The 41,472-nt window shown below is 57.0% G+C and carries 37 protein-coding genes; 19 read left to right on the top strand and 18 right to left on the bottom strand.

Annotated features, from left to right (window positions below):
- The 5 genes from WD429_RS04820 to WD429_RS04800 form a co-directional block, all read left to right on the top strand.
- Positions 1–901 (top strand): restriction endonuclease subunit S (locus WD429_RS04820; protein WP_368421041.1); only part of this gene is annotated, 901 nt, incomplete at its 5' end.
- A gap of 170 nt (positions 902–1,071) precedes the next feature.
- Positions 1,072–1,437 carry a type I toxin-antitoxin system antitoxin YafN gene (gene yafN, locus WD429_RS04815; RefSeq protein WP_368421040.1) on the top strand — a complete coding sequence of 122 codons (366 nt, stop codon included), beginning with the start codon at positions 1,072–1,074 and terminating at the stop codon, positions 1,435–1,437.
- 311 nt (positions 1,438–1,748) lie between these two features.
- Positions 1,749–2,333 (top strand): hypothetical protein, encoded by a 585-nt coding sequence (locus WD429_RS04810; protein WP_368421039.1) that lies wholly within the window; start codon positions 1,749–1,751, stop codon positions 2,331–2,333.
- The gene (locus WD429_RS04805) at positions 2,326–3,243 is read left to right on the top strand and encodes a hypothetical protein (protein WP_368421038.1); all 918 of its coding nucleotides are present in this window, start codon (positions 2,326–2,328) and stop codon (positions 3,241–3,243) included. Before WD429_RS04810 ends, WD429_RS04805 begins: the two co-directional genes overlap by 8 nt.
- Positions 3,244–3,275: 32 nt before the next feature.
- Positions 3,276–3,833, top strand: coding sequence for a hypothetical protein (locus tag WD429_RS04800; protein WP_368421037.1), 558 nt, complete (start codon positions 3,276–3,278; stop codon positions 3,831–3,833).
- A gap of 80 nt (positions 3,834–3,913) precedes the next feature.
- Here WD429_RS04800 and WD429_RS04795 read toward each other — a convergent pair whose 3' ends face one another.
- The 4 genes from WD429_RS04795 to WD429_RS04780 all read right to left on the bottom strand — a co-directional run bounded on the left by WD429_RS04795 (position 3,914) and on the right by WD429_RS04780 (position 7,354).
- Positions 3,914–4,351: an ABZJ_00895 family protein gene (locus WD429_RS04795; RefSeq protein ID WP_368421036.1), complete on the bottom strand. Its 438-nt coding sequence runs from the start codon at positions 4,349–4,351 to the stop codon at positions 3,914–3,916.
- A 72-nt stretch (positions 4,352–4,423) separates the two neighbouring features.
- The gene (locus tag WD429_RS04790) at positions 4,424–5,017 is read right to left on the bottom strand and encodes a hypothetical protein (RefSeq protein WP_368421035.1); all 594 of its coding nucleotides are present in this window, start codon (positions 5,015–5,017) and stop codon (positions 4,424–4,426) included.
- A 7-nt stretch (positions 5,018–5,024) separates the two neighbouring features.
- Entirely contained in the window at positions 5,025–5,603 is a 579-nt protein-coding gene (locus WD429_RS04785; RefSeq protein WP_368421034.1) for a DUF2931 family protein, read from the bottom strand.
- Positions 5,600–7,354: a type VI secretion system PAAR protein gene (locus WD429_RS04780; RefSeq protein ID WP_368421033.1), complete on the bottom strand. Its 1,755-nt coding sequence runs from the start codon at positions 7,352–7,354 to the stop codon at positions 5,600–5,602. The genes WD429_RS04785 and WD429_RS04780 overlap by 4 nt, the downstream gene beginning before the upstream one ends.
- Positions 7,355–7,561: 207 nt before the next feature.
- Here WD429_RS04780 and WD429_RS04775 point away from each other — a divergent pair, with 207 nt between their 5' ends.
- Positions 7,562–10,801 carry a type I restriction endonuclease subunit R gene (locus tag WD429_RS04775; RefSeq protein WP_368421032.1) on the top strand — a complete coding sequence of 1,080 codons (3,240 nt, stop codon included), beginning with the start codon at positions 7,562–7,564 and terminating at the stop codon, positions 10,799–10,801.
- On the opposite strand, the gene WD429_RS04770 is transcribed toward WD429_RS04775, so the two are convergent.
- Positions 10,796–11,284 (bottom strand): DUF2505 domain-containing protein, encoded by a 489-nt coding sequence (locus tag WD429_RS04770; protein ID WP_368421031.1) that lies wholly within the window; start codon positions 11,282–11,284, stop codon positions 10,796–10,798. The two genes, WD429_RS04775 and WD429_RS04770, sit on opposite strands and share 6 nt — an antisense overlap.
- A gap of 192 nt (positions 11,285–11,476) precedes the next feature.
- Between WD429_RS04770 and WD429_RS04765 the strand changes: the two genes are divergently transcribed.
- From WD429_RS04765 to WD429_RS04750, 4 genes are all read left to right on the top strand, one after another.
- Positions 11,477–12,826 (top strand): adenosylmethionine--8-amino-7-oxononanoate transaminase, encoded by a 1,350-nt coding sequence (locus tag WD429_RS04765; protein WP_368421030.1) that lies wholly within the window; start codon positions 11,477–11,479, stop codon positions 12,824–12,826.
- Between the two features lie 2 nt (positions 12,827–12,828).
- A complete protein-coding gene (locus WD429_RS04760; protein ID WP_368421029.1) occupies positions 12,829–13,563 on the top strand; it encodes a 16S rRNA (uracil(1498)-N(3))-methyltransferase in 735 nt (244 codons plus the stop codon).
- Between the two features lie 268 nt (positions 13,564–13,831).
- On the top strand, positions 13,832–15,061 hold the full coding sequence (locus tag WD429_RS04755) for a DUF445 domain-containing protein (RefSeq protein WP_368421028.1): 1,230 nt from the start codon (positions 13,832–13,834) through the stop codon (positions 15,059–15,061).
- Between the two features lie 308 nt (positions 15,062–15,369).
- Positions 15,370–16,200: an HDOD domain-containing protein gene (locus WD429_RS04750; protein ID WP_368421027.1), complete on the top strand. Its 831-nt coding sequence runs from the start codon at positions 15,370–15,372 to the stop codon at positions 16,198–16,200.
- Between the two features lie 20 nt (positions 16,201–16,220).
- On the opposite strand, the gene WD429_RS04745 is transcribed toward WD429_RS04750, so the two are convergent.
- Both WD429_RS04745 and WD429_RS04740 read right to left on the bottom strand, forming a co-directional pair.
- Entirely contained in the window at positions 16,221–17,540 is a 1,320-nt protein-coding gene (locus WD429_RS04745) for a YihY/virulence factor BrkB family protein (RefSeq protein ID WP_368421026.1), read from the bottom strand.
- A 55-nt stretch (positions 17,541–17,595) separates the two neighbouring features.
- On the bottom strand, positions 17,596–18,528 hold the full coding sequence (locus WD429_RS04740; RefSeq protein ID WP_368421025.1) for a D-2-hydroxyacid dehydrogenase: 933 nt from the start codon (positions 18,526–18,528) through the stop codon (positions 17,596–17,598).
- Between the two features lie 76 nt (positions 18,529–18,604).
- On the opposite strand from WD429_RS04740, the gene tmpT reads away from it, so the two are divergent.
- From tmpT to WD429_RS04720, 4 genes are all read left to right on the top strand, one after another.
- Positions 18,605–19,258 (top strand): thiopurine S-methyltransferase, encoded by a 654-nt coding sequence (gene tmpT, locus WD429_RS04735; protein WP_368421024.1) that lies wholly within the window; start codon positions 18,605–18,607, stop codon positions 19,256–19,258.
- 319 nt (positions 19,259–19,577) lie between these two features.
- Entirely contained in the window at positions 19,578–21,500 is a 1,923-nt protein-coding gene (locus tag WD429_RS04730) for a PrkA family serine protein kinase (protein ID WP_368421023.1), read from the top strand.
- A 33-nt stretch (positions 21,501–21,533) separates the two neighbouring features.
- Positions 21,534–22,829: a YeaH/YhbH family protein gene (locus tag WD429_RS04725; protein ID WP_368421022.1), complete on the top strand. Its 1,296-nt coding sequence runs from the start codon at positions 21,534–21,536 to the stop codon at positions 22,827–22,829.
- Positions 22,826–24,385, top strand: coding sequence for a SpoVR family protein (locus tag WD429_RS04720; RefSeq protein WP_368421021.1), 1,560 nt, complete (start codon positions 22,826–22,828; stop codon positions 24,383–24,385). The genes WD429_RS04725 and WD429_RS04720 overlap by 4 nt, the downstream gene beginning before the upstream one ends.
- A gap of 54 nt (positions 24,386–24,439) precedes the next feature.
- Here WD429_RS04720 and WD429_RS04715 read toward each other — a convergent pair whose 3' ends face one another.
- Genes WD429_RS04715 through WD429_RS04700 form a run of 4 tightly spaced genes read right to left on the bottom strand, consistent with a single transcriptional unit; the run spans position 24,440 to position 28,592 of the window.
- Positions 24,440–26,503, bottom strand: a complete 2,064-nt coding sequence (locus WD429_RS04715; RefSeq protein WP_368421020.1) for a TonB-dependent receptor family protein — start codon at positions 26,501–26,503, stop codon at positions 24,440–24,442.
- A 34-nt stretch (positions 26,504–26,537) separates the two neighbouring features.
- The gene (locus WD429_RS04710) at positions 26,538–27,275 is read right to left on the bottom strand and encodes an LrgB family protein (protein ID WP_368421019.1); all 738 of its coding nucleotides are present in this window, start codon (positions 27,273–27,275) and stop codon (positions 26,538–26,540) included.
- On the bottom strand, positions 27,268–27,648 hold the full coding sequence (locus WD429_RS04705; RefSeq protein WP_368421018.1) for a CidA/LrgA family protein: 381 nt from the start codon (positions 27,646–27,648) through the stop codon (positions 27,268–27,270). The genes WD429_RS04710 and WD429_RS04705 overlap by 8 nt, the downstream gene beginning before the upstream one ends.
- Before the next feature lie 47 nt (positions 27,649–27,695).
- The gene (locus WD429_RS04700) at positions 27,696–28,592 is read right to left on the bottom strand and encodes a bile acid:sodium symporter family protein (RefSeq protein WP_368421017.1); all 897 of its coding nucleotides are present in this window, start codon (positions 28,590–28,592) and stop codon (positions 27,696–27,698) included.
- Between the two features lie 253 nt (positions 28,593–28,845).
- On the opposite strand from WD429_RS04700, the gene WD429_RS04695 reads away from it, so the two are divergent.
- A complete protein-coding gene (locus WD429_RS04695; RefSeq protein WP_368421016.1) occupies positions 28,846–30,303 on the top strand; it encodes a wax ester/triacylglycerol synthase family O-acyltransferase in 1,458 nt (485 codons plus the stop codon).
- Between the two features lie 30 nt (positions 30,304–30,333).
- Here WD429_RS04695 and WD429_RS04690 read toward each other — a convergent pair whose 3' ends face one another.
- Positions 30,334–30,963, bottom strand: coding sequence for a TetR family transcriptional regulator (locus WD429_RS04690; RefSeq protein WP_368421015.1), 630 nt, complete (start codon positions 30,961–30,963; stop codon positions 30,334–30,336).
- A gap of 187 nt (positions 30,964–31,150) precedes the next feature.
- On the opposite strand from WD429_RS04690, the gene WD429_RS04685 reads away from it, so the two are divergent.
- Both WD429_RS04685 and WD429_RS04680 read left to right on the top strand, forming a co-directional pair.
- The gene (locus WD429_RS04685; protein ID WP_368421014.1) at positions 31,151–32,254 is read left to right on the top strand and encodes a ferredoxin reductase; all 1,104 of its coding nucleotides are present in this window, start codon (positions 31,151–31,153) and stop codon (positions 32,252–32,254) included.
- 24 nt (positions 32,255–32,278) lie between these two features.
- Positions 32,279–33,358 carry a fatty acid desaturase gene (locus WD429_RS04680; RefSeq protein ID WP_368421013.1) on the top strand — a complete coding sequence of 360 codons (1,080 nt, stop codon included), beginning with the start codon at positions 32,279–32,281 and terminating at the stop codon, positions 33,356–33,358.
- A 60-nt stretch (positions 33,359–33,418) separates the two neighbouring features.
- On the opposite strand, the gene WD429_RS04675 is transcribed toward WD429_RS04680, so the two are convergent.
- Positions 33,419–33,856 carry an Rrf2 family transcriptional regulator gene (locus WD429_RS04675; RefSeq protein ID WP_368421012.1) on the bottom strand — a complete coding sequence of 146 codons (438 nt, stop codon included), beginning with the start codon at positions 33,854–33,856 and terminating at the stop codon, positions 33,419–33,421.
- 176 nt (positions 33,857–34,032) lie between these two features.
- Here WD429_RS04675 and moaA point away from each other — a divergent pair, with 176 nt between their 5' ends.
- Positions 34,033–35,025, top strand: a complete 993-nt coding sequence (moaA, locus tag WD429_RS04670) for a GTP 3',8-cyclase MoaA (RefSeq protein ID WP_368421011.1) — start codon at positions 34,033–34,035, stop codon at positions 35,023–35,025.
- Here moaA and WD429_RS04665 read toward each other — a convergent pair whose 3' ends face one another.
- The 3 genes from WD429_RS04665 to WD429_RS04655 all read right to left on the bottom strand — a co-directional run bounded on the left by WD429_RS04665 (position 35,026) and on the right by WD429_RS04655 (position 38,874).
- A complete protein-coding gene (locus WD429_RS04665) occupies positions 35,026–35,160 on the bottom strand; it encodes a putative transporter small subunit (RefSeq protein WP_368421010.1) in 135 nt (44 codons plus the stop codon). It lies immediately after the preceding gene.
- Positions 35,157–36,833, bottom strand: a complete 1,677-nt coding sequence (locus tag WD429_RS04660) for a sodium:solute symporter family protein (protein ID WP_368421009.1) — start codon at positions 36,831–36,833, stop codon at positions 35,157–35,159. Before WD429_RS04660 ends, WD429_RS04665 begins: the two co-directional genes overlap by 4 nt.
- A gap of 352 nt (positions 36,834–37,185) precedes the next feature.
- Positions 37,186–38,874, bottom strand: a complete 1,689-nt coding sequence (locus WD429_RS04655; RefSeq protein WP_368421008.1) for an HAD family hydrolase — start codon at positions 38,872–38,874, stop codon at positions 37,186–37,188.
- Between the two features lie 304 nt (positions 38,875–39,178).
- Here WD429_RS04655 and thpD point away from each other — a divergent pair, with 304 nt between their 5' ends.
- Positions 39,179–40,084 (top strand): ectoine hydroxylase, encoded by a 906-nt coding sequence (thpD, locus tag WD429_RS04650; RefSeq protein WP_368421007.1) that lies wholly within the window; start codon positions 39,179–39,181, stop codon positions 40,082–40,084.
- 10 nt (positions 40,085–40,094) lie between these two features.
- On the opposite strand, the gene WD429_RS04645 is transcribed toward thpD, so the two are convergent.
- Entirely contained in the window at positions 40,095–40,838 is a 744-nt protein-coding gene (locus tag WD429_RS04645; protein ID WP_368421006.1) for a copper resistance protein B, read from the bottom strand.
- Positions 40,835–41,472, bottom strand: a 638-nt coding sequence (locus tag WD429_RS04640) for a multicopper oxidase domain-containing protein (protein WP_368421005.1), incomplete at its 5' end; no start/stop codon positions are given. The genes WD429_RS04645 and WD429_RS04640, both read right to left, overlap by 4 nt.

Genomic DNA, 41,472 nt, shown 5'->3' with positions numbered 1-41,472 from the left:
GAGCCACATACGGGTCGGCGATTGCTCGAAATTTGAACTCAATCTCCCACCCCTTCTGATCCAGAAGCGTATAGAGAATATTCTCGGCACACTCGACCAAAAAATAGATTTGAACCACCAAATCAACACCACCCTCGAATCCATGGTCCAGGCCCTGTTCAAAAGCTGGTTCGTGGACTTCGACCCGGTGATCGACAACGCCCTGGCCGCTGGCAACCCCATCCCCGATGAACTGAAAGCCCGCGCCGAATCCAGAGCCGCCCTCGGCGACCAGCGCAAGCCCCTGCCTGACCACATCCGCCAGCAGTTTCCGGACCGGTTTGTGCTGACTGAGGGAATGGGGTGGGTCCCGGAGGGGTGGGAAGTTGGCTCACTCGGTTCGTTAATAGAACTCGCTTACGGGAAATCGCTGCCCGCAACCAAACGCATAGAAGGGAATGTGCCTGTTTATGGTTCTGGAGGATTATCGGGTTACCACAACACTCATCTTGTTCAGGGGCCGAGTGTTATTGTTGGGAGAAAAGGCACCGTCGGCTCCCTGTATTGGGTGGAAGAGGATTGCTTCCCTATTGATACAGTCTTCTTCGTTGTTAATAAGTCACATCTTCCGCTTCACTGGATCTATCAGGCTTTGCAGCTTGTAGACATTAAATCTATGGGCGCAGATTCTGCTGTTCCCGGAGTCAATCGGAATGTCGTTTACGCAAGGCGGTTAACGGTTCCACCGAAAGTATCCGTAGACCATTACGCTGCGCATATCGAGGGTATCTTCGCCCGGTGTAAATCATTGCGAGATGAAAGTCGTACGCTCATGGACTTGCGCGACACCCTCCTCCCCAAACTCCTCTCCGGCGAACTCCGGGTGCCGGAGGCGGAAAAGCAGGTTGCGGAAGCCCTCTAAAACAGAGTCCACCCAAGGCCAGGAAAACCGGGTCGAAAAATCCATCTCGACCCGGCACTCTCTATTTTGACAAAGCCAAAGAGTGACATTAAAATGATCATTAAATTGCACAATATTTTGTGCAGTTATTTGAGCACAAATTATCACGGTTATTATAGAGAGGGTTCGTCATGGAAACTCACGCCATTCTGGCGGAGAAATCCGTAAGCATCTCTGCGTTACGCAACAATCCTGCGCAGTACTTTGGCGATCAACCCATTGCCGTTCTGAGCCATAACAAGCCGGCGGGCTACATGATCGGTGCAGAACTCTTTGAAGAAATGATGAAACTGATCGGCGACAAGGAGGAAGCCCGGGTGTTTCGCGGCCGCTTTCGGCCAGCCGGGGCCGAGCTGGCCGAGTACTGCAAGCGCGGCGCTAAAGCCCTGGAAGAGGCCAAGCCTGAGGATCTGGTGGAAGACTTCAGGGAATGCAAGTCGACAGGACATTCCCCCGAAATTTTTGGAGGTGATGTACCGCATAGGCCAGGTGGCTGAAAGATTTCGGTCCGTTTATTAGCTCCGATCATAGCGCCCTCTAAGTGGCTGGCACGCCAACCTCCTCACCATCCAGCGCCGCAACTGTGTTCTGTTCGTGTACGACAGCACCCGCTTTCCCTTACTGGCAATCTGCCTGACCAAGACGGACTTTGCGGGGCTCGACGAAGGAGCAACGTGTAAGGATTACTTACAAGTTCCTCAAGAGCGCCACCGTCTCATTAGGGGCAATAACAACGAGGCGCTCTGCTTTCTATAGTCCCTTGCTTGCGCTACCCTGACGAAAAACATGGAAAGAAAAAGGGATTTATATGACGATACAGGGAGTTGTACCTGAATGGACGAGTTCAGGCGTAGTCCCACCCATTCGCCCGGATGTCGACGGTGCCAGCCCAGACCGCTCACCCTATCAAGTTGGACTCGGGCAATTTTGCGAGCAGTTTGGGACAACTCAGGAAAGGTGCCACATTCTTAACGGGTTTCTGGATTTTCGACGTGAACTGCACAATGCAGGGCTGGTTACCGGATTCCAGTGGCTCGACGGCAGTTTTCTTGAGCGGGTCGAACTGACACAAAAGCGCCCACCACGCGACGTTGACGTGGTCTCGTTTTTACAATTACCCGACGGCGAGACGCAAGCCACGCTGCTCAAACGGGCACCTGCACTGTTTGATCATCACCGAGTCAAAACAGACTATAATGTCGATGCTTACTTTTCGTTCTTGGGGCAACCTTCAACATCATTCATCGTCAGACAGATAGCCTATTGGTACAGCATGTGGTCGCATCGGCGAGATGGCCTCTGGAAAGGTTTTGTTCAGATTAGCCTCGCACCGGATGATGACGCTTTCGCCAGGCAGTTTATTGTTGATAAGGGAGGTGTAGATCATGGTTAATGCCTATATCTCTTTGAGCTCCGAAGCCCTGGAGTTGCAGTCTCTGCTTGCCGACATTCCTCAAGACCATGTCATTGAGCGCATGAGCCTGGAAGCCCGCCTCCGCTCCGTCGAAGCCAAGCTGGAGAAAGTGGAGAAGCCAGCTCAAGAGCAAAAGGCCAGACTGACGTTTCGAGGAAAGCCCGTTCTCGGTAGTCATGGCATCGCGGCAGACTTTGGCGCTAAAGCCGCCGGCGCATTTTCTGATGCTTTTGTCGCGGTTGCTGCGGGTCTTGCAGAGAACCTCAAACACATCGGCCCTCTCCCGAATAAAGAGAAACACCAGTTGCTGATAACCGGAACGGCTATCGGATCGTTTGGGTTCGAGTTCGAATTACCCTCTCAGGAGTCTGAGCTTTTTCCGGAACTGGCAGCGCCAACACGCACATTGGAAAAGATCGAATCGCTTTTCCGGCTAGCCGCAACCGGCAGCGACGACGACGTTGCAGAGCTTATCGACGAAATTCACCCGCGCTCAGTCAAAAAAGTGCATGATTTTCTTGATTTGCTGGTTCAGCAACACGCGTGGTGCGCCCTCGAGTTCGGCGAGAGGACTTTCAGCTACCAGAATTACGACCAAATCAAGGAATCAAGCTTGCGGCTGAAAGATGACAACATCCGTGAGACAACAGACCTTTTTCAAGGCGAGTTTCAAGGTGTGCTCCCGACAGGTAGATCGTTTGAATTCAAATGCTCACCTGACGAGACGTTGATCCGAGGCAAGATTGACCCGGCGGTTGAAGATCCGGATCTCATTAATCGCGAGTGGTTGCATAAGCCTGCATCGGTAAAACTAAAGATCATACAGGTTGGACGGGGGCAGCCGCGCTATACGCTCACTGCACTATCAGAGATTTCCCCCCGCTCGTGAGCAATGTCAGCAGATTCCAAATCCCGAAACCAATGATCCGCCTCCACTGCACCCAAAAGCTGCTGGCAAAACTGCCACTGGATGCGACCGGTCGGCTCAAGAGAAAAGCCTTGCACCCGCAAGCAGCCAACGATGAGGCCGAGAGCCCTCTGAGCAACTGGCACGCGAACCTGCTCACCATCCAGCGCCGGAACTGCGTGTTGTTCATTCATGACGCGACGCGTTTTCCGGTACTGGCAACCTGCCTCACAAAGCCGGACTTCGCGGAGCTGGATTGGTGGTTTCAGGATGCTGTGATGAACACCCTGCTGAAATCCGGTGCCAATGAAGCGCATATGGAGGCTGCCGCAAGCGCACTTTCCCAGCTGGTTTGCGACTCGCAATGCGACCGTTCGGTGCAGGCCACCATGAATCAGATGAAGCAGGATCTGGAGCATCAGATCTGGTATGACAATCTCTCGATTAGCGACCTGGCACCGCACAGCACCGGTGCCTGGTTAGCAGAGCGGCCCTGTACAGTGAAGGGCATGAAAGGCTGTGTCTGGCCCAAGCGGGCAATACGGGAATTGTTGGAAACAGTTAAAGGATAGATTGCTCTTTTGCCCGCTGCCGGGCTGCTCCTACACGGGCAACAGCGGTTTCGGCCTCTTATCGACTTGCCGATTTTGCCTCATTGTGGCGGGGTCACCCTCTCCAGATAGCGGCGCGCCACCTTGCCAAAGATCAGTAGGCACACGAGGGTCTGCAATAAAAATGCAAAAGCAAAACCGATCATCAATACGCCCATTGGAAGCTCTGAGGTAAATGTCATGAACTCATCAATCGGCGGGGCGCTGGCGGAGACAAACAGCATTGCTATTAGGGAAACTAACGAGACGATCAACGCACTTATGTTCACAGAGACGGACATTATCCAGTTCTCCCGAAAAGTCGGTGCCCGTCCAAACGCCATAACCGACACGGCCATCGCGCCATAGGCGGCACCGATCATCGCTCCGATCTGTACGCCGGAGTTCATCTCGATGTTGAATACCTCACCGATTGTAACAATGCAGAGCTGAAGAGCTGCATACAGGCCAGTAAAGTTGAGGATAGTTTTGGCAATCATGTTTAAGCTTCCTTGCTTCTTCAGTTGTTGAATTACGGAACTTTCTGTTTCGCGAGATTACTGCTGCAGGACCTATCTGGAGGGAGCCGGGATGACCCCTTTTTCGATATAATACTGCACCTGCGCGTTGTAGCCAGATGGATCACCCTCTGCAGTTTCAGCGGGAAATGCTTCTACTACCGGGACAGCAAAACCGGAATTCTCATCTCCCGTGCAATCTCTGCACGAAGCACGCCACCAGGCCAGTGCCTCTCCTTTACCAGAGAAGCCAACAATAAAGTAATGCCCGTAGCCTGGTGTCGGGTAATCTTCAAACCACTTGGCAACGGTCTCACTGAATTCTTCTGGCATAGGTAACGAGACCTCGTAAAATTTTTGCGTTCTGTGAGAGAACCAACGGGCTTCAACTAGATGCGGAACCGGTGCCGGGTCCATAACAACTCGGCCACCGGTCGGGGGCGTTTGCTCATAACCATAGCTGATGGCCCCACCCTGTATTCTACGGTCACCGTTCAGTGTTACTTCTTCGGCCCAGATCGGCCAACTGGAGGGTCCCCCTGAAACGATGACGGTGTACTCGTATGTTTGCGCCTCGGACGAAATGCTGACCATCGCGAAAAGCACCATCAAACATAGCTTTCGTTGCCTTGCTTTCATAAATCCCAACTGTTCGTCACCACGGAGAAGTGAAGGTGCCTTTATCGACAAACTGCTCCACTTGCGCCCGATATTCCTCGGCATCCCCCGCTACTTTGTCGGCTTGTCGATTCGATACGATCTGCTCCGTAAAATCATCTGCTGCTTCGTTGTCACACGACAAACACGTTGCCCGCCACCAGACCGTCACTTCTCCTTTACCAGAGAACCCAATAATGAAGTAATGACCAAACTCTGGGGGTGGATATCGCTGATACCACCCTTCTAGTTGCTCGTGAAACTCATCTGGCATTGAAATAGAGGCTTTATAAAAGTCGAGAGTTCGATGGGAAAACCAGCGAGCATCAATTCTGGCCGGCACAGGGCTGGTGCCCAAAATGACTCTGCTGCCATTTGGAGGCGCCTGGTCAAATCCATAGCCATTGATTCCACCCGGAATGTGTATGGCGTCATTCATCACAATTTCCTCTAACCAGATTGGCCACCCCGTTGGCCCCCCGGCCACGGCAATAGTGTAGGGGTAGCTGCCTTGATCGGAGGAGCAGGCACTGCTCAAAATGGTGAATGCCAGGATGACAATGAATTTCCGAATCACAACTCGACTCCAGTTGCAGCTGAAATAGCCTGGTGCGGCTTGTTAAGGAATCGCCTACGCACTCCTGATGACTCAGGCCCGTGAGCAATACTGCCCGCCCGATGAGAGGTGTGAATGTAGCCGGCCAGGTACTGTCTGGCCGCAGAGAGTTCCGCCCCATCAGCTTTCCAATCATTAATGGCTTGCTCCAGATGTTCGGGGAGGCCAAATTCTGGCTGCTCTTTTGTGATCTCTACCAAGGGGACCCCTGCATCGACCGCATATGTATACATTTTGTGAAGCGAGTAAATGGCCAGCTCTTTGCGAGTTGGTCTACGCTCCTCGGCAATCACATCCATCCCGACAACTCGTGCCTGTATATTCCTTGAATCCGACTCATTCATCGCGGCGATTTTTTCCTGGGCGATTCGGATGGTTCGTGTGTTACCACCATGGCCTGAGAAAACCCGAACGGGGAAAGTCTCGAAATTACGGATGTCTTTGTCCGGGTTCTCATAACCGCCCCCAACGTCAGAGTGAGCGCCTGGCAGAGACTGCTCCATGAAATTCGCAGGCAATCCAGACGCTCCTCGAATGCTGGACAGCGGAAAGTTCTTCCGGATTTCGTGATACGCGGTCAGATGCACGACATGATCGGCGCTTTCGGCACCGAGGTGAAGATTGAAGTCAAGGTTACGGTCATTACCTGGTAAGTAGAAACTACCCACGGTGTCGAAGAGGCCAACGAATCTGACGCGCGCTTTTACATCCGCGGGAAATGTCTTCACGTTGGACAATTTAATGGCCGGCGCAAAAAGATCCGGGCCGTTGATTTCTGGAAACATCAACGTCGCCGGCCATTCGTTAACAAGGTTCACAAAGTAGCGGGCGAGCGCAGCACCACGACTGAATCCGAAAACATCCAACTCTAACTCTGTGGGTTCCCTCACTTTGAGCAAATCACGTACTTGCTGTACAGCAGACAGTATCCTGCTGTGCCCGCCATGTTCTCCAATTCCTAGAGCCAGTCCCGCAAGGTCGCTGGGCGCATGGACCCCATCCTCAGTCACTTGTCCTTCAGTGGTTCCCGGGCCTGCAACGTAAATTCGGTCCAGACTTTCCGTGCGGTCGTAAAGGTCATGCAGTTTTGCAACATTGGTCACGTCACGATCGGTCAGGCGGCGGTCATTGTCTTTGTGGTTACCGGTGCCATCGAAAAAGACGCCTATTCGCAAACGTCTCCTGGCAACGCTTCGCCCTCCTGTCCCATTGCTCCCATCAGACCTATTGCCTTGGCCCCGCAATGATTCCCGTCCATTAAGGGCCTCCATGATCCCGCTGGTGCCGTTTCCTGAAGAGCCACTTTCGATGGTGACTCCGCCCGGTAGGCGAGCACCTTCAGAGTGCGTTCCGCCCCTGGTTTTCAATCCAGATGAATCCGAACTCATCTGCGGAATGCCCGAGAACGGTGCACGAGTGTAAGCATCACCAATAATCACCGACCCAGAACCTATAGTCACACCCCCACAAGAAATCGCACCGCCCGTCACCGCAGCCGGTTTGCCATTAATCATGACCGTGGAGGAGCCAGCAGCAATCGTTCGGGGATGCGGCGGGTGCTTGGGTTTGGAGTGAGGTGCCAGCGGGTCACCCACTCTCGCGGCAGGCTTGCCATCAATCAGCACATCGGGGGAACCGGCAATCACCGGTGTAGGCGGGAAACCTTCGTGCTCGGAGCCCAGGTCTCCGAGAAGTACAATCGCTTTACTCATATCGCGTCCTTTGCGTTTTCCGGAACCATCCTGGCCCCGATAGAAAGTGGCCGCATTTTATACCGAAGCGGGCCGCGGGCCAAATTACGTGATTTCACAATACGATAACGGCGAGCGGGCAAAAAATGGCTACAATCAGGTAACATGCTAATCAACCATACAGATAAGCCACCCACGGGACGCCAGATCGCGCAGTAAGGATAGGGAATGCCCAAGTTCACTGAGGACAAACTGGAACAGGCCATCATCGCCCTGCTGGGTGAACAGGGGTTTCCGTATACACCCGGCCCTTCTCTCTCCCGGGCCCCGGCGGATGTGCTGATCCGTGATGACTTGCGTTCTTTCCTCGCTTCCCGCTATGCCACCGACGGCATTACCAACAGTGAAATCAACGCCATTATCAACCGGCTGGACTCACTCTCTGCCGCAGACCTGTATGCCTCCAACAAAACCATACACAAGTGGGTGGCGGATGGCTTTCTGCTGAAGCGGGAAGACCCGGACCGGAAAGATCTGTATATCCAGCTTCTGGACTACGCCGGATTACCGGAGCAACGCGCTCCAAAGCCCGGAGAGGTCGATACGTTTATCGCGGATGATGGCGAGGGCTACCACTCGGGCGGCAACCTCTACCGGGTAGTCAATCAATTGGAGATCGAGGGGCTGGAAAAGCGCATCCCCGATGCCATTCTCTACATCAACGGCCTGCCCCTGGTGGTCTTCGAGTTCAAAAGCGCCATCCGCGAAAACGCCACCATCCACGATGCCTGGAAACAGCCCACCATCCGTTACGCCCGGGACATTCCTGAGCTGATGAAATACAACGCGCTGTGTGTGATCAGCGATGGCGTGAATTCCCAGCTCGGCTCGCTGTTTGCGCCTTACGAGTATTTTTACACCTGGCGAAAAGTGACCGGTGACGAAACCATTGAGCACGACGGCATCAATGCTCTGCACACGATGATTGAGGGGTTGTTCGACCGTAACCGGCTGCGGGAAGTGATCCGGCATTTCATCTATTTTCCGGACAAATCCCACCGGGAGGAAAAGATTGTCTGCCGTTACCCACAGTTCTATGCCGCCGGCAAACTGTTCCGCAACATTTTGGCGCATCGCAAACCGGAGGGAGACGGTAAAGGCGGCACCTACTTTGGAGCCACCGGCTGCGGCAAGAGTTTCACCATGCTGTTCCTCTCCCGCCTGCTCATGAAAAGCGTGGAGTTTGAAAGCCCCACTCTTGTACTGATCACCGACCGCACGGATCTGGACGACCAGCTCTCGGGCCAGTTCACCAACGCCAAAGAATACATCGGCGACCAGACCGTCATCAGCGTGGAAAGCCGCAGCCATTTAAGAGATCTTCTGAAAGGCCGCACCAGCGGCGGCGTGTTCCTTACCACCATTCACAAGTTCACTGAAGACACCGAACTGCTGACCGATCGCTATAACGTTATCTGCATTTCCGATGAAGCCCACCGCAGTCAGGTGAATCTGGAACAGAAAGTCCGGGTCACCGACGAGGGGGTGAAGCGCACCTTCGGGTTTGCCAAATACCTGCATGAGTCTCTGCCCAACGCCACCTATGTAGGTTTCACTGGCACCCCCATCGACGCTACGCTGGATGTGTTCGGCGAGGTGGTGGACAGCTACACCATGACCGAGTCGGTGAAGGACGAAATCACCGTTCCGATTGTTTACGAAGGCCGCGCTGCCAGGGTTATTCTGGATAATGAAAAGCTCCAGGACATCGAAGCCTACTACGACAAATGTGCGGACGACGGTGCCAGCGAATATCAGATTGAAGAGAGCAAGAAAGCCAGTGCCAATATGAGCTTGATTCTGGGTGATCCGGACCGGCTGCGAGCGCTGGCAAAAGATTTTGTGCACCACTACGAACAACGTGTGGAAGAAGCCGCCACGGTGAAGGGCAAGGCCATGTTTGTGTGCAGCAAGCGGGAAATTGCCCATGCTTTCTGGCAGGAAGTGATCGCACTGCGACCACACTGGAACGAGGCTTTGGTGTGCGAGCCCGGGGCCAGTCTGTCCAGCAAGGACCGTCAAGACATCAAGCCCATGGAGCGCATCAAACTCATCATGACTCGCGGCAAGGATGACCCAAAGCCGCTCTGGGACATGCTGGGCACCTCAGACCACCGCAAAGAGCTGGATCGTCAGTTCAAGAGCCCGAAGTCCAACTTCAAGATCGCCATTGTGGTGGATATGTGGCTGACGGGCTTTGACGTGCCATTTCTGGACACGCTCTATATCGACAAACCGATACAACGCCACAACCTGATCCAGACCATCTCCCGGGTCAACCGCAAATTCGAGGGCAAGCACAAGGGCCTGGTGGTGGACTACATCGGCATTAAGAAGCAGATGAACCTGGCCCTGGCCCACTACAACAAGGCCGATCAGCAGTATATCGAGGAGATTGAGCAGTCCGTCATTGTGGTGAAAGACCACCTGGATCTGCTGGAAAAGCTGTTCCACCGGTTCGACGCCACCCGGTATTTTGAAGGCAGCCCGGTGGAGCAGCTGAATTGCCTGAACCGGGCCGCCGAATACGCACAACTTACCGACAAGATTGAAAAGCGCTTTATGGCGCTGGTGAAACGTCTGAAGGCGGCTTATGACATCTGCAGTGGTTCAGAGGGCGTAACCCAGGCCGAGCGTGACCGGATTCACTTCTATCTGGCGGTTCGCTCAATTGTCTTCAAGCTCACCCGGGGACATGCCCCAGACACCGCCCAGATGAATGCCCGGGTTCGGGAGATGATGACCGAAGCTCTGAAGGCCGATGGCGTCGAGGAAATCTTCAAACTCGGGGAAGACAATGCCGAGGCGAGAAACATTTTCGATGACGACTACCTCGCCAGGATCGAAAAGATCAAACTGCCCAACACCAAAATCAAGCTCTTGCAGCAGCTGCTGGCAAAGGCCATCGAAGATTTCAAGCGGGTCAACAAAGCCCGGGGCGTGGATTTTTCAAAACAGCTTCAGGCGCTGGTCGAAAAATACAATGAACGCAAAGAGGATGACGTGTTCCGCGGTGAGGTCGTTGAGGATTTCACCGATGCGATCATTGATCGTTACCTGCAGATGATCGAATCTCTGAAACAGGAGGTGGGCTCTTTTGCCGACCTGGGAATCGACCTCGAAGTAAAAGCCTTTTACGACATCCTGAAAGACCTCACCGTCCGATACGACTTCACCTACCCGGAAGAAAAGCTGTTACCACTCGCCGAGGCAGTGAAGGTGGTCGTCGATGACAAGGTCAAATACACCGACTGGAACCAGCGGGATGACATCAAGGCCGAGCTCAAGGTAGACCTGATCCTGCTACTGGGTAAGCACGGCTATCCACCGGTTGACCGGGACGAAGTCTACAAGGAAATTTTCGAGCAGGCCGAGAACTTCAAGCAGTACCGCACCGCCAGCCTATAGCAACTCGCGGATAACGCTGTATTCCTGTTCTATTTTGGCGCGGGAATCTTCCGCCAGAAAACGGGCAACTTTCTTACCCAGCAGCGGTACGTCACACCGCACGTTCAGCGTAACTTCGTTGGTGCAGCGTTGCTGTGAGCCGGACAGTTTCATGATGCCCTGAATTTTCGCCGGCACGCCGTCAACCCGCACCCGGAACTCGCAATGCCATTCACCGTCGTCCTTGCGGAACCAGTGCTCTTCCTGGCGCACCTGATTCCACTCCCGGTGGAAGCTGGCCAGCACGCCTGGCACTGCGATAGAGGTCATCATCTCGCGCTCCACCACCAGTTTGGCGGAAAGATCATCGCGCTTGAGTTCCGCAATGCGCACGTTGCGCGCGCCCATTTTCCGGTTTTTCTCGATGATACGGTTCTCATCGAAGAAGGTGCCGAGCACATGCTCAAGGCCCGCGTCGTAGGGATGTTTTAATTCAAGTTCCATAGTGGCCTCCATTCAAGATGACTCAATTGTTACGGGGACCGGATGCGCGAACATTGGCCGGCTGGTCAGGCGCTGATGGCTGCGTGGCCAGCCACTAGCCGACCATGCCCTTGGCCAAGTATCATGGGTGCCCTTTTGATTCATCCGCTACCCGCAGCCGTATTCCCTACCGGGCTGACAGGAGACTTTTTAATGCGCAACGCCGATCTCGTCGCACGGGACCTCAAATCCGTCTGGCACCCTTGCACCCAGATGAAAGACCACGAAACCCTGCCACTGATCCCGATCAAACGGGGCGAAGGTGTCTGGCTGGAAGATTTTGAGAACAACCGCTACATCGATGCCGTCAGTTCCTGGTGGGTCAATCTGTTTGGCCACGCCAACCCGCGCATCAACGCCGCCATCCAGGACCAGATCGGCAAACTGGAACACGTCATCCTTGCCGGTTTCAGCCATGAGCCCGTGGTCAATCTGTCCGAACGTCTGATCGAGGTCACCCCGCCGGGGCTCAACAAATGTTTCTACGCCGACAATGGCTCTTCAGCCATTGAGGCGGCACTCAAAATGAGCTTCCACTACTGGAAAAATCATGGCAAGCCGAACAAGAAGAACTTCGTCAACCTGAGCAACAGCTACCATGGCGAAACCCTCGGCGCGCTAGCCTTGGGCGATGTGGCGCTTTACAAGGACACCTACCAGCCACTGCTGATGGAAGTATTGACCGCGCCATCACCGGATGCCTGGTATAAAGAAGCCGGCGAAACCGACAAAGACTATGCCCTGCGCCAGTTCGAGGCGATGGATAAACTGCTGGCCGAAAAGCACGACGAAATCTGTGCGGTGGTGGTCGAACCATTGATCCAGTGCGCCGGCGGCATGCGCATGCACCACCCGATTTACCACACCAAACTGCGTGAAGCCTGCGACAAATACGGCGTTCACCTGATCGCCGACGAAATCGCCGTCGGCTTCGGCCGCACCGGCACGATGTTCGCGTGCGAGCAGTCAGGCATTACCCCGGACTTCATGTGCCTGTCCAAAGGCCTGACCGCCGGCTATCTGCCGCTGTCCGTCGTGCTGACCACTGACAAAGTCTACGACGCCTTCTACGACGACTACGAAACCATGCGGGCCTTCCTCCACAGCCACAGCTACACCGGCAACCCCATCGGCTGCGCCGTCGCCCTGGCCACCCTGGACATCTTCCGCGACGACAACGTGATCGAGAACAACAAACGCCTGTCTGCCTGCATGGCCGACTCGGTTGCCCATCTGGCCGACCACCCCAACGTGGGCGGCATCCGCCAGCACGGCATGACCCTGGCGGTGGAAATGGTCAAAAACAAAGCCGACAAAACGCCTTTCCCCTGGCAGGAGCGCCGCGGCATCAAAGTCTACAAGCACTCCCTGACCCGCCAAGCCCTGCTGCGCCCACTGGGCAACGTGCTCTACTTCATGCCGCCTTACGTGATCACCGAAGACCAGATCCGCCATCTGGGCCAGGTCGCCACCGAAGGCATCGAGATTGCCGTCAGGGACTGATCATGCGCACCCCCAGAATCTACACCGACTCCCCTCTGGCCGAAGGGACAGCCGCCGCGCTCGACGACAACGCCGCGCACCATGTTGGCCGGGTACTGCGCATGCAGCCCGGCCAACAGCTGCGGCTGTTCAACGGTGACGGCAACGACTACACCGCCACCATCCTCAGTGCCGGCAAAAAGCAGGTCGAGATCGAGGTAGCCGGGCAAACCCCCAACACCACCGAATCCCCGCTGGACATTGTTCTCGGCCAAAGCCTCTCCAAAGGCGACCGCATGGACTACGCCGTGCAAAAAGCGGTGGAAATGGGGGTCACCCGCATCGTCCCACTGAACACCGAACACTGCGACGTAAAGCTAAAAGGCGACTGGGAAGACAAGCGCCTGCGGCACTGGCAATCCGTCGCCATCAGCGCCGCGGAACAGTGCGGCCGGGCACGGGTACCCGAGATTGCGCCGGTCATGGCATTGAATGAGTGGTTCGATCACACCGAAAGTTGCGATCTGAGACTGGTGCTTCACCACCGCACCGAGCAGTCTCTGGGTTCCATGAACAGACCTGCCCGGATTGCCTTAATGATCGGCCCGGAAGGTGGATTGAGCGCCGACGAAATCAGCGCGGCAGAAAGTGCCGGCTTCCTGCCCGTGGCATTGGGGCCGCGAGTACTGAGAACCGAAACCGCCCCGGTGGCGGCCATTGCCCTGTGCCAGTGGCTGTGGGGCGATATCGGCGGTTAAGTAAACCGACTGAGCCGCCGCCGCAATCTGGCGTATCAGTCATTGACACAGACAAGGCCCGACAACATTATCCTTGTCGAGAATTAAAGCCGTTGAGGGCCGTTCCGTAGCTTGGGCTGCTTGACGGGGCGGGCTCTCCAAAACTGTGCGGAGCCATGGATGGCGGAGCCCAAGCGCCGCATGGCTGCGCTTGAGCGTGTTTTGGAGAGCCCGCCCCGTCAAGCAGCAGGCACCAAAACACCAACAACGAAAAAAATGCGAGCACCAGATGACAAGCCTGTTTACCAACCCAGAATTCTGGCAATACCTCAGTATCCCGGTGATTGCCGCCCTGATCGGCTGGACCACCAACTGGCTCGCCATCAAAATGACCTTTTACCCGCTGGAATTCATCGGCAAGCCCCCGTTACTGGGCTGGCAGGGCATTATTCCCTCCAAAGCCCGGAAAATGGCCGCCATCAGCGTAGACGCCACCATCTCCAAAATCGGCACCGTTGACGAAATTTTCCAGCAAATCGACCCCAAAGTACTCGCTGCTCACATCATCCACAACGCCGATCCCCGCATCGAAGAATACGTGGACGAAATGATGCTGCACGAATACCCCACCTTCTGGGAAAATCTGCCCTCCTCGGCGCGAAACATGGTCTACGAACGCGTACGCAAAGCCACACCGCAGTTGGTGGACAACCTGGTCGATGACATCTCCAACAACATCGAAGACCTGCTCGACATCAAAGGCATGGTGATCGACCGCCTGGCCAAGGATAAACGCCTGCTGAACAAAATCTTCCTCGAATGTGGCGAAGTCGAATTCCGCTTTATCGTCAACTCCGGCCTCTATTTCGGCTTCCTCTTCGGCCTGATCCAGATGGCCGTGTGGTATTTCTACCAGAGCTGGTGGGTACTGCCGTTTTTCGGCCTGCTGGTAGGCTACGCCACCAACTGGATTGCCCTGAACGTGATCTTCCGGCCGCTTCACGAAAAGAAAATCGGCCCCTTCCGGCTTCAGGGACTGTTCCTCAAACGCCAGAACGAAGTGGCCGAATCCTTCTGCCACATTGTCACCCACGAAATACTGACGGTCGGTAACATCATCAACGCCATCATCGAGGGCCCCAAAGGCGATCGCGCCCGCAACATGGTGAAAAAGCACATAAAACCGCTTGTGGATGAAACCGCTGGCATGGGCAAAGCCCTCACCCAGATGGCTTTTGGCCCGACCGGCTTCGCCACTCTCAAAAACAAGGTGGGCGAAAAGGCGATAGAGATCTCCCAGTCGTCCTTCAACAACCCCATGTTCGAGAAAGACCGGGCGCGGGCGGTGGAATCCATCATGGTGGAGCGGATGATCGCGCTGTCATCGGAGGAGTTCCAGGACCTGCTGCGACCCTGCTTTCAGGAAGACGAAATCAAGCTCATACTGGTAGGCGCATTCTTGGGAATGTTGGCCGGTGTCGGGCAGTTGGTCTTCGTCTTCGGTGGAACCGTGTTTTAAACTTCTGTATGCCTTTTTCTGTGCATCCGCAGGCAGCCTCACTATACTGACCGCAAACAGGTACGTACTTTTTAGCGATTGATGAAACCCGGAGGCAATGGATGCCAGGCTTCTTTTCCTGGATATCAGATTTTTTTTCGTCCTCCGGGTCGACAACGCCCTCGCCCGAATCACGACTCTTCAATCCCGTTAGCGTGAACCCAGAAACTCTCGAGCAGGGGGATGAGCTGGTTCACCGCCTTGAGGAGCACCTTTTTTGCTGGCTCCTCGACTCATCACCCGCCATCCTGAAAGCGGACATTCCCCGAATGTCGAACGCCCTGGACCAACTCGGCGAGCGGTTGAGCACCTCATCCATCGACGAACTTCCGCGCCAGCCGCTAACGCTGCCCATGCTGATGCGCGCTATCTCCGACGAATCGTCTGACCGACACCGCCTGAGTGACATCATTCTGAGCGATCCGGCGCTGACCGATCAGTTACTGCAGATTGCCAACAGCCCCTACTTCCGCCCGGGCGACCATCCGATCGAATCCGTTGACCAGGCCATTTTTGTGTTGGGCATCGATGGCATCCGCAACGTCATTTCCGCCGCCGTCATGCGCCCCATGATGGTTGCCCGCAACAGCCGCGAGGCACTGTTCGCCCAACGAGCCTGGCGTTGGGGACTGGCGTGCGCACGCTCGGCGGAGCTGATTGCCCGGCTTCAGGGCCAGGACACCAGCGCCTATTTCATGTTGGGTTTGCTGCCGGCACTGTCTTATATGACGTTGAGACGGGAGTTACAGCGCATTTACCGCACCCGTGCCGCAGGCGCGGAACCGGAGCCTGCGGTGATCCGCCAGGCACTAGCCCGCTATCAATGGCCCGTATCGCAATTGCTGGCCAACGAATGGAATCTGCCGCCCCAGTACCACGCTTACCTGCTGGCCGCGGAACGCCCTGCCCCGGGGCAAACACACACGCCCCTTAACGACGGCATGATTATTGGCACCCGCGAAGTGCTGCGTCACGCCCATCAACGCAACATGGCCGAAGAACACCTGAGTGCCGTTATCCAGCTGGACGAGCAGCAACTTCAGCGGGTGCGGCAGGCCATCCTGCAGATGCTGGATGGCGGCGACCGATCTCGCCCCTGAACGGGGCAGGTTATGCGGCATCAGCTCCCGGCGGGTGCCTTGTTCACATCAAGCAGGTCAGCAAAGGTGACCGAATGCGTATCCGGCGTGCTTCTACGCAGGCTGTCCGGTAACACCGGTGGCAAACGATCCACCACCCTGTCTTCGTCACTACGGATGGCATCCAGTACATTTCCCACAGTGACCAGATTCAGTGCCCGCCCGGGGACCAGGCGGTCGCCCTGACCGCCTGCCAGGGTAATGAACCCGGCGCGTATCAGCTTGTCACTGATACTCCGAGTAATGTCCCCCGGCACCCGCAACTGATGTTCCAGCCATTCCTGCTGAGGCGCGGCCTTGCCCTCGCTGAACGGTTTGGCCACCATCCACATCAACGCCAACCCGACCTTTTCCTGCAATTCCGGTGACAACCTCACCTGCTGACGCTTGGCAACGGACCCGGGGTTCTGCAGATAGAACGCCAGGTTCGCCCCGAGCAGCAAAATCATCCAGTTGAGATACGTCCAGATCAACAGGAAGATACCGATCGCAAAGCTGGAGTAGATCGCTTCATATTTCGCGGAGCCCGCCACGAAGGAGGCGAACGCCATGCCGGCGGCCTGCCAGGACACCCCGGCGATCACGCCTGCGATAAACGCATAGCGAAGCTTGACCCGGGTATTGGGGATAAACACGTAAACGAAGGTGAACGCACCCACCACCAGCAAAAATGGGGTAAACCGGCTCAGGCCCACGATGAGCGACCCGAACGGCTCAATCGCCATCAGCGTCTGCATGTAGCTGGAGGAAAAAATGGTCGCGGTGATGCCGATGGCGGACACCATCAGCAGAGGCCCCACCATGATGACACTGAGGTAGTTACTGAAACGCTGGGCCATCGAACGCATGTCCGGAACCCGCCAGATCATGTTGAAGGATCGCTCGATTTTCTGCACCAGTGATACCACCGTGTAGACCAGCAGCGCCAGACCCACAGACCCCAGAACGCCGACTTTCATATTGTCGACGAACCCCAGGATCTGTTCCGCAATTTCAATGCCCTGCGGCCCCATGGGTTCAAAGAACTGATACAGGAAGGGCTCCATGCGCTGGTGAACGCCGAGCGCCTTGAGCACGGAAAAGCTCAGCGCCAGCAAGGGCACAATACTGAGCAGCGTGGTATACACCAGGCTCATGGCGTGCAGAGTGAGATTGCCACTGATGACATCCCGCACCAGCGCGTAAAGGCTGCGGGCGGCTTTATAAAGCCAGGTCCAGGGCCAGCGCTCCGGTGGGTTCGGGTTTGCCAGAATCCATGTTTCCGCGGCGTCGAGCCGCTCTTTCAACTGAAAGGAAGCCACATAACGTCCTGTTTCATTGTGTCGTGCCCAAAGTATGGGCGGTTCGCCAGAAGTTTCAACACTTTGAGAGGTTTCGGGCGGTGATCTCCACGATCCGCTGACGCGCCTCCCTGCTGGCCCAGGCCGAATGCGGGGTCACAATCAGATTGGGGATGTCCTCAGCCAACAACGGGTTGCCGTTACGCGGCGGCTCTTCGGTCAGCACATCAAAGCCGGCACCCCCGATAAGACCGGTCCTCAGTGCATCCGCCAGCGCCTGTTCATCCACCAGGCCACCGCGAGAGGTGTTAATCAGCAGCGAATCACGCTTCATCTTCCGGAGTTCATCGGCACCGATCAGGTTACGGGTTTCATCCGTCAGCAGGCAGTGTAGTGACAGTACGTCAACCTTCGGCAGCAGCTCATCGAGTGGCACCCGCGGGTAACCGTCCACGTCTCCGCGTTCCTGCCCGGGGCGAGCGCCCAGCACTATCTTCATGCCAAACGCTTTGGCCCGCTCGGCAACACCCCGCCCCAGATCCCCATAGCCGATGATCCCCAGCGTGCGCCCTTCCAGCTCCATGATGGGATGATCCATCAGGCAAAACATGGAACTTCCGGCCCACCGCCCTGCCCGCACATCCCGATCGTAATCCACCAGCCGCGTCGCCAGCGCCAGCATCAGCGCCATGGTGTGCTGTGCCACCGTGGAACGGCCATAGTGGGTAACGTTCATCACCCGGACACCATGCTCTTTCGCAGCGGCCTGATCGATGTTGTTCAAACCGGTGGCGACAACGGCAACGGTCTGGAGCTCCGGACTGGCTTCAAAATGTTCACGCCCAAGCACGACCTTGTTCACAATCACGGTATCAAAGCCACGAATCCGCTCTGCCACCTGATCTGGCCGCGTTTTGTCGTGCTTCACCAGCGCGCCGGTGACGCTTTCAATCGACGTAAGGTCGACATCGTTACCGAGCGTATCCGCATCGAGGAACACAGCGTTCATTCGTTTCTCCTTCACCAAGAAAGTCACAGATTAAGGTAGACTGAAACAAACCTCCAATCGAAAGGGTGGGCAGACGATGGAACACGAATTCTGGCACGAACGCTGGGCGAAGAAGGAAATCGGCTTCCATGAGGGCACAATCAACCAGTACCTCCACGACCACTGGCCGGAACTGGCCGGCACCGGCAAGGAGGCGGTGCTGGTTCCGTTATGCGGCAAAGCCCACGATATGTGGTGGCTACACGACCGTGGCCATTCCATCATCGGTGTGGAACTCAGCGACATTGCCTGTAAGGATTTCTTCGAAGAGGCCGGCGAGAAAGCCATGGTGCGTCCCGGCGAGCCCTTCAACCGGTTCAAACACGACGACCTGGAACTCTGGTGCGGCGATTTCTTCCAGCTGGTGCCCGATGACCTCACGCACATCCGCCTGGTCTACGACCGCGCCGCGCTTATCGCCCTGCCGCCGAACATGCGCAAGGGTTACGTGGAGCATCTGACCGCCGTTATTCCGGACGGCACCCGCATCCTGCTGATCACCCTGGACTACGACACCGAGATCAAGGGGCCGCCGTTCAACGTCAGCGACGACGAGGTGCGGGCGCTGTATTCTGACGACTACGAGATTGAGCATATTCTGACCAACACTTTGGCTAAGGATCATCCGTTTACTAAGCGGAAGGGGCTGGCTGGGGCTACGGAGAGTGTGTTTCGGCTTGTTAAAAAGTAGCCCCGGGCTTTGGGGGATCGGCGACTACGAGGGGTACCGTTTTTCAAAACACCACCCCCGCGCTCCCCGCCCCCCAACCCAAGAAGTCACAGAATTTAATGAACCTTAACCGTAATATCACTGTCGAAGTCCCCGAGCGTGAACTAAGCTCAAAGTAACCAAGCCGATATCCAGCGCTCAGCGTACATCGGCTTGGAGTATCCATATCTTCCACCCATAACTAACTACACCGCCCATATCGGCGGAGCCAACGGCAACGGGGAAATTGCGTGAACTGAAAGCTGTCTTTTATGACAAGAGAGCGAGCGAGGGGCCATCTATGAGCATACTGCAGCACTTCAAAGACCGGTATGAAGCGACTCAGGAGGAAGAATACTCCCTTGAGGAATACCTGGAGATCTGCAAAAAGGACCCAACGGCATACGCCACTGCCGCGGAGAGGATGTTACTGGCGATCGGCGAGCCAGAGTTGATTGATACCGCCCGTGACTCCCGGCTGTCACGCATTTTTTCCAACAAAGTCATCAAGCGTTATCCCGAATTCTCCGAGTTCTACGGCATGGAAGACGCCGTGGAAAACATCGTTTCTTTCTACCGCCACGCCGCCCAGGGCCTGGAAGAGAAGAAACAGATTCTTTACTTGCTGGGCCCGGTGGGCGGCGGCAAGTCTTCCCTCGCTGAAAAGCTCAAGTTCCTGATTCAGAAAGTGCCTTTCTACGCCATCAAGGGCTCGCCGGTGAACGAATCGCCGCTGGGGCTGTTTGATCCGGCGGAAGACGCGAAGATTCTGGAAGAAGAGTACGGCATTCCCGCTCGCTACCTGAAGTCCATTATGTCGCCCTGGGCGGTGAAGCGCCTGCACGAATATGGCGGTGACATCAGCCAGTTTCGGGTGGTGAAGAAGTACCCGTCGGTGCTGGATCAGGTGGCCGTGTCCAAGACCGAGCCCGGGGACGACAACAATCAGGACATTTCCGCGCTGGTGGGCAAGGTCAACATCCGCATGCTGGAGGACTATTCCCAGGACGACCCGGACGCCTACAGCTTCAGTGGCGGCCTGTGTAAATCCAACCAGGGGCTGATGGAGTTTGTGGAGATGTTCAAGGCACCGATCAAGGTGCTGCATCCGCTGCTGACGGCCACTCAGGAAGGCAACTACAACACCACCGAGGGCATGGGGTCGGTGCCGTTTGACGGCATTATCCTCGCCCACTCCAACGAGTCGGAATGGCAGACCTTCCGCAACAACAAGCACAACGAGGCATTCCTGGATCGGGTGTATATCGTCAAGGTGCCCTATTGCGTGCGGGTAACGGAAGAGATCGAAATCTACAAAAAGCTGCTGAAGCACAGCTCGCTGTTCGGTGCGCCCTGTGCGCCGGACACTCTGGACATGCTGGCTCAGTTCTCGGTGCTGTCACGGATCAAGGAGCCGGAAAACTCCAGCATCTTTTCCAAGATGCGGGTGTACGACGGTCAGAACATCAAGGACACCGATCCGAAGGCGAAGTCCATTCAGGAGTACCGCGACAACGCCGGGGTCAACGAGGGCATGGATGGGCTGTCCACCCGGTTCGCCTTCAAGATTCTCTCCAAGGTGTTCAACTTCGACACCGCCGAAGTGGCCGCTAACCCGGTTCACCTGTTGTATGTGATCGAGAAGCAGATTGAGCAGGAGCAGTACCCGCCGGAAACCCAGGAGCGGTATCTGCGCTTCATCAAGGAATTCCTCGCCCCCCACTACGTCAGCTTTATCGGCAAGGAGATCCAGACCGCCTATCTGGAAAGTTACAGCGAGTACGGCCAGAACCTGTTCGATCGCTACGTGACCTATGCCGACTTCTGGATTCAGGATCAGGAGTACCGGGACCCGGAAACCGGCGAGATTCTCGACCGCTCGTCCATTAACGACGAGCTGGAGAAAATCGAAAAACCGGCCGGCATCAGCAACCCGAAGGACTTCCGCAACGAGGTGGTCAATTTCGTGCTGCGGGCGCGGGCGAACAATCAGGGCCGCAACCCGTCCTGGCTCAGCTATGAAAAGCTGCGCAGTGTGATCGAGAAGAAAATGTTCTCCAACACCGAGGATCTGTTACCGGTAATTTCCTTCAACCCGAAAGCCAGCAACGAGGATCAGAAAAAACACAAGCAGTTCGTTGAGCGTATGGTCGATCGAGGCTACACGGAGAAACAGGTACGGCTTCTGGCCGAATGGTATCTGCGCGTCCGCAAGTCTCACTAAGTCAGTGAATGCTCACTGAACTGGAGTAACGCTATGGGTATGACCCACGTAGTCGACCGCCGGCTGAACGGCAAAAACAAGAGCGCGGTGAATCGGGAGCGGTTCCTGCGCCGGTATCGTCATCACATCAAAAAAGCCGTGGCCGACGCGGTGCAGCGCCGGTCCATCACGGATGTCGAACGGGGCGAGAAAGTCAGCATTCCATCCCGCGACATTGATGAGCCCATTTTCCATCATGGCCAGGGTGGCAAGCGGGAGGTGGTGCACCCTGGCAACAAGGAATTCATCACAGGCGACACTGTGCCCAAGCCGCCCGGCGGTGGCGGCAAAGGCCAGGGCCAGGGCCAGGCCAGCCCCGACGGCGAGGGCATGGATGAGTTTGCCTTTCAGATCACCCAGGAGGAATTTCTGGAGTTCCTGTTTGACGATCTGGAGCTGCCCAATCTAGCCCGCAAGAAACTGAAAGACACGGAAGCGTTCAAGTACGTGCGCTCCGGTTTTTCCACTCAGGGCGTACCGGCCAAACTGGATGTGGTGCGATCGTTACGCGGTGCCCATGCCCGACGGTTGGGCCTGGGTGGCGCTCGCAAAAAGAAAATTCGCGAACTGGAGGCGCAGCTTGCGGCGCTGACAGCCGCCCCAGCCGATCTCGACGCAGCGTTCAGCCACGAAGACCAGATCCAGACCCTGGAGGAGGAAATCGCGCGCCTGAAGGCTAACGTGAAGCGCATCCCGTTTATCGACGAAATCGACCTGCGCTACCGCCAGCACCTGAAGCAGCCCAAACCGGCCACCAGCGCGGTGATGTTCTGCCTGATGGACGTGTCCGGCTCAATGACGCAGATGCACAAGGACATTGCCAAGCGCTTCTTCATCCTGCTGTATCTGTTCCTCAAGAAGAACTACAAAAAGATCGACGTGGTCTTTATTCGCCACCACACCAGCGCCAAGGAAGTGGACGAAGAGGAGTTCTTTTATTCACGGGAAACCGGCGGCACCATTGTTTCCAGCGCACTGAAGTTGATGCACAAAATCGTCGAATCCCGCTATTCCCCTTCCGAATGGAACATCTACGCGGCCCAGGCTTCCGACGGAGACAACTGGAACGACGATTCTCCGGTCTGCAGCAAACTGTTGGCCGACAACCTGTTGCCGCTGGTGCAGTACTTCGCCTATGTGGAGATCACCCCGCAGGATCACCAGATGCTCTGGTACGAATACGAGAAGGTTCAGGAGCGCTTCCCCCAGAGCTTCGCGCTGCAGCAAATTGCGGATCCCGGTGAGATTTACCCGGTGTTCCGCCAGTTGTTCGAGAGGAAAGCCGCATGAGCGACATCGTCGACCGTCCCAACGCCCCGGACAATGAGCCGCCGGGCACCAGAGAGCCCATTTCCACCAGTTCGGAATGGACCTTCGCGCTGATCCAGCAATACGATGACGAAATCGCCAAATGCGCCGCCGAGTTCGGGCTGGACACCTACCCCAATCAGGTTGAAGTCATCAGCGCCGAGCAGATGATGGACGCGTACAGCTCCGTGGGCATGCCGGTAGGCTACAACCACTGGTCCTTCGGCAAACAGTTCCTCAGCACGTCAAAGGGTTACCAGCGGGGGCAGATGGGGCTAGCCTACGAGATCGTGATCAACTCCAACCCCTGCATCGCCTACCTGATGGAGGAGAACACCCTGCCGATGCAGGCGCTGGTGATTGCCCACGCTTCCTACGGACATAACTCCTTTTTCAAGAACAACTACCTGTTCCGCACCTGGACCGATGCCAGCGCCATCATCGATTACCTGGTGTTTGCCCGTCATTACGTGTCCGAGTGTGAAGAGCGCCATGGCGTGGATGCCGTGGAACAGATTCTCGACTCCTGCCACGCACTGATGAATTACGGCGTGGATCGCTACAAGCGTCCGGCACCGATTTCCGCGTCGGAGGAGCTGCGCCGTCAAAAGGAGCGAGAGGAATACCAGCAACGACGGCTGAACGACTTGTGGCGGACCATTCCGAAAATGGGCGATGACGACGACCCGATCCACCGCAAACAACGCTTCCCGGAGGAGCCCCAGGAAAACATCCTGTACTTCATCGAGAAAAATGCGCCACTGCTGGAAACCTGGCAGCGCGAGATCATCCGCATCGTGCGAAAGCTCGGCCAGTACTTTTACCCCCAGCGCCAGACCCAGGTGATGAACGAAGGCTGGGCCACGTTCTGGCACTACACCCTGATTCACCGCATGTACGAGAAAGGCCTGGTCAACGATGGCTTCATGCTGGAATTCCTGCAGAGCCACACCGCCGTGGTGTACCAGCCGCCGTTCGACAGCCCCTGGTATTCCGGCATTAATCCGTACACCCTGGGTTTCTCGATCTTCACCGATCTGCGACGCATCTGTGAGAACCCCACCGAGGAGGACCGCCACTGGTTCCCGGACTTTGCCGGCACTGACTGGGTCGAAACCCTGCATTTCGCCATGAAGAACTTCAAGGATGAAAGCTTCATCCTGCAGTTTCTGTCACCCAAGGTGATGCGTGACCTCAAATTGTTCTCGATCCAGAACGACGACGAGGAAGATGTGTACCGTATTACCGCGATACACGACGATCCGGGTTACCGCACCCTGCGTGAAAAGCTGGCACGCCAGTACAACCTCAGTTATCGGGAGCCCAACATTCAGGTATGGAACGTGGATGTGAGGGGTGACCGGTCGCTGACGCTGCGCCACATTCCCGTGGACCGGGTACCGCTGGGGCAGGAAACCGAGGAAGTGCTGCGCCATGCCCATCGGTTGTGGGGGTTTGATGTGCACCTGGAGAGTGTTGATGACAGTTTTGTGGTTAACGAGTACCACTGCCCCCCGCAGGAACTGGAGGAAGAATAACCGACGCTACCGACACCTCGACAGCCAGCTTTCCGGATTCGGCGGCCGCCGTTCTCAGAACTGCCATTCGAGCCCGGCATAAAGGATCCTGCCCGGGCCGGGCTCGAAGTATCCCCGTTCCTCCACCGGCCGGTCCGAATTGGCGTTGATGCGCACATTGGCAAAGTAGTCTTCATCCAGAAGGTTGCGAACGCCGGCGTAAAGGCTCAGCGTCTGATCCGCCAGCCGGATGGCTTGTCCCGCACGCACACCCAGCAGCCAGTAATCGCTGACTTTGGTCTGGTTGCTGTTCTCCGCGTACAGATCCCCCACATATTGCGTTTCCAGCGTAGCAAAGCGGCTACCCTGCCCCTGCCATTCCAGCTCGGTGACCCAGTGTTCCGCCGGCAACCCCGGCAGGCGGTTCCCGCTGGCGTCGTTGCCCTGCTCGTCGGTGAAATTCCGCAGCTCGTAATCCGCAAGCGTCAGCGCTGACGTTACCCGCCAGGTGTAGGAAATATCCCAGGCCAGGCCCAGTTCCATGCCCTCCCGGCTGGTACGCCCGGCGTTCTCGTAAAAGGTTCGGCCATCCTGCTCGAACGGCAGGATCTCGTCATCCACCCGGATGGAGAACAGCGCCAGCTCGTAACTCACACCGCTGCCTATCGCACCGCGCAAGCCCACTTCCCGATTCAGCGCTTGTTGGGGTTCGATATCGGGATTGAAGCCGCCGCTGCCATCGGGGTTGGCGAACTCGGTAAAGGTCGGGGATTCAAAGGCGGTGCCCAGGGTGCCGTAGATCTGGTGCCTGGGTGCCAGCCGGTAACTCAGTCCCGCCACGCCGCTGACTTCGCGAAACGTGCGACTGCCGGAATCGTCGCCATCCTCCAGGCGGTGATCGTCGATGGACAGTCGCAGGCGATCAATGCGTGTACCGAGTGACAGGTTCAGTTTTTCGGTCAGTGCCAGATCACCCTGCGCAAACAGGGCCGCGTTAGTGGCGTTCTGGGTTTCGTCCTGAGTCTGTCCGTTCACCTCGCCGTCGAACGACACCTGATAGCGGCGGCGCTGGTCGCTTTGCCGGTGCACGTCGGCCCCGATGACCCACACCAGCGGCAACCCCGCCAATCTGGCATCCTGCTGGTAGCCGGAGCTGATGCCGTAGAACTGGCGATCATAAGCCACCCGACTGGCACCGGGAAACGGTAACTGCTGGGCAAAGTCACGACGACTGAAAAACGTGTTGAGAGTCAACTGCCCCGGAACGGCGGCGGCCTCCTCGTATTGCAGACCGAGGGTTTGCTGGTCCACGCTCTGGCCCGCGTCCAGCCGCTTGGCCAGAAAGGTGGCCTGGTTCGGGTCCTCCTCGGCCTGAGCCCGGGTTAAACCTCCAGGGTCTTCGGATTCCGGATTATGCAGGGCATTCAACGTCGCCGTCAGTCGTCTTCCGGGTTCAAGTTCGTGGGTAAGGCGACCATTGAACAGCCCTTTTTCGGCGGCGCTCTGCTCCCGGTGCCCGGTCACATTCAGCCACGACAGGGTTGCAATGGCGTTGGTATCTCCTGCGCTGCCATTAGCCTGCACGGCAGCCTTGCGATAATCCTTGCTGCCGCCATCCAGCCTTACACGGGCACCGGGCGGGAGTTCGTCTCCCCGGGCGGTGGTCACGTCGATGACGCCGCCGGCAGCATTACCGTACTGCACTGACGAGGGCCCGCGAATCACCTCGATGCGCTGGGCCGAATCCAGGTCGACCGCATCAATTTGCGACTGGCCGTCCGGCAGGGTGTAGGGAATGCCGTCCACCTGCAGCCGGATGCCGCGGATACCGAAGGGCGCACGCGCCCCGAAACCGCGGGTGGACAGCCTCAGATTCTGGGCAAAATTATACCGATTCTGGAAAAACAGTCCGGGCACAGTTTTGAGGGATTCATCCAATTGCAGACGCTGCTGTCCCTGACGGATCTCGGGGGCATCCACCACGCTGACCGCTGCGGGGGTATCATACAGATCGCGGACCAGACGGGGCGACGTCACTTCCAGCACCATTTCGCCGGCTGGCCCACTCTCTTCGACATCCTGTGCCGCGAGCTTGCCCAGCGGAAACACACCGCACAAACCGGCGGCAATGATCACCATAAGCCGCGAGTATCCGTGACGCCTCACTCCCACTCTAGCCTCCTGCCATAAACAGCATCAGATCCACCAGCCACGGCACCGCCAACGCAGTGGCAAACGCCGACAGAGCCATCGCCAAGCCCGAAAATGCGCCCATGCGAGGGCTCACCTGGAACGCCCTCGCGGTACCGATACCGTGGGCCGCGACGCCCATGGCGATGCCCTTGGCAGTATCGTCTTTCACGCCGATCCACTCGAACAGCTTGGTGCCCAACACCGCGCCGGTGATACCGGTAACCACCACCAACACGGCAGTCAGGGACGGCAAGCCGCCGATCTTCTCGGAGATCCCCATGGCGACTGGGGCCGTCGCGGATTTGGGTGCCAGTGACATCTGGATCTCCGGCGAGCCGCCCAGCAACCAGGCCAGGCCGATGGAACTGCCGGCGGCGATCACCACGCCACACACCAGGGAAATCGTGATCGGCAGCCATAGCTGCCGCAAGCGGGAAAACTGCTGGTACAGTGGCACCGCCAACGCCACCGTGGCCGGCCCCAGCAGAAAGTGTACAAACTGCCCGCCCTCGAAGTACTCACTATACGACGTGCCGGTGACCAGCAACACCACAATCAGCATGGCCACCGACGTTACGACCGGATTGGCCAGCGGATTGGAGCTTGTTCGCAGGTACAAGCGATAAGCCAGTCCATAAGCCACTAGCGTCAACGTCAATCCCAGCAGCGGTGAGGCCGACAGGTAGACCCAGATATCCTTCAGGCCGGGCTCATTCATCGCTCTGCCCTCCGCTCTCCAGCGGCCTGGCGAACCAGCGGCTGGTAACCTGCATGATCAGAGCGGTAGCTACCATAGTAATAACGGTGCTCAGCAACAGCGCCAGAGTGATCGGCAGCCATTCCTCGGCAATACGACCGAAATGCACCATCATTCCAACACCAGCGGGTACGAATAACAACGACAGATGGCTCAGCAACGACGATGCGGCCTGATCCACCGAAGCGGGAACCTGGCCACGAACCAGTAGCGTCAGAAACAGCAGCACCATGCCCAGCACCGGGCCGGGAATTGGCAGGCCGGCGAGGCGCACCGCCACCTCACCCACCAGTTGATACACCAGCAGCAGAGTAATGCCATTCAGAAAACTCATACTCGCGCTTCGCCCCTTTTTAAACCACCACACGCCTGAACATTCTGTCAATCCGCCACAGCGGCTGGCTCTCTCACGCTTGATTTGGGAATAATGCTGCGCCCGTATACCGCCAGGACAAACCCTATCGGGAACATCAGCACGCCGTACACCGCCGCAGGTATGGACATGGCGCTGGACTCAAGCAGCGTCAGGGTCACCATTAATGCAATGGTGCCGTTTTTGACACCCAATTCCACCGCTACCGCCAGGGATTCACGTTGCGTCAGCCCTGCCATGCGGCCGGCGAGCAGGCCCAGGGCAATACCCGCGATATTCAGCAAAAGGGTGGCCGGCCCGGCCTGTTTGAGCAGGTCCCATATCTGGTCACGAACGCCGACGATCAGCCCGACAATCAGTACCGCCAGCACCACGCCGCCAAAAATGCTGACCACGCTCTCCGCTTTCTTGGCCATAACGGGATTGCGGGTGCGGACCAACATGCCAATGGCGACCGGTAACAACACGATTCCCAGCAGCATGCCGACGGTTTTGCCCACCGGCAGAACGATGGTTTCCTGTGTGCCCTGATAGAAATCGAGCGCCATGTTGGTGAACAGGGGCAACGTCAGAATCGTGATCAGGCTGGCGCTGACGGTCAGCACGATGGACAGCGCAATGTTGCCCCGTGACAGCAGTACAAACAGATTGGACGTAGTGCCGCCAGGACAGGCCGCGATGATGACCAGCCCCACGGCAATAGCCGGCGGCACCGCCAGCAGCGTGGCCAGGGCAAAGGCGATCAGGGGCATCAGTAAAATCTGCGCCACGGTCCCCACAATGATGCCTTTGGGGTGCAACGCCACCTGGCGGAAATCCCGAACGGTGAGGGTCATACCAATGCCGATCATGATGATGAACAGGGCAATCGGTAAACCGGCAGAAATCAGTGGATTCGATTCCACAGTGCCTCCACGTTATTGTTTTAATGAAGATAGTCGGCTAACGAAAGTAGCACAAGGCAGGCATGAGCCGTGACTGGCATTTGGCAACATCCTGTAACCGACTTGATGGGGTGACACGAACCAGAACCGGGAACCAAGGCCCACCTTATTTCGTGTGATTCACCCAAAGTGTTGCGTATACTTGCGCAACTGAACTAATCGTGCAGGCTTATTGAAACAGCTTTTGCATTCGCGGAGAAGGAATAAAACAAGAATGAAACGCGTGGGTACACTGGACGCCTCCTGGCTGGCCGTTGAATCTGAAGACACCCCCATGCACGTGGGCACGCTGCAGATTTTTTCCTTACCGGAAGGGGCATCTGAAACGTTTCTCCGCGACATGGTTATCCGGATGAAGGAGACCGGGGATGTCGCACCGCCCTGGTGTTCAAAGCTGGCGTTTTCCGGCGTGCTTGGGCGCCTGGTGGCTCCTGCCTGGAAGACCGACAAAGACATCGACCTGGATTATCACGTGCGCCACTCCGCACTGCCAAAGCCTGGCGGCGAACGGGAACTGGGCATCCTGGTTTCACGGCTGCATTCCAACCCGCTCGATTTTGCCCGCCCGCTGTGGGAATGCCACGTCATTGAAGGCCTGGAAAACAACCGCTTTGGTCTGTACACCAAGATGCACCACTCAATGATTGATGGCATCAGCGGTGTCCGGCTGTTGCAGCGTGTGCTGACTACCGATCCCCATAAAACCGGCATGTGTCCGCCCTGGTCGGTCAGGCCCGAGCGCACCCGTGGCAGCAAGACCGATAAGGAAGCCACCGTTCCCGCCGCCTTTTCCCAGGCCATGGACGCGCTCAAACTTCAGGCTAACATGGCCCCTCGGCTCTGGCAGGCGATGAATCGACTGATTCACTCCGCACGCCATCCGGAAGACGGGCTGACCGCACCGTTCACCGGCCCGCTGTCGGCACTGAATCACCGGGTCACGGGCCAACGGCGCTTCGCCACCCAGCACCACCAGCTTGACCGTCTCAAGAAACTGGCCCACGTATCCGGAGGCTCACTGAATGACATCGTGCTGTATCTGTGCGGCACGGCGCTGCGGCGGTTTCTGCAGGAGCAGGACAATCTGCCGGACATTCCGCTGACTGCGGGGATTCCCGTCAATATCCGCCCGGCGGACGACGAGGGCACGGGCACCCAGATCAGCTTCATGATTGCCTCACTGGCCACCGATGAGGCCGATCCACTGGCTCGGCTTAAGCACATCAAACAGTCAACCCGGCGGGCCAAGGAGCATTTGCAAAAACTGCCCCGCAGCGCCCTGGCTCAATACACCATGCTGCTGATGTCGCCTTACATCCTGCAATTGATGTCCGGCATGGGGGGCCGTATGCGCCCGGTGTTCAATGTGACTATTTCCAATGTTCCCGGGCCGGAGCGCACGCTTTATTACGAGGGCGCAAAGCTGGAGGCCATGTATCCGGTGTCGCTGATTGCCCACGGCGGCGCGCTCAACATTACCTGCCTCAGCTACGCGGGCACACTGAACTTTGGTTACACCGGCTGCCGCGACACCTTGCCCAGCATGCAGAAGCTGGCGGTTTACACCGGCGAGGCACTGGAAGAACTGGAAAGCCTGATTTTGCCCCCGCCGGCAAAACCCACGCCCAAAGCCGGAAAAACGCCCCGTAAAAAAATCACACCGAAAACCTGAGGGCTGACAGGTGAGGTGCCCCAACATCCGTCAGGCGCTCTCACTCTTCCAGTGAGCAGCGCCCACGAAGATCAGTTGAAGAAAGCGGGTCGTCCGTTTTCGGATCTGCTCGACCTGGTAGTCATCGTCTGGTGACACGCCGAGCAGATCGGTCAGGCTGAACGCGACACTGCGGACCACCAGATCACAGGTCATGTCCAGATCCCCATCGCTCAGATGCTCCGCCAGCTTCATGCGTCGCAGATCGTTGGCCAGCTCACTGGCGAAGAAACGCATTTCACTGCGAATGCCTTCCTGCACCGCGCGGCTTTCACCCGCCAGCCCCTGAGCCATGAAGAAGAAAAAACTGCGGTTGGCCTGCACGTGGCTGATAAAAATGCCGACCGATTCTTCCATGAGCTTGTCGGCCTGCAGTATGTTGTTGCGCCCCTCGCGCATCATACGCCGGAGCACAAGCCCCAGCTCGTCCACCAACTGAAGGCCCAGATCGTCCATATTGCGAAAATGGCGATAAAAAGAAGTGGGGACAACACCGGCCTGGCGAGTCACTTCGCGGATGCCCAGGCTGGCAAAATGGCGGCCCTTGCCGACCAGTGTTAACGCTGCACTCATCAATTTTTCCCGGGTTTCTCCGGGCTTTCTTCGTTGTCTTTCTGCCATGCCGTCACCGTACCGCGCGTCTCAATCCCACAAAGTACACAAGTGTACACATTCACAAATAATAAAGTACCGGATGCTTGTCATTTTGCGCCAATAACGCAACCCGGATTGCCGCCTCATTATTCCGTGTGTACAGTCGTACACATTAGTAAACAACTGTACACAAGTGCAGACGGAGAGAGCCATTATGTTATCCAGAACCGAACGAACATCTGCCCTGCAGTGGCTTGGAAAGCAGCTTTTTAACCGGGAAGACCCGGCTGCGTTCTTCGACCCCCTGCTTGAGCGCATCAACCCGATGTGGGTACAACAGCACACACCCGCGCGGGTTGAACGCATTGAAGACGAGACCGCCGATACCAAAACCTTTGTTCTCAGCCCCGCGAAGCGCTGGGCAGGTTTTCAGGCCGGCCAGCATGTGAACATCTGTATTGATATTGACGGCGTGCGTTGCAACCGGACCTTCAGTCTGTCCAGTGCACCCGCCCAGTGGCACAACAACGGTACCGTCACCCTGACCATCAAGCGCCTGCCGGGCGGCCTGGTCACCAACTGGATGCATGACCACCTGGAGCCGGGGACCACCATTGGCCTGGGCGAGGCATTTGGTGACTTCCTGATTCCCGATGCCGCCGAGCCGCTGCTGTATATCGCGGGGGGCAGCGGCATTACGCCGGTGCTGAGCCAACTCGACACCCTGGCAGCAGCGGACTACCAGGCACCGGTGACATTGCTGTACTTCGTACGCACCCAGGCGGACATCATTGCGGCGCAGAAGCTGCACGAGCTGAAACAGACCTGGACCGGGCTCACGCTCAACATCATTGCGACCAATGAGAGCGAGACCCCACGTTATCTGAAAGAAGCCGACCTGGACGACATCACCGGGGTTGAAACGCGCCGCTGCTATCTGTGTGGCCCGAAAGGCCTCATGGACCTGGCAACCGAGCTGCTCACGCAACGAGGCATGGCCGAAGACCGGATGCACAGCACCTTCTTCGCGGCCCCTCAGGCGGCCCTGGACACTGACAGCCTGGGCGGCGACGTTCGCTTCAGCAACAGCGACATCAGCGTGTCGTCTGAAGGCGACGCCCCGATACTGGAGATCGCCGAGGCCGCCAAACTGTCACCCCGTTACGGCTGCCGCATGGGCATCTGCCATCAGTGCAGCTGCAAGAAAACCAACGGCACCGTGGTTAACCGATTGACCGGAAAAAGCTCCGGGCCCGGAGAGGAGACGATTCAATTGTGCGTTTCCGTCCCCCAGGGCCCCGTTACTGTCGAGCTTTAACATCCTGGAACAGGAGAGATTGCTATGAAAAAGATGACCGAAGTACAACTGAGCGAACTGGAAACCGATTTGAACGCCATCCGCGATGAGGTCCTCGCCGACCTGGGTGAGCGCGACGCCAACTACATCCGCCGCGTGGTGCACCTGCACCGGGCGCTGGAAGTAGGCGGCCGGGTGATGATGCCTTTTGGCTTTATCCCACCGGTGTTTGTGGCAGCAACAGTGGCGCTGGGCCTGTCCAAGATCATTGAGAACATGGAGATTGGCCACAACGTCATGCACGGCCAGTACGACTGGATGAACGACCCGTCATTGCACTCGCAAACCTACGAGTGGGACACAGCGTGCGACAGCGATTCCTGGCGGCTGACTCATAATTACGAGCACCACACCTACACCAATATCATCGGCAAGGACCGGGACTACGGCTATGCCCTGCTCCGCCTGAGTGATGACGAAAAATGGCATCCCGTGCACAGCCTGCAGTTTATCAACTACATCCTGCTGAGCACGTTCTTTCAGTGGGGCGTGGGGCTGCATGAAATGGAGTTCGAACGTATCCGCCGGGGCGAAATCAGCCTGAAAGACAAGCTGCCGTTCCTCAAGGGATTTCTGCGCAAGGGCGGACGCCAGGCGTTCAAGGACTACGTGTTCTTCCCACTGGTCACGTTTCCAGTGGCACCTATCGTGCTGGCGGGCAATGTGGGCGCTAACCTGATCCGTAACCTGTGGTCCTCCACGGTGATCTTCTGCGGTCATTTCACCCAGGACGCAGAAACCTTCACCGAAGAGGAGTGTGAGGGTGAAAGCAAGGGACACTGGTACCTGCGACAGCTGGGCGGGTCGTCCAACTTCACCGGCAGCCGGTTTGTGCACCTGCTGAGCGGCCACCTGAGCTATCAGGTCGAACACCACGTGTTCCCGGACCTGCCAGCTCATCGCTATCCGGAAATTTCGGAGAAAGTGCAGGCGGTGTGCAAAAAACACGGCATTCACTACAACACGGGCAGTTTCGCCAAGCAGTACGGCACGGTGCTGAAACGTATCGCCAGCTTCTCGCTGCCAGATCGTTTGCGCCAGCGTATTGCGCCGAAAATGGCCTGATCCCGCCCCTTCGGCCGCCACCGCAGTTTAGCGGTGGCGGCTGCGAACTGCCCTCTCACATCATGCGATCTGAAGCAGCCTGAGCAATTGCGGCCGGTGCTGTTCCTGGATGACATCCGCCAGGGTGTAGTTGTCCAAAGTATTCAGAAACGCGGCCAGCGCTTCCGCAAACATCGACTGCAACCCACACACGGGCGCAATCCGGCAGGCATTCTTTGAAGTAAAGCACTCAACAATGTTCATATCCGGTTCGGATTCGCGCACCAGAATGCCCATATTGATATCCACCGGGCTCATGTGCAGGCGCATACCGCCCTTCTTGCCCCGAACGGTCTCGATGTACCCCTTCTTGTTAAGCTGGTGAACAACCTTCATCAGGTGATTCTTTGAGATCTCATAGCTGTCGGCAATTTCCTGAATGGTCGTGAGACGGTCACCCTGTGCGGACAAATAAATCAGTACGCGTATCGAGTAATCTGTATATCGGGTGATGTGCATGGGAAGGCTCCAATACTGCTGTTGGATGAGGCGGAAGAACAGGCAAAGATATACGCAGGAAATTGGAATGCGGTTCTTTGGTCTTCCAGTCGGCCATCCATTCGGATTCGTCCCACTTATCTGCGATACTTTGACTATCCTGTATACAAACACTCATCTGACAGGGGCACCCGTTCATGGCCCAAGCGACTCTGACAGACCGATTCGGCCGCACCGTCAACTATGTGCGGCTTTCAGTCACCGACCGTTGTGACTTCCGCTGTGTGTACTGCATGGCCGAGGAGATGACTTTCCTGCCCCGGCAGCAAATTTTGACGCTGGAAGAGATCGCCCGGGTGGCCAAAATGTTCGTTTCCCTGGGCACAGAAAAAATCCGCCTGACGGGCGGTGAACCCCTGGTCCGCAAGGACATACTGGAACTGGTGAAAGAGATCGGCCGCCTCGGCCTGCGGGATTTCGCCATGACCACCAACGGCAGCCAGCTGCCGACCATGGCGGAGCCGCTGCGCAAGGCCGGGCTCAAACGGCTGAACATCAGCCTGGACTCCCTCGACGCGGAAAAATTCAATCGCATTACCCGCACGGGCAGACTGGCTCAGGTTCTTGACGGCATCGACGCCGCCAAAGCCGCTGGCTTTGAGGGCATCAAGCTCAACACCGTGGTCATGAAAGGTGGTAACGACGAGGAAGTGCCGGAACTGGTCGAGTTCGCGCGCAGCAAAAACGTGGACATTACCTTTATCGAGGAAATGCCCCTGGGCGAGATTTCCGATCATGATCGAGGCGAGGTACTTTGCACCAGTGACGAGGTTCGCGACATCATTGCCCAGCGTCATGAGCTACTGCCCACGCCAGAGGACTCCGGCGGCCCGGCCCGCTACTTTCGCATGCGGGACAGCGACACCCGTGTCGGCTTTATCTCGCCCCATTCCCACAACTTCTGCGCGACCTGCAACCGGGTTCGGGTCACGGTGGAAGGTCGATTGCTGTTATGTCTGGGCAACGAGCACTCGGTGGACCTGCGCCATATTTTGCGGGCCCACCCCGAGAACGATCAAAAGCTGCGTGACACCATCATCAATGCCATGGATCTCAAACCCGAACGCCATCACTTCTCCAGCAATGGCGATGTCCAGATTTTGCGATTCATGAACATGACCGGAGGCTGATCAGATAAGATCTTCATCCGAATTCCGGGCTTTGCGGATATCCCGTGCCACGGCTCCGCATATCACGCCCAGTACAACAAGCGTGATGGCCGGCCAGATCAGTATATAAGCTCCGTAAACCAGTTCGTTGGTCATTTTGCACCCTCCGGGATCATGGCGGAATCGTCTTCCACGGCGGCCTGGTCATAGTCACCGACGCGCTTTTTGATCAGATCGAAATCAAAACGTTCATTGCTGGTCAGCGTCATCACGGTACAAACCACCGCGCTGGCACCATAAGCTGTCAGAGAAGCGACCAATACCATGTAATCCCGCAGGAAGCCGGTGGCGAAAATCAGCATGGCGACCAGAGTGATGGCAGCAGCCACTATACCGGCGGCCCGGCCAAAGAAGCCAAACACCATCATGCCGATCACCACCGCACCGCCAACAGACGCCAGGGCCTCAAAGGTCAACACGGTGAGCCCGGTCATCTCCAGCAACTCGAAGCGCGCAACGCAGAACAGCGCCATCGCCACCACCACTGACCAGGTAAAGGCCGCGTTGGTGACTCGGTCCCAGTAGCAGCTGACGATCACCGGGAACACAATCGCACCCCAGAGCGCGCCTACGAACACCAGCATCACCAGAATATCGAGGGAGAAACTGGCGAACACCAGCCCCGCCACTGTGGCGACGATCATGGTGATACGCCCTACCAGCATCATCATTTTGGGATTGGGGTTATTCTTCGCGATGTTCTTGCCATACACATCCGCCATCATGATGGTCGATAATGCAGACAGATCCGAGTCAGCGGTGGAGGACAGCGAGCCGATAACCAGAATAAAGAACAGGGCCACAAAGAACGGTGACAGGTAGGTAGATACCATCTGAGGGATCAGGTTGTTCATGTTCCCGTCGATCGGCTCCATACCCACAGACAACGCCATCAGACCGATCATGCCAAGGCCAATAACGATCGCGCCATAGCCGATAGTCGCGGTTACGAACGTCGATTTGATGTGCTTTTCGCGAACCGCAAACAGGCGCTGGGAAATGGTCTGGTTGCCGATAGCGTAGGCCAGAACCGCCACGAAGAAAGGCGCACCCTGGTTCATGATGGCGTCCATTGAGAACAGGCTCGCCTGTTGATCGGTCATAAGGCTAAGGCCGTCGACCATCACTTCCGTACCGCCGGCCGAGAAGAGCACGGCCGGAATGATAATGACGGCGACCGCCATCAATGCCACCAGTTGCGCGAAGTCGGTAAACACCGATGCCCGGAAACCGGACGTCAGGGTATAAGCCAGCACACCGACACCGGCAACAATCACACCCGTTTCAAAAGACAGGGGCGACAGCACCGCCACCAGGGCACCGGCTGCGGTGAAGTTCACCATCAGGCTGATCACACTGCCCAGAATATTGGAGCCCGCCAGAATCAGCTGACTGGAAGCACCATGACGGGCATGGATCAGCTCGCCCAGAGTGTGGCCGTTGGGTGCCAGCTTGCGGAAGCGGCGGCCAAACGGGTAGATGAACAGAATCATCAGGGCACCCCAAAGGCCGTAATGGATGGGCCCGGACACGCCGTAGGTATAGCCGGAAGTGGCAGCCGCATAGAAAGAAGCCGCCCAGATCCAGGTCGCCGTCATACTGGCTGCGCCCATGCCAAAACCGACATGGTGTCCTGCAACCATGAAGCCGGACGTGTCTTCCTTGTCTTTCCGGATCAGTAGCGTCAGTAAATAGGTGCCGCCATAGAAGGCGACCAACAGCAACAACACAGTGAGTGTTGAAAATTCGGTAAAGCCGGAGTCGTTCAAATCACAACCTCGTTATCAAAACAACAAATATCCACCAGAGGTCCGGAGCGACAGAAGCTCAACCTTGGGGGCTGGTGTCAGGAGATATCGCGGGCAGACAGCGGAGCGGTTACTCAGGGTGCCGTCAAAGCACACTCAGCAACGGGTGCCTCCCGCCACGAATTCGAAGTTGCTAAGGGAAGCTAAGGTGGGGCAAGAGCCCGGACAAATCTTTAGATGTCATCATATTTTTCGTCCTCTTAACCAGAAGCAAGGCAAGCCAGATGAGAGAGGGCAAGACCATACGTAAAAATCGACCCCAAGTCCATTCATTAGAGGGCGTAAAATTAGCATGCGCTATAGGAAGCGCCTACTACGGTGGCCCGACCTCGCAGGCCAGCACCATCGCCCAGAACTCCGAGAAATCATTGACCACCACATCGGGCTTGTCCGGGTGTTTATGAGTGCCCGGGAAAATTTTGTTGAGCCACGGCTGGTCCCACTGGGCACCGTTGAAAAAGACCGAGGTTATGCCCGCCCGTTTCGCCGCTATCACATCGGTGGTGCTGTCCCCCACGTACCAGACGCTGGGGTCTGGTGGATAATCCAGCTTTTGCACCGCCAGCCATAACTGATCGGGGTGCGGCTTGCGCAGTGGCGTGTCGTCACCGCACACGTTGACCTCAAAGAGATCGGTCCAGCCGGTGTCTTCCACCGCAGCCAGTTCGTGCTCGAAAAATTCGCGGTCGCGGTTGGTAATAACCCCCACCTGAATACCCAGCCGCCGCAGGCCCTCAAGCACATCCCGCACTCTCGGCTCAAAGGCCTTCACCGTGCCATAGTGCTTGCGGTAGTGATGATTGAAGGCTTTGTGGGCAACCTGCTTGGCCGCCTGATCGTCCCCGAACAGCACCTCAAAGATATCGGTACGGGAAATTTTCCGGTCTGTTTTTACCTTGGGGTGCAGCCTGGAAAACTCACGAACATAGGCCACGAGTTTGACGTCTTCGGGGGTTTTGCTGTCCTCCGGGGCGACCATCCGGTCCATCAGATCGAGCTTGTGAAAATCCGGCAGCATGTCGTCCACCGCGTGATACATCGCGTCCAGGGTGTCGACCAGTGTGGCGTGCCAGTCGAACAGAATCACCGAAGGGCGGACCAGGCGGGCGATGGCCGGGTGCCAGTCCGGCTCGACCCGCGGCTTCGGCCGCTCGGGTGGCGGAAACGCGCGCGGACGAACCTCCGCCGGGGCCCGCTCGAACACCTCGGGCGAGGTGCGTTCAAGCAATGCCAGCAAATCCATCAGATCTTCAAAGCTGTCTAGGATCGCAACCGGGGCATCGCGGAACGAAAACCAGCTGTCAATGCGACTGGCCTCCCAGCAGGCTCCGTTGTAAAACACCCCGGAGACCCCAGCATGGCTGGCGGTGAGCATATCGACGTAGCTGTCCCCCACATACCAGGCTCGCTCATCCGCCGGCAGGCCGGCCTGGTTGAGCGCGGTCAGGAGAACTTCCGGGTCGGGTTTGTATTCCGTGACATCATCCGCGCACACCGACACTTCAAACAGATTCTGCCAGCGGCCTTCGTCAACGGTTTTCATCTCCTGATCGAGAAATTCCCGATTACGGTTAGTGGACACTGCCAGCCGAATGCCCATGTTCTTCAGGGCGCTGAGATATTCGTAGGCCCCGGGCTGGAACGGTTTCACCTGCCCGAAGTGCGTGCGGTAGCAGGCATTGTAGGCTTCATGCGCGATCAGCTTTGCTTCGCGGTCGTCACCAAAAATGGCGTTGAAGATATCCGTCCGCGACACCCGCCGTTCCGCCAGAATTCGCGGATGTAGCCGGCGAAATATGCGGATATAGCGCACCAGCCGGGCGTCATCGGCGGTTCGGCACTTGCCTTCAGGCAGCAGCCGCTCCACCAGCCCCAGGTCCTCCAATTGCGGCAGCATATCCTCCATCGCGCTGAACATGGCGTCGTGGGTGTCCACCAGCGTGCCGTGCCAGTCGAAGATCAGTATCGACGGCGGCTGAATTCGGTCGCTGAATCGGGTCATCAACAATCCCTCAGAACACTGGAAACGTGGAACCATGTACCTCCAGTAAAAACCATCTAAGGCCCATGCACAAAAAACCTCACTTGGCTGAGCAAACCCGGTCGAATACTCCCAGCGATGGTAAAAGGATTGCCACACCAACTGGCCCCGCAAATTCAACAATAATCCATACTTAACCAACAGCCGCTACCGGATCGTCACGGAACCCGCTTACTCATGATCAATCTTTAATCTCCGCAAGCTTGAAAAGCTTCATGCTATCTATAACTCTTTCACAGTGGTTCGACAGAAAAGGAGGACACCCATGTCACGCCCACAAGACCTGTTCCCCACTCGCCTTGAGCGCAAACTCGGGATGTTTGAGCGACTGGACCCTGTGGTACACACCCCCGCTGAACGCATCTCCGACGGCCCACTATCTGCTGATCAGGTCAATGAATTCAACGACCGCGGTTTTCTGTTCTTTGACTCCTTTTTTTCCAAGGACGAAATGGACGGGTTTATAAAAGAACTTAAAGACTACGAAAACGATGAAGACCTGAAACTGTCAGAGGGCACGGTTCTGGAGCCGGGAAAGGAAGAAATTCGTTCCATCTTCGGTATTCATGAAATATCCGATCGCTTTGACCGACTGACCCGGGACCCCGAGCTACTGAATATAGTGCGCCAACTGCTGGACAGCGACGTTTACATTTATCAGTCGCGGATCAACTACAAGCCGGGCTTCAAGGGTAAGGGGTTCAACTGGCATTCGGATTTCGAAACCTGGCACAGCGAAGACGGCATGCCGCGGATGCGCTGCCTGAGCTGTTCAATCGTGATGACCGACAACAACGAGTTCAACGGCCCACTGATGCTGATTCCGGGTTCCCAGAAGTACTTTATTCCCTGTGTAGGCCGGACACCGCACGACAATTACAAGGAATCGCTAAAATCCCAGTACCTGGGCGTACCCGATGCCGCCAGCCTGACAAAATTGATGAGTGAAAACTCCATAGAAGCCCCCAAGGGCCCGCCGGGCTCGTTGATCATTTTCGAGTGCAACACACTCCATGGCTCGAACCTGAACATGTCATGCTGGCCACTCAGCAACCTGTTTTTCGTCTATAACAGCGTGCACAACGCGCTGGAAGAGCCCTATTGCGGCAATAAACCGAGGCCGAACTTTCTGGCCAACCGGAACAACACGGAGCCCCTGAAGCCGGTATAGCCGGCCAGTATCAGAACATCACTCGTGCCCCAACCACGGCAAACCAATCCTCGGCACTGCCGCCGGTATCCCTGGCCAGATCCGCGGTATCACCATATTTGCGTTCGTGCACCACGCCGATGTAGGGCGAGAATGCCCGATCAATGAGATCGTAGCTCAGGCGCAGCCCCAGCTCGGTGGAGTTCAGGCCTTTGCCGACACCGATCTCCCGGTCCTCGGAAAAGGCCGCCAAGGTCTCGAAGCTGGCAGACAGGATCCAGTAGTTGGTGATCAGCAGCTCGTATTCGGCTTCAAAATCGACCGAGGCATCGCCTTCATCGCTGACATAAAGGTTGGTGTCCACCTCGAACCAGTAGGGTGCCAGGCCGGTTAGGCCGAGCACACCATAGACCCGATCCGGGCCTTCGGGCGTGTCAATCCGGACACCGGCCTTGGCGTCCCAGAAGTCATCCACCGGTATCTGGCCGACAAACTGGTTCTCCAGGGTTTCCCAGGCGTTGTGGGCTTCTTCCCATTCGCCCTCGAACAGCCAATGGAACTTGAGTTCATCGGTGCCGTAAAAAGCGCCGCCCTCGATCACCGCCAGTTCCTCATCCGAGTCGCTGTAACGGTATTCCAGTTTTTCCGCCGACACACCCCAGAACGTCTTTGCTGTCTGGGTTTTCTTGGCGGGGTCTTCCTGGGCCATGGCCGGCGTGGTTATGGCAGTTGCGGCGAGGGCAAGGCCCCACTTGGACAGGGTCAGACAACTCATGATTCACCTCCCTCGACCACAATTTTACGGAACATGCCGGAAGCAGCGTGGTAAGACAGGTGGCAGTGGAATGCCCACTCGCCCGGCGCATCTACTTCGGTTTCCATGTACACGGTGGTGGCCGGTGCCACGCTAATCACATGTTTGAGGGGGTTCCACTTGCCCTCCCCCACATCGAGGATCGACCACATGCCGTGCAGGTGCATGGGGTGGGTCATCATGGTCTCGTTGACGAATTTGAAACGCACCCGCTCGCCGTATTGCAGCACGATGGGATCGGCATCTTCGTATTTGACGCCGTTGATGCTCCACTCGTAGCGCTCCATGTTGCCGGTCAGGCGCAGCTCGATTTCGCGGGTTGGCTCACGATCCTCGTACAATGGCTTCTGGGCCTTGAGGTCGGAATAGGACAGGAACTTGCCGCCGTTGCTGGCTGTGGGTATCAGCCCGCTGCCTTTGGCGTAGAACGGGTCTTCGGGCAGGCCCGATTTCTCACCGTGGTCCATATCACCGTGGCCCATGGCACTGTGGTCCATTTCGGAATCCTCATCCTTACTACCGTGGTCCATACCGCCATGGTCCATGTGCCCGGCCATGTCCGCCATGGTCAGCAGCGGTGCGGCGCGCAGTTCCG

Source organism: Marinobacter sp. (genome assembly GCF_040904845.1).
In the GTDB taxonomy this organism is placed as follows: domain Bacteria; phylum Pseudomonadota; class Gammaproteobacteria; order Pseudomonadales; family Oleiphilaceae; genus Marinobacter.
The sequence above is the reverse complement of the archived record's forward strand: the minus strand, read 5'-3'. Positions and strand labels throughout refer to the sequence as shown.

Bases quoted from the DNA above. Each gene is read 5' to 3' on its own strand.
- yafN (WP_368421040.1), top strand. From the start codon at position 1,072: ATGGAAACTCACGCCATTCTGGCGGAGAAATCCGTAAGCATCTCTGCG.
- WD429_RS04810 (WP_368421039.1), top strand. From the start codon at position 1,749: ATGACGATACAGGGAGTTGTACCTGAATGGACGAGTTCAGGCGTAGTC.
- WD429_RS04805 (WP_368421038.1), top strand. From the start codon at position 2,326: ATGGTTAATGCCTATATCTCTTTGAGCTCCGAAGCCCTGGAGTTGCAG.
- WD429_RS04800 (WP_368421037.1), top strand. From the start codon at position 3,276: ATGATCCGCCTCCACTGCACCCAAAAGCTGCTGGCAAAACTGCCACTG.
- WD429_RS04795 (WP_368421036.1), bottom strand. From the start codon at position 4,351: ATGATTGCCAAAACTATCCTCAACTTTACTGGCCTGTATGCAGCTCTT.
- WD429_RS04780 (WP_368421033.1), bottom strand. From the start codon at position 7,354: ATGAGTAAAGCGATTGTACTTCTCGGAGACCTGGGCTCCGAGCACGAA.
- WD429_RS04775 (WP_368421032.1), top strand. From the start codon at position 7,562: ATGCCCAAGTTCACTGAGGACAAACTGGAACAGGCCATCATCGCCCTG.
- WD429_RS04770 (WP_368421031.1), bottom strand. From the start codon at position 11,284: ATGGAACTTGAATTAAAACATCCCTACGACGCGGGCCTTGAGCATGTG.
- WD429_RS04765 (WP_368421030.1), top strand. From the start codon at position 11,477: ATGCGCAACGCCGATCTCGTCGCACGGGACCTCAAATCCGTCTGGCAC.
- WD429_RS04760 (WP_368421029.1), top strand. From the start codon at position 12,829: ATGCGCACCCCCAGAATCTACACCGACTCCCCTCTGGCCGAAGGGACA.
- WD429_RS04755 (WP_368421028.1), top strand. From the start codon at position 13,832: ATGACAAGCCTGTTTACCAACCCAGAATTCTGGCAATACCTCAGTATC.
- WD429_RS04750 (WP_368421027.1), top strand. From the start codon at position 15,370: ATGTCGAACGCCCTGGACCAACTCGGCGAGCGGTTGAGCACCTCATCC.
- WD429_RS04740 (WP_368421025.1), bottom strand. From the start codon at position 18,528: ATGAACGCTGTGTTCCTCGATGCGGATACGCTCGGTAACGATGTCGAC.
- tmpT (WP_368421024.1), top strand. From the start codon at position 18,605: ATGGAACACGAATTCTGGCACGAACGCTGGGCGAAGAAGGAAATCGGC.
- WD429_RS04730 (WP_368421023.1), top strand. From the start codon at position 19,578: ATGAGCATACTGCAGCACTTCAAAGACCGGTATGAAGCGACTCAGGAG.
- WD429_RS04725 (WP_368421022.1), top strand. From the start codon at position 21,534: ATGGGTATGACCCACGTAGTCGACCGCCGGCTGAACGGCAAAAACAAG.
- WD429_RS04720 (WP_368421021.1), top strand. From the start codon at position 22,826: ATGAGCGACATCGTCGACCGTCCCAACGCCCCGGACAATGAGCCGCCG.
- WD429_RS04715 (WP_368421020.1), bottom strand. From the start codon at position 26,503: ATGGTGATCATTGCCGCCGGTTTGTGCGGTGTGTTTCCGCTGGGCAAG.
- WD429_RS04710 (WP_368421019.1), bottom strand. From the start codon at position 27,275: ATGAATGAGCCCGGCCTGAAGGATATCTGGGTCTACCTGTCGGCCTCA.
- WD429_RS04705 (WP_368421018.1), bottom strand. From the start codon at position 27,648: ATGAGTTTTCTGAATGGCATTACTCTGCTGCTGGTGTATCAACTGGTG.
- WD429_RS04695 (WP_368421016.1), top strand. From the start codon at position 28,846: ATGAAACGCGTGGGTACACTGGACGCCTCCTGGCTGGCCGTTGAATCT.
- WD429_RS04690 (WP_368421015.1), bottom strand. From the start codon at position 30,963: ATGGCAGAAAGACAACGAAGAAAGCCCGGAGAAACCCGGGAAAAATTG.
- WD429_RS04685 (WP_368421014.1), top strand. From the start codon at position 31,151: ATGTTATCCAGAACCGAACGAACATCTGCCCTGCAGTGGCTTGGAAAG.
- WD429_RS04680 (WP_368421013.1), top strand. From the start codon at position 32,279: ATGAAAAAGATGACCGAAGTACAACTGAGCGAACTGGAAACCGATTTG.
- WD429_RS04675 (WP_368421012.1), bottom strand. From the start codon at position 33,856: ATGCACATCACCCGATATACAGATTACTCGATACGCGTACTGATTTAT.
- moaA (WP_368421011.1), top strand. From the start codon at position 34,033: ATGGCCCAAGCGACTCTGACAGACCGATTCGGCCGCACCGTCAACTAT.
- WD429_RS04665 (WP_368421010.1), bottom strand. From the start codon at position 35,160: ATGACCAACGAACTGGTTTACGGAGCTTATATACTGATCTGGCCGGCC.
- WD429_RS04655 (WP_368421008.1), bottom strand. From the start codon at position 38,874: ATGACCCGATTCAGCGACCGAATTCAGCCGCCGTCGATACTGATCTTC.
- thpD (WP_368421007.1), top strand. From the start codon at position 39,179: ATGTCACGCCCACAAGACCTGTTCCCCACTCGCCTTGAGCGCAAACTC.
- WD429_RS04645 (WP_368421006.1), bottom strand. From the start codon at position 40,838: ATGAGTTGTCTGACCCTGTCCAAGTGGGGCCTTGCCCTCGCCGCAACT.